The sequence below is a fragment of the Mycobacterium sp. IS-2888 genome (assembly GCF_001954215.1).
Classification (GTDB): Bacteria; Actinomycetota; Actinomycetes; order Mycobacteriales; family Mycobacteriaceae; genus Mycobacterium.
Window position 1 is genome coordinate 1 of sequence record NZ_MBET01000007.1, and the last position, 56,929, is coordinate 56,929.

54 protein-coding genes, 1 tRNA gene and 2 pseudogenes (1 of these 57 cut by a window edge) are annotated in these 56,929 nt (G+C 68.7%); 42 read left to right on the plus strand and 15 right to left on the minus strand.

Features of this window, described 5'->3' with window-relative positions; translation table 11 throughout:
- The coding region (locus A5745_RS00475) for an MmpS family transport accessory protein (protein WP_217695257.1) at positions 1 to 323 on the plus strand (323 nt) is incomplete at its 5' end.
- Entirely contained in the window at positions 323 to 970 is a 648-nt protein-coding gene (locus A5745_RS00480; protein ID WP_076062319.1) for a DUF2561 family protein, read from the plus strand. The genes A5745_RS00475 and A5745_RS00480, both read left to right, overlap by 1 nt.
- Before the next feature lie 105 nt (positions 971 to 1,075).
- On the opposite strand, the gene A5745_RS00485 is transcribed toward A5745_RS00480, so the two are convergent.
- From A5745_RS00485 to A5745_RS00500, 4 genes are read right to left on the minus strand one after another with little or no spacing between them, the layout of a single operon-like run.
- The gene (locus A5745_RS00485) at positions 1,076 to 2,731 is read right to left on the minus strand and encodes a cytochrome bc complex cytochrome b subunit (protein ID WP_076062321.1); all 1,656 of its coding nucleotides are present in this window, start codon (positions 2,729 to 2,731) and stop codon (positions 1,076 to 1,078) included.
- A complete protein-coding gene (locus A5745_RS00490; RefSeq protein ID WP_076062424.1) occupies positions 2,728 to 3,939 on the minus strand; it encodes a ubiquinol-cytochrome c reductase iron-sulfur subunit in 1,212 nt (403 codons plus the stop codon). The genes A5745_RS00485 and A5745_RS00490 overlap by 4 nt, the downstream gene beginning before the upstream one ends.
- Complete coding sequence (locus A5745_RS00495; protein ID WP_139329372.1) at positions 3,936 to 4,811, minus strand: cytochrome c; 876 nt, start codon at positions 4,809 to 4,811, stop codon at positions 3,936 to 3,938. The genes A5745_RS00490 and A5745_RS00495 overlap by 4 nt, the downstream gene beginning before the upstream one ends.
- Positions 4,812 to 4,845: 34 nt before the next feature.
- Positions 4,846 to 5,457 carry a heme-copper oxidase subunit III gene (locus tag A5745_RS00500; protein ID WP_076062325.1) on the minus strand — a complete coding sequence of 204 codons (612 nt, stop codon included), beginning with the start codon at positions 5,455 to 5,457 and terminating at the stop codon, positions 4,846 to 4,848.
- A gap of 139 nt (positions 5,458 to 5,596) precedes the next feature.
- Between A5745_RS00500 and trpD the strand changes: the two genes are divergently transcribed.
- Positions 5,597 to 6,700 (plus strand): anthranilate phosphoribosyltransferase, encoded by a 1,104-nt coding sequence (gene trpD, locus A5745_RS24910; protein ID WP_076114742.1) that lies wholly within the window; start codon positions 5,597 to 5,599, stop codon positions 6,698 to 6,700.
- Here the strand turns inward: trpD and A5745_RS00510 are convergent.
- Positions 6,638 to 8,461, minus strand: a pseudogene (locus A5745_RS00510) (DEDD exonuclease domain-containing protein); the annotation flags it as partial. The gene trpD and the pseudogene A5745_RS00510 overlap by 63 nt on opposite strands.
- A 143-nt stretch (positions 8,462 to 8,604) precedes the next feature.
- Here A5745_RS00510 and A5745_RS00515 point away from each other — a divergent pair.
- The 4 genes from A5745_RS00515 (at position 8,605) to pimB (ending at position 12,218) form a co-directional block, all read left to right on the plus strand.
- Positions 8,605 to 8,859: a hypothetical protein gene (locus A5745_RS00515; RefSeq protein ID WP_076114743.1), complete on the plus strand. Its 255-nt coding sequence runs from the start codon at positions 8,605 to 8,607 to the stop codon at positions 8,857 to 8,859.
- 186 nt (positions 8,860 to 9,045) lie between these two features.
- Entirely contained in the window at positions 9,046 to 10,200 is a 1,155-nt protein-coding gene (gene ripC, locus A5745_RS00520; protein WP_076114744.1) for a peptidoglycan hydrolase RipC, read from the plus strand.
- A gap of 40 nt (positions 10,201 to 10,240) precedes the next feature.
- A complete protein-coding gene (locus A5745_RS00525; RefSeq protein WP_076114776.1) occupies positions 10,241 to 11,065 on the plus strand; it encodes a hypothetical protein in 825 nt (274 codons plus the stop codon).
- A gap of 10 nt (positions 11,066 to 11,075) precedes the next feature.
- A complete protein-coding gene (gene pimB / locus A5745_RS00530) occupies positions 11,076 to 12,218 on the plus strand; it encodes a GDP-mannose-dependent alpha-(1-6)-phosphatidylinositol monomannoside mannosyltransferase (protein ID WP_076114745.1) in 1,143 nt (380 codons plus the stop codon).
- A 22-nt stretch (positions 12,219 to 12,240) separates the two neighbouring features.
- On the opposite strand, the gene A5745_RS00535 is transcribed toward pimB, so the two are convergent.
- Positions 12,241 to 14,043 (minus strand): long-chain fatty acid--CoA ligase, encoded by a 1,803-nt coding sequence (locus A5745_RS00535; protein ID WP_076114746.1) that lies wholly within the window; start codon positions 14,041 to 14,043, stop codon positions 12,241 to 12,243.
- Between the two features lie 173 nt (positions 14,044 to 14,216).
- On the opposite strand from A5745_RS00535, the gene A5745_RS00540 reads away from it, so the two are divergent.
- The 5 genes from A5745_RS00540 (at position 14,217) to A5745_RS00560 (ending at position 17,623) form a co-directional block, all read left to right on the plus strand.
- Complete coding sequence (locus A5745_RS00540) at positions 14,217 to 14,603, plus strand: polyketide cyclase / dehydrase and lipid transport (protein WP_076062429.1); 387 nt, start codon at positions 14,217 to 14,219, stop codon at positions 14,601 to 14,603.
- 67 nt (positions 14,604 to 14,670) lie between these two features.
- Positions 14,671 to 15,108, plus strand: coding sequence for an SRPBCC family protein (locus A5745_RS00545; protein ID WP_076062336.1), 438 nt, complete (start codon positions 14,671 to 14,673; stop codon positions 15,106 to 15,108).
- Positions 15,101 to 16,369, plus strand: coding sequence for an ArsA family ATPase (locus A5745_RS00550; protein ID WP_083662628.1), 1,269 nt, complete (start codon positions 15,101 to 15,103; stop codon positions 16,367 to 16,369). The genes A5745_RS00545 and A5745_RS00550 overlap by 8 nt, the downstream gene beginning before the upstream one ends.
- Positions 16,366 to 16,761 carry a hypothetical protein gene (locus A5745_RS00555; protein WP_076114748.1) on the plus strand — a complete coding sequence of 132 codons (396 nt, stop codon included), beginning with the start codon at positions 16,366 to 16,368 and terminating at the stop codon, positions 16,759 to 16,761. The genes A5745_RS00550 and A5745_RS00555 overlap by 4 nt, the downstream gene beginning before the upstream one ends.
- Positions 16,762 to 16,861: 100 nt before the next feature.
- Positions 16,862 to 17,623, plus strand: coding sequence for a 1-acyl-sn-glycerol-3-phosphate acyltransferase (locus tag A5745_RS00560; RefSeq protein ID WP_076062342.1), 762 nt, complete (start codon positions 16,862 to 16,864; stop codon positions 17,621 to 17,623).
- A gap of 24 nt (positions 17,624 to 17,647) precedes the next feature.
- On the opposite strand, the gene A5745_RS00565 is transcribed toward A5745_RS00560, so the two are convergent.
- The gene (locus A5745_RS00565) at positions 17,648 to 18,955 is read right to left on the minus strand and encodes a glycosyltransferase 87 family protein (protein ID WP_076114749.1); all 1,308 of its coding nucleotides are present in this window, start codon (positions 18,953 to 18,955) and stop codon (positions 17,648 to 17,650) included.
- A 68-nt stretch (positions 18,956 to 19,023) separates the two neighbouring features.
- On the opposite strand from A5745_RS00565, the gene A5745_RS00570 reads away from it, so the two are divergent.
- The 3 genes from A5745_RS00570 to A5745_RS00580 are packed head-to-tail and all read left to right on the plus strand — an operon-like array spanning position 19,024 to position 21,898.
- Positions 19,024 to 19,929 carry a hypothetical protein gene (locus A5745_RS00570; RefSeq protein ID WP_371336753.1) on the plus strand — a complete coding sequence of 302 codons (906 nt, stop codon included), beginning with the start codon at positions 19,024 to 19,026 and terminating at the stop codon, positions 19,927 to 19,929.
- A 39-nt stretch (positions 19,930 to 19,968) separates the two neighbouring features.
- Positions 19,969 to 20,478: a polyadenylate-specific 3'-exoribonuclease AS gene (locus A5745_RS00575; protein ID WP_076114750.1), complete on the plus strand. Its 510-nt coding sequence runs from the start codon at positions 19,969 to 19,971 to the stop codon at positions 20,476 to 20,478.
- 34 nt (positions 20,479 to 20,512) lie between these two features.
- A complete protein-coding gene (locus A5745_RS00580) occupies positions 20,513 to 21,898 on the plus strand; it encodes a class II 3-deoxy-7-phosphoheptulonate synthase (RefSeq protein WP_076062347.1) in 1,386 nt (461 codons plus the stop codon).
- 27 nt (positions 21,899 to 21,925) lie between these two features.
- On the opposite strand, the gene A5745_RS00585 is transcribed toward A5745_RS00580, so the two are convergent.
- Positions 21,926 to 23,164 carry a protein kinase gene (locus A5745_RS00585; protein ID WP_083662629.1) on the minus strand — a complete coding sequence of 413 codons (1,239 nt, stop codon included), beginning with the start codon at positions 23,162 to 23,164 and terminating at the stop codon, positions 21,926 to 21,928.
- A gap of 106 nt (positions 23,165 to 23,270) precedes the next feature.
- Between A5745_RS00585 and A5745_RS00590 the strand changes: the two genes are divergently transcribed.
- Entirely contained in the window at positions 23,271 to 23,675 is a 405-nt protein-coding gene (locus tag A5745_RS00590; RefSeq protein ID WP_076062348.1) for an Rv2175c family DNA-binding protein, read from the plus strand.
- On the opposite strand, the gene A5745_RS00595 is transcribed toward A5745_RS00590, so the two are convergent.
- Entirely contained in the window at positions 23,669 to 25,201 is a 1,533-nt protein-coding gene (locus A5745_RS00595; RefSeq protein ID WP_076114751.1) for an alpha-(1->6)-mannopyranosyltransferase A, read from the minus strand. The genes A5745_RS00590 and A5745_RS00595 overlap by 7 nt on opposite strands.
- Before the next feature lie 4 nt (positions 25,202 to 25,205).
- On the minus strand, positions 25,206 to 26,255 hold the full coding sequence (idsA2, locus tag A5745_RS00600; RefSeq protein WP_076114752.1) for a bifunctional (2E,6E)-farnesyl/geranyl diphosphate synthase: 1,050 nt from the start codon (positions 26,253 to 26,255) through the stop codon (positions 25,206 to 25,208).
- A 223-nt stretch (positions 26,256 to 26,478) separates the two neighbouring features.
- Here idsA2 and A5745_RS00605 point away from each other — a divergent pair, with 223 nt between their 5' ends.
- On the plus strand, positions 26,479 to 27,387 hold the full coding sequence (locus A5745_RS00605; protein WP_076114778.1) for a mycobacterial-type methylenetetrahydrofolate reductase: 909 nt from the start codon (positions 26,479 to 26,481) through the stop codon (positions 27,385 to 27,387).
- Here the strand turns inward: A5745_RS00605 and A5745_RS00610 are convergent.
- Both A5745_RS00610 and A5745_RS00615 read right to left on the minus strand, forming a co-directional pair.
- Positions 27,384 to 28,028: a DUF3153 domain-containing protein gene (locus A5745_RS00610; protein ID WP_076062436.1), complete on the minus strand. Its 645-nt coding sequence runs from the start codon at positions 28,026 to 28,028 to the stop codon at positions 27,384 to 27,386. The two genes, A5745_RS00605 and A5745_RS00610, sit on opposite strands and share 4 nt — an antisense overlap.
- 102 nt (positions 28,029 to 28,130) lie before the next feature.
- The gene (locus tag A5745_RS00615; RefSeq protein WP_076114753.1) at positions 28,131 to 28,727 is read right to left on the minus strand and encodes an N-acetyltransferase; all 597 of its coding nucleotides are present in this window, start codon (positions 28,725 to 28,727) and stop codon (positions 28,131 to 28,133) included.
- Positions 28,728 to 29,044: 317 nt separating this feature from the next.
- Between A5745_RS00615 and A5745_RS00620 the strand changes: the two genes are divergently transcribed.
- From A5745_RS00620 to A5745_RS00715, 20 genes are all read left to right on the plus strand, one after another.
- Positions 29,045 to 29,446 (plus strand): DUF3040 domain-containing protein, encoded by a 402-nt coding sequence (locus A5745_RS00620; protein ID WP_076114754.1) that lies wholly within the window; start codon positions 29,045 to 29,047, stop codon positions 29,444 to 29,446.
- 368 nt (positions 29,447 to 29,814) lie between these two features.
- Entirely contained in the window at positions 29,815 to 30,246 is a 432-nt protein-coding gene (mraZ, locus tag A5745_RS00625; RefSeq protein WP_076062437.1) for a division/cell wall cluster transcriptional repressor MraZ, read from the plus strand.
- On the plus strand, positions 30,221 to 31,465 hold the full coding sequence (gene rsmH, locus A5745_RS00630; RefSeq protein WP_139329374.1) for a 16S rRNA (cytosine(1402)-N(4))-methyltransferase RsmH: 1,245 nt from the start codon (positions 30,221 to 30,223) through the stop codon (positions 31,463 to 31,465). Before mraZ ends, rsmH begins: the two co-directional genes overlap by 26 nt.
- Entirely contained in the window at positions 31,462 to 32,619 is a 1,158-nt protein-coding gene (locus A5745_RS00635; protein WP_076062359.1) for a hypothetical protein, read from the plus strand. The genes rsmH and A5745_RS00635 overlap by 4 nt, the downstream gene beginning before the upstream one ends.
- Positions 32,616 to 34,676, plus strand: coding sequence for a penicillin-binding protein 2 (locus tag A5745_RS00640; RefSeq protein WP_076062361.1), 2,061 nt, complete (start codon positions 32,616 to 32,618; stop codon positions 34,674 to 34,676). The genes A5745_RS00635 and A5745_RS00640 overlap by 4 nt, the downstream gene beginning before the upstream one ends.
- A gap of 159 nt (positions 34,677 to 34,835) precedes the next feature.
- On the plus strand, positions 34,836 to 36,377 hold the full coding sequence (locus A5745_RS00645) for a UDP-N-acetylmuramoyl-L-alanyl-D-glutamate--2,6-diaminopimelate ligase (RefSeq protein ID WP_139329375.1): 1,542 nt from the start codon (positions 34,836 to 34,838) through the stop codon (positions 36,375 to 36,377).
- Positions 36,374 to 37,924 carry a UDP-N-acetylmuramoyl-tripeptide--D-alanyl-D-alanine ligase gene (murF, locus tag A5745_RS00650; protein ID WP_076114756.1) on the plus strand — a complete coding sequence of 517 codons (1,551 nt, stop codon included), beginning with the start codon at positions 36,374 to 36,376 and terminating at the stop codon, positions 37,922 to 37,924. Before A5745_RS00645 ends, murF begins: the two co-directional genes overlap by 4 nt.
- A complete protein-coding gene (mraY, locus tag A5745_RS00655) occupies positions 37,921 to 39,000 on the plus strand; it encodes a phospho-N-acetylmuramoyl-pentapeptide-transferase (protein ID WP_076062365.1) in 1,080 nt (359 codons plus the stop codon). Before murF ends, mraY begins: the two co-directional genes overlap by 4 nt.
- A gap of 1 nt (position 39,001) precedes the next feature.
- Complete coding sequence (murD, locus tag A5745_RS00660) at positions 39,002 to 40,471, plus strand: UDP-N-acetylmuramoyl-L-alanine--D-glutamate ligase (RefSeq protein WP_076114757.1); 1,470 nt, start codon at positions 39,002 to 39,004, stop codon at positions 40,469 to 40,471.
- A gap of 6 nt (positions 40,472 to 40,477) precedes the next feature.
- Complete coding sequence (ftsW, locus tag A5745_RS00665) at positions 40,478 to 42,244, plus strand: putative lipid II flippase FtsW (RefSeq protein ID WP_076114758.1); 1,767 nt, start codon at positions 40,478 to 40,480, stop codon at positions 42,242 to 42,244.
- Positions 42,241 to 43,440, plus strand: a complete 1,200-nt coding sequence (gene murG / locus A5745_RS00670) for an undecaprenyldiphospho-muramoylpentapeptide beta-N-acetylglucosaminyltransferase (protein ID WP_076114759.1) — start codon at positions 42,241 to 42,243, stop codon at positions 43,438 to 43,440. Before ftsW ends, murG begins: the two co-directional genes overlap by 4 nt.
- Positions 43,441 to 43,475: 35 nt before the next feature.
- Entirely contained in the window at positions 43,476 to 44,921 is a 1,446-nt protein-coding gene (gene murC / locus A5745_RS00675) for a UDP-N-acetylmuramate--L-alanine ligase (RefSeq protein ID WP_217695259.1), read from the plus strand.
- Positions 44,918 to 45,880, plus strand: coding sequence for a cell division protein FtsQ/DivIB (locus A5745_RS00680; protein ID WP_083662631.1), 963 nt, complete (start codon positions 44,918 to 44,920; stop codon positions 45,878 to 45,880). Before murC ends, A5745_RS00680 begins: the two co-directional genes overlap by 4 nt.
- Before the next feature lie 238 nt (positions 45,881 to 46,118).
- Entirely contained in the window at positions 46,119 to 47,276 is a 1,158-nt protein-coding gene (ftsZ, locus tag A5745_RS00685) for a cell division protein FtsZ (RefSeq protein ID WP_076062373.1), read from the plus strand.
- A 91-nt stretch (positions 47,277 to 47,367) separates the two neighbouring features.
- Complete coding sequence (gene pgeF / locus A5745_RS00690) at positions 47,368 to 48,087, plus strand: peptidoglycan editing factor PgeF (RefSeq protein ID WP_217695258.1); 720 nt, start codon at positions 47,368 to 47,370, stop codon at positions 48,085 to 48,087.
- Between the two features lie 17 nt (positions 48,088 to 48,104).
- On the plus strand, positions 48,105 to 48,896 hold the full coding sequence (locus tag A5745_RS00695) for a YggS family pyridoxal phosphate enzyme (protein WP_076062444.1): 792 nt from the start codon (positions 48,105 to 48,107) through the stop codon (positions 48,894 to 48,896).
- 67 nt (positions 48,897 to 48,963) lie between these two features.
- Entirely contained in the window at positions 48,964 to 49,617 is a 654-nt protein-coding gene (locus A5745_RS00700) for a cell division protein SepF (RefSeq protein ID WP_076062376.1), read from the plus strand.
- 154 nt (positions 49,618 to 49,771) lie between these two features.
- On the plus strand, positions 49,772 to 50,062 hold the full coding sequence (locus A5745_RS00705; protein ID WP_067007636.1) for a YggT family protein: 291 nt from the start codon (positions 49,772 to 49,774) through the stop codon (positions 50,060 to 50,062).
- A gap of 274 nt (positions 50,063 to 50,336) precedes the next feature.
- The gene (locus A5745_RS00710; protein WP_076062378.1) at positions 50,337 to 51,146 is read left to right on the plus strand and encodes a DivIVA domain-containing protein; all 810 of its coding nucleotides are present in this window, start codon (positions 50,337 to 50,339) and stop codon (positions 51,144 to 51,146) included.
- 84 nt (positions 51,147 to 51,230) lie between these two features.
- Complete coding sequence (locus A5745_RS00715) at positions 51,231 to 51,524, plus strand: hypothetical protein (protein ID WP_076114760.1); 294 nt, start codon at positions 51,231 to 51,233, stop codon at positions 51,522 to 51,524.
- Positions 51,525 to 51,527: 3 nt separating this feature from the next.
- Here the strand turns inward: A5745_RS00715 and A5745_RS00720 are convergent.
- Positions 51,528 to 52,295 (minus strand): annotated as a pseudogene (locus A5745_RS00720) (phosphoribosyltransferase); the annotation flags it as partial.
- Positions 52,296 to 52,383: 88 nt separating this feature from the next.
- Between A5745_RS00720 and A5745_RS24140 the strand changes: the two are divergent.
- Complete coding sequence (locus A5745_RS24140; protein WP_076062384.1) at positions 52,384 to 52,590, plus strand: hypothetical protein; 207 nt, start codon at positions 52,384 to 52,386, stop codon at positions 52,588 to 52,590.
- Positions 52,591 to 52,677: 87 nt separating this feature from the next.
- Here the strand turns inward: A5745_RS24140 and A5745_RS00730 are convergent.
- Positions 52,678 to 52,763, minus strand: a tRNA-Leu gene (locus A5745_RS00730).
- Between the two features lie 106 nt (positions 52,764 to 52,869).
- Between A5745_RS00730 and A5745_RS00735 the strand changes: the two genes are divergently transcribed.
- The 4 genes from A5745_RS00735 to A5745_RS00750 are packed head-to-tail and all read left to right on the plus strand — an operon-like array spanning position 52,870 to position 56,887.
- Positions 52,870 to 54,246 carry a M20/M25/M40 family metallo-hydrolase gene (locus A5745_RS00735; RefSeq protein ID WP_076114762.1) on the plus strand — a complete coding sequence of 459 codons (1,377 nt, stop codon included), beginning with the start codon at positions 52,870 to 52,872 and terminating at the stop codon, positions 54,244 to 54,246.
- 51 nt (positions 54,247 to 54,297) lie between these two features.
- Positions 54,298 to 54,828, plus strand: coding sequence for a YbhB/YbcL family Raf kinase inhibitor-like protein (locus A5745_RS00740; protein WP_076062387.1), 531 nt, complete (start codon positions 54,298 to 54,300; stop codon positions 54,826 to 54,828).
- 54 nt (positions 54,829 to 54,882) lie between these two features.
- Positions 54,883 to 55,464 (plus strand): alpha/beta hydrolase, encoded by a 582-nt coding sequence (locus A5745_RS00745; RefSeq protein WP_240563054.1) that lies wholly within the window; start codon positions 54,883 to 54,885, stop codon positions 55,462 to 55,464.
- 31 nt (positions 55,465 to 55,495) lie between these two features.
- Positions 55,496 to 56,887 (plus strand): HNH endonuclease signature motif containing protein, encoded by a 1,392-nt coding sequence (locus A5745_RS00750; RefSeq protein ID WP_076114763.1) that lies wholly within the window; start codon positions 55,496 to 55,498, stop codon positions 56,885 to 56,887.
- 3 nt (positions 56,888 to 56,890) lie between these two features.
- On the opposite strand, the gene A5745_RS00755 is transcribed toward A5745_RS00750, so the two are convergent.
- Positions 56,891 to 56,929: the end of a quinone-dependent dihydroorotate dehydrogenase gene (locus A5745_RS00755; RefSeq protein ID WP_076114764.1), read on the minus strand. It continues 1,044 nt past the right edge of the window; 39 of the gene's 1,083 nt are visible here — the last part of the coding sequence; its start codon lies beyond the right edge, outside the window; the stop codon is at positions 56,891 to 56,893.

Sequence of the window (56,929 nt, forward strand, 5' to 3'; positions counted from 1 at the left end):
CGCCCAGCCCAACGGCGGCAGCGCCCCCGCCGCCTCCGCCGCCACCGCCCGGGCCGCGGCAAGTCACCTACTCGGTGACCGGCACGAAAGCGCCGGGCGACATCATTTCGGTGACCTACGTCGACGCCTCCGGACGGTCTCGCACCCAGCACAATGTGTACATCCCGTGGTCGATGACGGTGACACCGATCTCGACGTCGGACGTCGGATCGGTGCAGGCGTCCAGTCTGTTCCGGCTCAGCAGGCTCAATTGCTCGATCACCACCAGCGACGGGGCGGTGCTGTCGTCGAACAACAACGACTCACCGCAGACGAGCTGCTGATGGTCAGCAGATACTCCGCCTACCGGCGCGGATCGGACACCATCCCGCCGGAGGTCATCGACCGCATCGTGATCGGGGCGTGCGCGGCGATCTGGCTGGTGTTGCTGGGCGTCAGCGTGGCCGCCGCCGTCGCGCTGTCCGATCTCGGCCGCGGCTTTCACCGAACGGCCGGGGGCGGCTCGCACACCACGTGGGTGTTGTATGCCGTGATCGTCGTTTCCGCGCTGATCATCGCCGGCGCGATCCCGGTGCTGGTGCGGGCTCGGCGCATGGCTCAGGCCGATCCGGCCGTCCGGTCGGCGACCGCCCCGGCGCGCGCGTTGGGGAGAACCGCGCTGCGGCCGGGCGGGCCCGGCGCACGCACCGCGACGGAACGCGCACGCGCGCACACCGTGCAGTCCGCGGAGCCGGCGGCCGAGTGGTCCGGCGCGGCGGTGGACCGGGTCTGGTTGCGCGGCACGGTGATCCTGGCGGGCACGATGGGTGCCGCGCTGATCGCGGTCGCGGCCGCGACGTACCTGATGGCAGTCGGTCACGACGGCGCGTCATGGGCCGGCTACGTGCTGGCCGGGCTCGTCACCGCGGCGATGCCGGCGGTCGAGTGGTTCTATGTGAGGCAACTGCGCGGCCTCGCCGCCGAGCGCTGATCGCCTTAGCGGCTGCCGGGCTTAGCCGCCCGTCAATCGGCCAGTGTGCGATGACGGCGTTGAGTGTGCGCGCAGGGCGCCACCCGCGCACACCGCGGCGCCCGGCTAGTGCTCGCCGTGCTCGCCGTTGGAACCGACGATGCTGTCCTGGTGCTCCCGCAGCGCGGTCAGGGCGCGTTGTTCGGCAGCGTGGGTCGCCTCGCGTAGCGCCGCGTCCTCGGACGGCGGATCGGCGAACAAGAAGCTGCCGTGACCCGGCGTTCCGCCCGAGCCCAGCCGGTTCATCTTGTTGGGCACGGGCGCGCCCTGGTACTCCAGCGGTATCGGGTGGCCGTGTGCGTCGACCGGGCCGAGCGGCTGATGCAGCTCGATGTAGGCGCCGTGCGGCAGCCGCTTGATGATGCCGGTCTCGACGCCGTGCTCGAGCACCGCGCGGTCGCTGCGCTGCAGCCCGATGCACCAGCGGTAGGTGATGAAGAAGATGAACGGCGGCAGGATCACCATCCCGATGCGCCCGATCCACGTCGTCGCATTCAGCGAGATGTGGAACTTGAACGCGATGATGTCGTTCATCGCGGCCAGGGTCAGCACCATGTAGAAGGAGATCGCCATCGCACCGATCGCCGTGCGCACCGGGACGTCCCGCGGTCGCTGCAGCAGGTTGTGGTGCGCGTAGTCACCGGTGAATCGCTTTTCCAGGAACGGATAGATGGTCAGCAGGACGAAAACCAGGCCCATGATGAGCGCCACCCAGACCGGGGCGGGGATGGTGTGGTGCCAGAAGTAGAACTCCCACGGCGGCCAGATGCGGGCCAGGCCCTCGGTCCACATCATGTAGAAGTCGGGCTGTGAACCGGCCGACACCTGAGATGGCTTGTAGGGACCCAGGTTCCAGATCGGGTTGATCTGCAGCAGCCCACCCATCAGGCCCAGCACACCGACGATGGCGGCGAAAAACGCGCCGGACTTGACGGCGAACACCGGCATCACGCGCACGCCGACGACATTGTGCTCGGTGCGGCCCGGGCCGGGGAACTGGGTGTGCTTCTGGAACCACACCAATCCCAGATGTAATCCGATGAGCGCCAGGATGATTCCCGGTATCAGCAGGATGTGGATCGCATAGAGGCGCGGGATCAGGATGTCACCCGGGAAGTCGCCGCCGAAAAGCGCCCAGTGCAGCCAGGTTCCGATCACCGGCATGCCCAGGGTGATCGACGAGAGCGCGGCCCGCAGCCCGATGCCCGACAGCAGGTCGTCGGGCAGCGAGTAACCGAAGTAGCCCTCGAACATGGACAGGATCAGCAGCAGCGAGCCGATGACCCAGTTGGCCTCGCGCGGCCGGCGGAACGCTCCGGTGAAGAAGATGCGGGCCAGGTGCACCATGATCGCCGCGGAGAACATCAACGCGGCCCAGTGGTGGACCTGTCGGACGAACAGGCCACCCCGGACTTCGAACGAGATGTTCAACGCCGTTTCGTAAGCGCGCGACATCTCGACACCGCGAAGTGGTTGGTAGACACCGTTGTACGTGACCTCGGTCATGGACGGGTCGAAGAACAACGTCAGATACACACCGGTCAGCAGCAGCACGATGAAGCTGTAGAGCGCGATCTCGCCGAGCAGGAACGACCAGTGCGTCGGGAAGACCTTGTTGAGCTGTCTGCGCACGGCCGCCGACGGGTGATAGCGGGTGTCGATGTCCTCGCCCTGTTTGGCCAGGACATCGCCGATCTTCGGTGGACTCAGTTTGGGACTCATGTCGTCGTCCTCTCCCAAAATGCCGGTCCGACGGGCTCGATGAAGTCGCCGTTGGCGACCAGATACCCGTTGGTGTCGATGGTGATCGGCAGTTGCGCCAACGCACGCGCCGCCGGGCCGAAGATCGGCTTGGCGAAATGCAGTGCGTCGAACTGCGATTGGTGACACGGGCACAAGATCCGGTAGGACTGCTGCTCGTACAGCGACGACGGGCAACCCAGATGCGAGCACACCTTGGTGAATGCGAAGAACTCGCCGAAGTTGAAGCTTTCCTGGCCCTGCCGCTTGACCACGCGGGACATGTCGGTGGGCCGGATCCGGATGAGCATCACCGGATTTCGCACACCCAGCTTGATCGCGGTGAGCTTTTCGTGTGATTCCGCGGTGGTGCCGTCGCCGTCGGACTCCCGCCACGGGAACACCGTCTCCATTGCGCCCGCGTCCATGTCTTCCGGGCGCATTTTGACGAACGGCGCGCTGTCGGTCGAACCGGTGGCTCGCGCGAGATAGATGGTCTCGCCGTGGTAGCGCGGCGTCCAGCCGGACGTCCACAGCACGGCCTTCTTGCCATCCGCGGTGGGCACCACCGGTTTCCACGGGTTTTTGATCAGGCCGCCCGCGAACGCCACCAGGGTGCCAAGGCCGAATGCGCCCAGGCCCAAGCCCAGCGACAGCCCCACGAGCTTGCGGCGCCCGATCGTCGAACCCTGATAGGCGTCGGTGAGGTTCGCCACCACCGTCTTGCGGTCGATTTCGCGGGAGGCGCCGTCGTGGCGTTCCTGGATCGAAATCTCTTCTGGGATAAACCTTTTCTGGAACAGCAGCGCTCCGACGGCGATCGCCAGGATGGACAGCCCGAAGGTCAGGCCGTACAGCGGTGTGGTCAGCGAGTACCACAAGCTGCCCGCGGCTTCCCTCGGCTTGTATTCCCATGGCCAGAACAGGAAGATCAGCAGCAGCGCCAGCCCGAAGAAACCGCCGAGCAACAGCCACAGGGCCACACCCCGCTCGGCGCGCTTCTCGGCCTTGGTCTCTGTGGCCGGCCAGCGGGGCTCCTTGTAGACGGTCTCGACGCCGTCGATCTTGCCGCCCAGCGCGACCAGTTCGTCATTCGACATCTCGGCCAGCGCAGCCTCATTGGGCTCCTGGGCCGGCCCGGCGCCCCTGTCGGTGTCGGAGCCGGTGGGGATGTTCGAGCCGTCGCTCATGATCGCGCCCCAATCCACAGTGCCAGCCCGATGGCGGCGACCATCCCGATGATCCACATCGCCATGCCCTCGGGCGCGGGTCCGAAGCCACCGAGGCCGTAGCCGCCCGGCTGCCGCTCTTCGGCGACCGTCCGCACGTAGCCGATGATGTCTCGCTTGGCCTCGAAGGAAAGCTGGCGGTCGGAGAATTTCGGCATGTTCTGCGGGCCGGTCAGCATCGCGTCGAGGATCTGCTGCTCATTGGCGGGCCCGAGGTCGGGCGCGAACTTGCCGGATGACAGCGCCCCGCCCTTCCCGGTGAAGTTGTGGCACGACGCGCAGTTGAGCCGGAAGAGGTCGCCGCCGCGGCCCAGGTCGTTCCCGCGCAGCGACCGCATCGAGACGCTGCCGTCGGGGTTGCGGGTCACGGTCGGGCCGCCGCCGTTGGCCTGCACGTAGGCGCCGATGGCGTCGATCTGCGCCTCGTCGAAGACCGGGTCTTTGCGCGGGGCCTGGGCCTCACCGCGCATGGCGGGCATCCGGCCGGTCGACACCTGGAAGTAGACGGCCGCCTCGCCGACCCCGATCAGGCTTGGCCCGTGGTCGGGCACGCCCTGCAGGTTAGCGCCGTGGCAGGACACACAGGAAGTGTCGAAAAGCTGTTTGCCGGTGCGCAATAGCGCAGAGGACGACTCATCGGCAACGGCCACCTGCGGCCGGGGGGTCAGCACCGCGGCCAGCCCGCCGGCCACGGTAAGCGCGATCAGCAGCAGCAGGCCGCCCGACAATCGGCGGCGCAACCGCCGCCGCGCGCGATCACTCCGCGGACCCCGGGGCTTGCTGCCACCGGATCGGATAGACCTCAGTCGCTTCAACCGAGCACTCCTGTTCATTCCTCTTTCAAAGCCCCTGCGAAAGCGCCGGCCTTCATCGGATGAAATAGATCACGGTGAACAGCGCGATCCACACGATGTCCACGAAATGCCAGTAGTAGGAGACGACGATGCTGGCGGTCGCCTGCGCCGGGGTGAACTTGGTCATCGCGGTGCGCGCCAGCAGGAAGATGAATGCGATCAGCCCGCCGGTGACGTGCAACCCGTGGAAGCCGGTGGCCAGGTAGAACACGCTGCCGTAGGCGCTGCTAGGGATCGTCGTGCCGTGCGTGGTCAGGTGGTAGTACTCGTAGGCCTGACCCAGGATGAAGAACAAGCCCATCAGGAACGTGATCACGTACCACCGGCGCAGCCCGAAAACGTCGCCGCGTTCGGCCGCGAAAACCCCCATCTGGCAGGTGAAAGACGAGGCGATCAGCACCAGCGTCACGGGGACGGCCTGGTACAGATTCAGCTCTGTCGGTGGCGGCGGCCAGTTCCCACCGGCCTGCGCGCGGGCCGTGAAGTAGAACGCGAACAGTCCAGCAAAGAACATCAGCTCGCTGGAAAGCCACACTATGGTGCCGACACTGACCATGTTTGGGCGATTGAGCGAATGCACCCGTGACGTGATCGCAGTACCCGAGGTCCCCACAGCGCTGGTCACATCCGCAAGTATGACGCTTTGTAGTTGTCGAACTCTACCCGGGTCTGAAATTGGCGTTTCGCGCGTCGTGCCGGTGGCACTCTCGGCCTGCCTCCGGCGGCGGTTGGGGGGCGGTTGGTACTCGTGGGACCATCAGCGCGTGGCTCTGTCATCCGAGACTTCGCCTCCCGGGGGGTCCGCACCGGGCCCCGCCGGCTCGGCGTCGTCATGGCCGCAGGTCTTGGCTCGCCTGACGGACGGGCGGGAGCTCACCCGGGGTCAGGCCGCCTGGGCGATGGACCAAATCATGACGGGAAACGCGGCGCCGGCCCAGATCGCCGCGTTCGCGGTGGCGATGAAGATGAAGGGCCCGACCTCGGCGGAGGTCAGCGAGCTGGCCGACGTCATGCTGAGCCACGCGCTGCGGATGCCCGCCGACGCGATCCGCGACGACACTGTCGACATCGTCGGCACCGGCGGGGACGGGGTCAACACCGTCAACCTGTCCACCATGGCGGCGATCGTGGTCGCGGCCGCGGGCGTGCCGGTGGTCAAGCACGGCAACCGCGCGGCATCGTCGCTCTCGGGCGGCGCCGACACGCTGGAGGCGCTCGGGGTGCGCATCGACCTCGGGCCCGAGCAGGTCGCGCGCAGTCTCGCCGAAGTCGGGATCGGGTTCTGCTTTGCGCCGGTGTTCCATCCGTCGTACCGGCACGCGTCCGCGGTGCGCCGCGAGATCGGAGTGCCCACGGTGTTCAATCTCCTTGGGCCCCTTACCAATCCGGCGTGGCCGCGGGCCGGGTTGATCGGCTGCGCGTTCGCCGAGCTGGCCGAGGTGATGGCCGGGGTGTTCGCCGCGCGGCGCTCCAGTGTGCTGGTGGTGCATGGCGACGACGGGCTCGATGAGCTGACGACGACCACCACGAGCACCATCTGGCGAGTGCAGGCGGGCACGGTGGACCGGCTGACCTTCGATCCCGCCGGATTCGGGTTCGCCCGCGCCGAACTCGGTGAGCTGCTGGGCGGCGACGCGCAAGCCAACGCGGCGGAGGCGCGCGCGGTGCTGGCCGGCGCCGCGGGACCGGTCCGGGATGCCGTCGTCCTCAACGCCGCCGGCGCCATCGTCGCCCATGCCGGGCTATCCAGCCGCGCCGAATGGTTGCCGGCGTGGGAGGACGGGTTGTCCCGCGCCCGCGCCGCCATCGACACCGGCGCGGCCGAACAGCTGCTCGCGCGTTGGGTGCGGTTCGGCGAGCAGCTCTGAGTCCCAATCCCGGAGGGCCTGCTCGCATGCCAGCCGCGCCGAGCGCGCCGCGGCCGCCCAGGCCGCCCAGGGTCCGGCCGACCGCAGCGGCGAGGCCCAGCCGTCGTCGCCGGCCACCCGCACGACGCGCACGCCCGGGTTCGCCAGCCAGCGCGCGATCAGGGCGGTCTCCTCGACCAGCGCGCCGCCCAGCGGGGCCTGGGCGCGCAGGATCGATTGCGCGCCAGCCGCGATGGCGTCGACGACCGGCATCGGCGGCACCCCTCGTCTGGCGTTGCCCGCCGCGGCGAGCTGGCCGCAGCGGATGACGGCCAGGTGGTAGCCGCCGTTGCCGTCCGGTGCGGCGGCGATCAGCTCGCCCACCGCGGCGAGGGCCCGCAGCCGCTGCCCGCGCCACAGGGTTTCGACGGCGGTGGCGGTGCGGTCGCGCAATCGTGCGGCGCTCTCGTAGTGGCGACGCTCGGCGAGCACACTGACCTGACGCACCGCGTCGTTCAGCGCGCCGTTGTCCAGGCCGTCGATCAGGGCGGCGGCGCGGGCCACGGCCGCCGCGTATTGAGTGGCCGTGACGTCGCGGGCGGCGGGACAGGGCGACACCTCGGCCTCGGGACAGGCCGGCCCATGGCGCGCACCGCGCGCGAGCCGTGCGGTGCAGGTTCGGATTCCGCTGAACCGCGCGAGCAGGCCGGCGGTTTCGGCGGCATCGGCGCGAGACCGAAACGGGCCGACGGCGCGGTCGTGGCGCGGCGAGCGCACCACCGACAAGCGCGGAAACGCCTCGTCCGTCAGCGTCACCCACCACCACCGGTGCGGGAACCGCGAGCGGCGGTTGTAGGGCGGGGCGTGCGCGGCCAGCATCCGCAGTTCGCGCACGCCGGCCTCGAGCGGGTGCGCGCACTCGACGTGGTCGACCGCCGTGGCGAGCGAGACCATCTCCTTCATCCGGCCGCGGGGATCGGCCCCGGTGAAGTACTGGCTCACCCGGCGGCGCAGGTCGACGGCCGTCCCAACGTAGAGCACCTCGCCGGCCGGCCCGCGAAACAGGTAGACCCCGGGGCGGTGCGGCAGGGGATCGGCGAGCACCTTTTTGCGACGCTGGGCCGGGGTCACGTCGGGCAGATACGAGCGCAGGTCGGCAAAGGTGTGCACACCCTGATTGCCCACCCGCTCGATCAGGGCATGCAACACGTCGACGGTCGCGCGGGCGTCGTCGAGGGCCCGGTGCGTGGGCTGTGCGGCGACGGCGAACAGCCGCGCCAGCGCGGCCAGCCGCACACTAGGGGCCTCCTCGCGGCTCAACACCCGACGGGCCAGCCGGACCGTGCACAGCACTTGCGGTCGGGGCCAAGGGATTTCGCAGCGCTGCGCGGCGGCCCGCAGGAATCCGACATCGAACCCGGCGTTGTGGGCGACCAACACCGAGCCGCCGGCGAACTCCAGAAACATCGGCAGCACGGCGTCGATGGTCGGGGCGTCGCACACCATCGCCGTGGTGATCCCGGTGAGCCGCACGATCTGGGGCGGGATGCTGCGCTGGGGGTCGACCAGGGTGGCGAACTCGCCGAGCACGACGCCGCCGCGGACCTTCACCGCCCCGATTTCGGTGATCGCGTCGGGCGGTGTTCCATCGCTGCCCCGAGTGCGCCCGCCGGTGGTCTCCAGATCCACCACGACAAAGGTGGTTTCACGCAACGGGATTTCGTCGGTGGGCGTCCAGTCCGGGCCGGCGAAACTCAGCTGAGTCCCACCAGTCACACCCATGTGCGTGACGTTAAGCACCCGCACCGACACCGGCCGTGTTCCCACGCCGGGCGGAGTCGGGGGAGTCGGGCGCCGAAAGTTGTCGGTGTCCGCGGTTAGCGTGTGGACAGCCCGACCGGAGCGCAAGCGAGAGGACCGATCCGATGGCACACAGCAGCGGCCCCGACCACACCCGCATTGCGACGTCCGCGCACGGCGAACCGATGGTGATCGACTGCGACGACTGCGCGGTGCGCGGTCCGGGCTGCCGCGATTGTGTGGTCAGCGTGCTACTCGGGATACCGGAAACTTTGTTGGAGGATGAACGCGCCGCGCTGGACGTGCTCGCCGAAGTCGGGCTGGCGCCTCGGTTGCGGCTGGTCCCGATCCACCGCGATCGCGGCTCCGGGGTGGCGTAATTGCCCTGTGCGCCAAAACTCCTGGATGGTAGCCGCACACCGGTTGTCGTTCACAAAGAATTGACAGAATTCTTTCTAATTTCTTAACGATCTGGTTTAGACAAACACCTATATCGTTTCGTAACCTGTTTGAGACCTAAACCAGCTCGACCGCGATGCGTCGATGGCCGTTTAAGGAAGCAAATCTTGAGTTTCGGCTCTGAGTATCCGATTGCGCGTGCCCTCACACGTTTGGTGGTCGGGATACTGGCGGGCTCGACGGTTTTTGCGGGCGCCCTTGCCGCGAGCGCGGCGGCCGATCCTGCGGACGACGCGATGGCGAAGCTCAATGAGCTATCGCGTCAGGCTGAGCGGACCACCGAGGCGATGCACAGCGCCCAGCTCGACCTGAACGCGAAGTTGGGCGCGCAGCGGGCGGCGGAGAAGAAGCACGCCGACGACCAGGCCGCGGTCGACGGGGCCAAGGCCAAGCTGGCGACCTTCCAGACCGCCGTCAACAAGCTCGCCGCCGCGACCTACATGGGTGGCCGCGTCGACGGCATGGAGGCCATGCTGACCGCGGGATCGCCGCAGGGGCTGATCGACAAGATGGCCGTGCAGCGGCTGATGGCGACTCAAATGCGCGAGCAGATGGCGGGTTTCCGGATGGCCGGCGAGCAGGCCGCCAAGGCCGAGCAGGCATCCGCGAAGTCCGCCGCCGACGCCAAGAGCGCGGCCGAGCAGGCGGCCGCGGTACGGGCCAGCCTGCAGTCCAAGCAGAGCCAGCTGCAGGTGCAGATCGCCGTCGTCAAATCGCAGTACATGTCCCTGTCGCCAGGCCAGAAGACCGCGCTCGCCGACCCCGGGCCCGTCCCCGCGGCTGCTCCGGCGCCCGGCGCGCCGGCACCGGACGCATTGCCGCCCGGTGCGCCGCAGCCCGGCGGCCCTGCGCCGGGCGAGGCTCCACCCCCCGGCGGACTGTTCGGACCACAGCCCGGCGGCGGCGTCGGCGGCGGTGACCGCGCGACGGTTGTGCAGGCGGCGCTGACGCAGGTCGGCTCGCCCTATGTGTGGGGTGGTGCGGCGCCCGGCGGGTTCGACTGCTCGGGACTGGTGATGTGGGCCTTCCAGCAGGCCGGCATCTCGCTGCCGCACTCCAGCCAGGCGCAGGCCCAAGGCGGTCAGCCGGTGGCGCTGTCGGATCTGCAGCCCGGCGATGTGGTGACCTTCTATAACGACGCGTCACACAGCGGCCTCTACGTCGGCGACGGCATGGTGATCCATTCCTCCACCTACGGCCAGCCCGTGCGGGTGGTGCCGATGAATTCCGCTGGCCCGGTCCACGACGCCCGCCGCTACTGAGCGCCGGGGCCGGCCCAGCCGCCGGCGAGGCTTGAAAATCCTGCTGGCCTGTGTCTTTGCTGGTGAGTTCGTCGCAGCCGCGGCATCCCAGTCGGCAGTCCACCCGGCGCCCGACGCCCCGCAACGACCCACACCGCCGGCCGCGTCCGCGCCGATGGTGGTCCGCGACCGGGCGGTCCGTTTGCTCGGCGGCGGCGGTCCGGCCACCGATCGTCTGCTGTCGCGCATCGCGTCGAACATCGGCGCGGCGGTCGACGCCGTCGAGACCTTTTGGGGGATCGATTGGCCGCGCGACATCTCGGTGGTCGCCACCGGCTCCGACGACGAGTTTCGCGCCGCCGCCGGCGGCGGCCCGGCCGCACAATGGGCCGACATCGCGGCGGTGACGGTCGTCGACCGCGTCGATCCCGCGCACCGGGCTGCGGTCGGCCAGCGGATCGTATTCGCGCCGGGCGCGGCCAACATGACCGAACCCGCACTGCGAATAGTGTTGACCCACGAGCTTTTTCACTACGCGGCGCGCATCGACACCGCCCTGGACGCGCCCAGGTGGCTGACCGAAGGGGTCGCCGATTTCGTCGCACGGCCACCCGGCCCGGTGCCCGCCGAGGCGGCCGAGGCCGTCGTGGCCCTGCCGTCGGACGCCGATCTGGATACCCCCGGCCCGCAGCGTTCGTCGGGGTATGACCGCGCATGGTGGTTCGCCCGCTTCGTCGCCGATACCTACGGGGCCGCGAAGCTGCGGGCGTTCTACCTGGCCGCGTGCGGGGCCGGGCATGCGGACGTGCCCGGCGCCGTGCGCGACGTCCTCGGCACCGACCCGGCCGCACTGCTCGCCCGCTGGAAGCATTGGCTGGTCCTATAGCCTGTCGCAGGTGAGTCGGGTCCTGCTGGTAACCAACGACTTTCCGCCCCGACGCGGCGGCATCCAGTCCTACCTGGGGGAGTTCGTCGGCCGGATTGTGGATGCCGGCTCGCATTCGGTGACGGTGTATGCGCCGCAATGGAAGGGCGCCGACGCGTTCGACGAGACGGCCGCGGCCGCGGGTTATCGAGTCGTGCGCCACCCGGGCACCCTGATGCTGCCCGGCCCGGCCGTCGATGCGCGCATGCGCCGGCTGATCGCCGAGCACGGCATCGAGACCGTGTGGTTCGGTGCGGCCGCGCCGCTGGCCCTGCTGGCCCCGCGCGCCCGGCAGGCGGGTGCTACCCGGGTGGTGGCCAGCACGCACGGCCACGAAGTGGGCTGGTCGATGCTTCCGGTGGCCCGATCGGTGTTGCGCCGCATCGGTGACGGCACCGACGTCGTGACCTTCGTCAGCCGCTACACCCGGTCCCGGTTCGCGACGGCCTTCGGCCCCGCGGCGTCGCTGGAGTACCTGCCGTCGGGCGTGGACACCGACCGGTTCCGGCCCGACCCGGCCGCCCGCGCCGAGCTGCGCAGCCGCTACCGGCTGGGCGAGCGGCCCACCTTGGTGTGCCTGTCGCGGCTGGTCCCGCGCAAAGGCCAGGACGTGTTGATCAGGGCGCTGTCGTCGATCCGGCGACGCGTCGACGGAGCGGCCCTGGTGATCGTCGGCGGTGGCCCATACCTGCAGGAGTTGCAGAAGCTGGCCCGCGAGTGCGGGGTGGCCGACCACGTGACCTTCACCGGCGGCGTGCCGGCCGCCGAACTGGCCGCCCACCACGCGCTGGCCGACGTGTTCGCGATGCCGTGCCGCACCCGCGGCGCGGGCATGGACGTCGAGGGCTTGGGCATCGTCTTTCTGGAGGCTTCGGCCACCGGCGTACCGGTCATTGCCGGGCAATCGGGTGGAGCCCCAGAAGCAGTGCAGCACAACAAGACTGGGTTAGTGGTCGACGGCCGTTCGGTGGACAAGGTGGCCGACGCCGTCACCGAGTTGCTGACCGATCGCGACCGCGCCGCCGCGATGGGCGCCGCCGGTCGCGAATGGGTGATGTCGCAGTGGCGCTGGGACACGCTGGCGGCTCGGCTGGCCGACCTGCTGCGCGGCTAGTGCTTCGGTAAATCCTGGGCCGCTAGTCCTTGTCGTAGATCGCCTCGATGTCGGAGGCGAACTTCTCGGCCACCACGTTGCGCTTGACCTTCATCGTCGGCGTCAGTTCGCCGGTGTCCTCGGTGAAATCGACCGGCAGGATCCGGAATTTGCGGATCGACTCGGCATGTGACACCGACAGGTTGGCCTTCTTCACGGCCGCGTCCACCTCGGCGATCAGATCGGGATCGGTGGTCAGGTCGCCCACCGAGGCGCCGTCCGCCTTGCTGTTGCGCTGCTTCCAGCCGTCGAACGCCTCGGGGTCGATGGTGATCAGGGCGCCGATGAACGGCTTGGCATCCCCGACGACCATCGCCTGGCTGATCAGCGGGTGCGCCCGCAGCTGGTCCTCGAGCACCGCGGGGGCGACGTTCTTGCCGCCCGCGGTGACGATGATTTCCTTCTTGCGGCCGGTGATCGTCAAGAAGCCGTCGTCGTCGACCGCGCCGAGATCGCCGGTCTTGAACCAGCCGTTGCTGAACGCCTCCTCGGTGGCCTGCTCGTTGCGCCAGTAGCCGCTGAACACCACGCCGCCGCGGACCAACAGTTCCTTGTCCTCGGCGATGCGCAGGCTGTTGCCGGGCACCAGCTTTCCGACGGTTCCGATCTTGAGCCCGTCGATCTGGTTGACCGTGATGGCCGCGCTGGTCTCGGTCAGGCCGTAGCCCTCGTAGACAGTCAGGCCCACGCCGCGGTAGAAGTGGCCCAGGCGCGCCCCCAGCGGCGCGCCACCGGAGACGGCGGCGTGGCAGTCGCCGCCCAGCGCGGCGCGCAGTTTGTGATAGACCAGCCGGTCGAACACGGCGTGCTTGGCGCGCAGCAGCGGCCCCGGCCGGCCGTCGTCGAAGGCCTGGCTCCAGTCGACCGCGGTCTGCGCCGCACGCTTGAAGATCCAGCCCTTGCCGTCGTTGACGGCGTTCTGCTCAGCGGTGTTGTAGACCTTCTCGAACACCCGGGGAACCGAGACCACCACGGTCGGTTTGAACACGCTGAACAGCGGCAGCAGGTTCTTGATGTCGCTGGTGAATCCGACGGTGAGCTTGCTGGCGAACGCCGACAGCGTCAGCGCCCTGGCCAGCACGTGGGCGAGCGGCAGGAAAACCAGCAGCCGCTGGCCCTCCTGCAGCAACGTCGGCAGGCACTCCTGCGTGCCCCGGATCTCATGCAGCAGGTTGGAATGGGTGAGCTGGCAGCCTTTGGGCCGTCCCGTGGTGCCCGAGGTGTAGATGAGCGTCGCCGGGTCCTGGGCCCGCAACCCGGCGAGCCGGGCCGTCAGCTCGGCCGGGTCGACCGATGCCCCGGCCTCGACGAGCTGGTCGAGCGCCTTGGGACCGGAACCGTTGATGTGCAGCACCCGGCGCAGCGCCGGAAGCTCGCCGGTCAGCTCGGTGACGATCGCGGCGTGTTCGTCGGTTTCGGCGAACGCCAGCACCGCCTCGGAATTCTGCAGCACCCAGCGCACCTGCTCGGCCGACGACGTCTCGTAAATCGGCACCGTCACGGCCCCCACCGCCAAGATCGCCAGGTCGAGGATCGCCCACTCGTAGCAGGTGGCGGAAAAGATCGATACCCGGTCACCAGCCTGCACCCCAAGCGAGATCAAACCCAATGCCGCAGAACGAATCTGATGGGCGGCCTCGGCGCACGTGACGTCGGTCCAGACCCCGTCGATCTGGCGTTGGTAGATGACAAAGCTGGGGTCGTCGCGCTCATGCTCGAAGACCATGGCCGCGACATTGTCGCGCTCGCCGACGGAGAAGCGGGCGGGGACGCTGTACTCACGCACTTGATGACCTCATTTGACCTGGTGACGTTGCCGGGGGCCGGCTTGCTGTCGCCCAGCCTAATCCGAGTGTTCGCCCAGCACGGCGGCGGTCGGGTGGGGTGGCACCACCATTGCCGCACGATTGCCCCGAGGTCGTTGCCGGGCGTCCGGGACGGGTGTGTGAAGCTGTGGCGATGCACAGCATCCAGATCGCCGATCAGACGTTCGTCGCGGCCGACGGTGCGCGGGTAGGTGCCGCGGTAGCCGATCGGTCGAACTGGCGTCGGTGGTGGCCCGATCTGCGGCTGCAGGTCGTGGAGGATCGCGCGGAAAAGGGCATCCGCTGGACGGTGACGGGCGCGCTGACCGGCACAATGGAGATCTGGCTGGAACCGTCGCTGGATGGGGTCGTGCTGCATTACTTCCTGCACGCCGAGCCGACCGGTGTCGCCGCTTGGCAGCTGGCCAAGCTGAACTTGCCGAAAATGACGCACCGCCGTCGGGTGGCGGGTAAGAAAATGGCCTTTGAGATCAAGACGACGCTGGAACGGTCACGCGCGGTCGGTTCTCCGGTAGTTTAACTGCGGTCAACGTTTCGCACGGGGAGTACCGTTTCGGACCGCTTGCGGCAGAGAGGGCAGCAGCCAGGTGGCGGAGAAGACGACGCAAACCATTCACATCGACGCCGACCCGGGCAAGGTGCTCGAGGTGATCGCCGACATCGATTCCTACCCGGAATGGATCTCGGAGTACAAGGAAGCCGAGGTGCAGGAAAGAGGCACCGACGGCTACCCGAAGGTGGTGCGGTTCGTCATGGACGCGGGCATCATCAAGGACACCATGGTCATGTCCTACCAGTGGCCCGCTGACCGCAAGTCGCTGAGCTGGACCCTGGTCTCCAGTTCGCTACTGCGCTCCCTTGAAGGCTCATATCGCTTGGCGCCCAAGGGATCTGGCACCGACGTCACCTACGAGCTCTCGGTGGATCTGGCTCTGCCGATGATCGGCATGCTCAAACGCAAGGCCGAGCGCAGGCTGACCGACACCGCTTTAAAGGATCTGAAGAAACGAGTCGAGGCTGAGTGAGTCTGCTGAGCCCGCCCGGATCAGTCTCTTCGTCGGGAAGGGCGGGGTAGGAAAATCCACCCTGGCATGTGCCACCGCGGTCGGTGACGCGAGCGAGGGCGGCCGGGTGCTGGTGGTGTCCACCGATCAGGCGCATTCGCTGGGCGACGTGCTCGGTGTCCCGGTACCGCCGAGCGGTCGCGAGGATCCGGTTCGGGTGCTCGCCGACCTCGATACCGGGGACGCCGCGGCCGGCGGCGGCTTCCTCGACGCGCTGGCATTGGACACCCTGGCGCTGCTCGAGGACCGGTGGCGCGACGCGGTCGATGCGCTGGATCGACGGTTCCCCGACTCCGAGCTGAGCAGCATTGCGCCCGAAGAACTCTCGGCGCTGCCGGGCATCCAGGAGGTGCTCGGTCTGCACGCGGTCGGCGAGCTCGCGGCGTCCGGACGATGGGACCGCATCGTCGTCGACTGCGCCTCGACGGCGGACGCGCTGCGAATGCTGACGTTGCCCGCCACCTTCGGGCTGTACGTGGAGCGCGCGTGGCCGCGCCATCGCCGGCTGTCCGTGACCGCCGACGACACCCGGTCCGCGGCGGTGGTGGAGCTGCTGGAACGCATCAGCGCCAGCGTGGACGCGCTCGGCGCGCTGCTGACGGACGGCGGGCAGGTCAGCGCGCACCTGGTCCTGACCCCCGAGCGGGTGGTCGCGGCCGAGGCGGTGCGGACGCTGGGCTCGCTGGCGCTGATGGGCGTCCGCGTCGAGGAGCTGATCGTCAATCAGGTGCTGACCGAAGACGAGTCGTACGAATACCACAACCTGCCCGACCACCCGGCGTTCTACTGGTATGCCGAACGCATCTCCGAACAGCATTCGGTGCTCGACGAACTCGACGCCACCATCGGGGACGTGGCCCTGGTGCTGACCCCACACCTGTCCGGCGAGCCGATCGGCGCCAAGGCGCTGGGCGGACTGCTGGACAGCGCCCGGGGGCGGCGGGGGGCGCCGCCGCCGGGGCCCCTGCGTCCTATCGTTGACCTGGAATCCGGGTCAGGACTTGGGTCCACCTACCGAATGCGGCTAGCGTTACCCCAGCTCGATCCCGGCGCGCTGTCGTTGGGGCGGGTCGACGACGACTTGATCATCAGCGCTGGCGGGCTACGGCGCAGGGTTCGGTTGGCGTCGGTACTGCGGCGGTGCACGGTGCTGGACGCACATCTGCGGGGCAGTGAGCTGACCGTTCGCTTTCGACCGGATCCGGAGGTGTGGCCTAAGTGAATGGCGCTCATCCCGAACTCGGTCCCGAGCTGCGCAAGCTCGCCCAGGCGATCCTGGACGGGATCGACCCCGCGGTGCGCACGGCGGCCGCATTGACGGCCGGCGCCGGCGTCGGGACCGGCAAGTGCCAGCAGGTGTGGTGCCCGGTGTGCGCCCTGGCCGCGCTCGCCACCGGCGATCAGCACCCGCTGCTCACCGTCATCGCCGACCACAGCATCGCGTTGCTCGAGGTCATCCGCGCCATCGTCGACGACATCGACCGGACTTCCCGACCAACACCGAAACCGCCGCCGGACGGACCGCCCGGGGGCGGCGTCTCGCCCGAGCCGGACGCGGGGGAAGCCGCCGGCAAGACGCGTTACCAGCCGATCCCGGTCACCGTCGAGGAGTGATCCGCTCGAAGCCGAAGGTGGTTCCTTGGGCTGCGGGTCGGTACAGTTGGCGCCAACAGAATCAGCATCACCATCATCGAGTCGGGCGAGAGGGAGGGCCATGTGGTACTGGCTGTTCAAGTACGTCCTCCTGGGCCCGTTGCTGACGCTGCTGGGGCGCCCGAAAATCGAAGGCCTGGAACATGTTCCGAGTTCGGGCCCGGCGATACTGGCCAGTAACCACTTGGCGGTGATGGACAGCTTCTTCCTGCCCCTCGTTGTGCGCCGCCGCATCACGTTCCTGGCGAAGTCCGAATATTTCACCGGCACCGGCATCAAGGGCTGGTTCAGCCGGTGGTTCTTCACCGCCGTCGGGCAGGTGCCCATCGATCGTTCCAGCGCCGACGCCGCGCAGGCCGCGCTCAACACGGCCGAGCACGTGCTGTCCCAGGGCAAGCTGCTGGGCATGTACCCCGAGGGCACCCGGTCGCCCGACGGCCGGCTGTACAAGGGCAAGACCGGCCTGGCCCGGCTGGCGTTGCAAACCGGCGTCCCGGTGATCCCGGTGGCGATGATCGGCACCAACGTCGTCAACCCGCCCGGCACCACGATGCTGCGATTCGGCAAGGTCACCGTCCGTTTCGGCAAGCCCATGGACTTCTCCCGATTCGAAGGCCTCGCCGGCAATCGCTTCATCGAGCGGGCCGTCACCGACGAGGTGATCTACGAGCTGATGGGGCTGTCCGGCCAGGAGTATGTCGACATCTACGCCGCCAGCATCAAGGAACGCGGCGACGGCTCGACCGACGGCTCGACCGATGACTCGCCCGATCCGGAGTCGAACTCCGAGGCCGCTCGGATCCCCGAGACCGCCGTCGGCTAGCGCCCCGTTTCTCAGCCGACTTGCTCAGCCGACGGCCGTGGCCGGCGTGAGCGTCTTGGCCGCGGCGTCCCGCGAAGGCACCCGGGCGGTGACGGCGAAGCCGGCGGTGACGATGACCGCCAGCGCCCACCACACGTAGGACGTCCCGACCAGCTGGCGCCACCAGTTCGCGGTCGTCTCGTGATGCTTGGGCAGCAGATCGATCGGCGTCCACCGCATCAACGCGACGCCGACGAGGCTCACCGCCGCCAGTGCGACGTTGCGGCGCCGCCAGCCCAATATCGCCATCACCAACACCGCCGGCAGTGCCCACACCCAATGGTGTGACCAGGACACCGGCGAAACCACCAACCCGAACAGGGCGACGCAGATCAGTGCCAGCGCCGGCTCCCCGGCCCGCAGCACCCGCCGCATCGCCCAGATGGTCAGTCCGAGCACCACGAGGCAGGCGGCCACCCACAGCGGAAAGCGTTCGTGCTCACCGAGCCCCAGCCGGGCGAGCGCACCCGCGATGTTCTGGTCGGTGTTCAATGCAGTCTCACCGATCCGGTCGGTGTGGTGCACGGTGCGGGTCCAGTACTCCCACGAATCGCTCCACGCCAAGACGAAACCGAGGAGCGTCGCGCCCACGAAGGACGCGACCGCCGTCCACGCGGCGCGGTTGTCGCGGCGCAGCACGAAATAGAGGAGAAACACCGCGGGGGTGAGCTTCAGCGCCATCCCCACGCCGAGCAGCAGGCCGCGGGGCCAGGGTGTGCGGCGTGGCAGGCAGTCGGCGATCACCAGCGTCATCAGCACGACGTTGACCTGGCCGAAGGCGAAGTTCGAGGTGATCGGTTCCAGCCAGATGGTCGCCCCCGCCGCGATGACCACGGCCAGCCACAACCGGCGCAGCCAGGCCGGCCCGCCCAGCACGGTCGAGCGGCTCCACGCGTCGAGGCTGCTCAGCAGGATCGCCGTGGAGCCGATCAGCAGCGCGGCTGTTAGCACCGTGATCGCGACGCTGGCGGCCGGCATGTGCAGCCAGGAGAACGGGCAGAAGACGATGGCCGCCAGCGGGGGATAGGTAAACGGCAGGTTCAGCCCGATCGGTGTGTGAAACAACACGTCGCCGCGATACAGCGGACGCCCGTCCAGCCAGGCCCGACCGCCCATCTGATAGATGTCGATGTCGATGCGATACGGCGTCTGCCCGAACAGGCGCAGGCCCACGTAATACAGCGCCGCGGCGGCCAGCAGCCAGAGTAGGCACCACAGTGTCCACGACAGCAGCGCCCGCCCGGGGCCCCGTTCGCTCATCAAGCCCACGCCGGGCGCCCGCCATCTACTCATGTCGCAGAACAGCGTAATCGGTGCGCACGGCGCGACGCGTCGCAGCGCGGCTCCAACCTCGCGGGCGCATGCGGGCGTACGTTTCTAGAGTGCTCCACTGGTTCGTGCTCGGGGTGGGCCGCTGGTTCGCCGACGACATCGTCGACCGCGGCCGGCTGCCCCTGCTGTGCTGCCTGGTCGCGTTCATCCTGACCTTTTTCGTCACGCGGACGTTCGTGCGGGTTATCCGCCACCGCGCCGAAACCGGTCGCCCGGCCCGATGGTGGCAACCGCGCAATGTCCACATCGGGGGCATACACATCCACCACGTGACGTTCGGCGTCGTGCTGGTGATGCTCTCCGGATTGACGTTGGTGACCCTGTCGGTCAGTGGGCAGGAACCCGAATTCACCTTGGCCGCAATCCTTTTCGGGATCGGCGCAGCATTGGTTCTCGACGAGTACGCGTTGATCCTGCACCTGTCCGACGTCTACTGGGAGGAAGACGGCCGCACCTCGGTGGACGCGGTGTTCGCCGCGGTGGCGGTGGCGGGGCTGTTGATATTGGGTCTGCACCCGCTGATGTTCTTCTTCCCGTTCTGGCACGCCGCCGATTCGGTGGCGCTGCGCGCCGGGGTGGGCGGCGCGCTGGTGGTGACCTTTCCGCTGGCCGTCGTGGTGGTGCTCAAGGGCAAGGTGTGGACCGGCCTGCTCGGCATGTTCATCGTCGTACTGCTGGTCATCGGCGCGATCCGGTTGTCACGCCCGCACGCGCCCTGGGCACGCTGGCGCTACACCACCCAACCGGACAAGATGCGCCGCGCGCTGCAACGGGAGCGCACGCTGCGCCGCCCCGTCGTGCGGGCCAAGCTGTGGGTCCAGTGCGCGATCGCGGGCACCCCGCGACTGCCCGACGAACGCATGGTCGACGCCCAGCTCGACCATGACGTGCATGCGGCATCGGCGCCGACGGTGCCCATCCTGATCGGTCGGTAGGCCGCGTCCCAGGCCTGGGCTTTCCCATAGGCTTTCTGAGTGCGGTACTTCTACGACACGGAATTCATCGAGGACGGCCGCACCATCGAGCTGATCTCGATCGGCGTGGTCGCCGAGGACGGCCGCGAGTACTACGCCGTGTCCACCGAATTCGATCCCGAGCGGGCCGGCAGCTGGGTGCGCACCCACGTACTGCCCAAGTTGCCGCCCCCGGCCTCGCCGTTATGGCGCTCCCGTAAGCAGATTCGCCTGGACCTGGAGGAGTTCTTCGGCGTCTTCACGGCGGCGGAGCCGATCGAGCTGTGGGCGTGGGTGGGGGCATACGATCACGTCGCCCTGTGCCAGTTATGGGGCCCTATGCCGGGCCTGCCGAAGGCGTTGCCCCGCTTCACCCGGGAACTGCGGCAGTTGTGGGAGGATCGCGGGTCGCCCCGGATGCCACCGCGCCCGCGTGAGGTCCACGACGCCCTGGTCGATGCCCGCGACCAGCTACGCCGATTCCGGCTGATCACGTCCGGCGACGATGGGCCCGGAGAACGTTCGTCCTGATCAGCCGTGCGTCGTCCCCAGTTACCATGGACCGATGAACTGGACCGTCGACATCCCGATCGAGCAGCTGCCGTCGCTGCCGCCGCTGCCGCCTGACCTGCGCGCCCGCCTGGACGCCGCATTGGCCAAGCCGGCCGCTCAGCAGCCCAGCTGGCCCGCCGACCGGGCCGAGGCGATGCGCACGGTGCTGGAGAGCGTGCCGCCGGTGACGGTGCCGTCCGAGATCGTCCGCCTGCACGAGCAGCTGGCCCAGGTCGCGCGGGGCGAGGCGTTCCTGCTGCAGGGCGGCGACTGCGCGGAGACGTTCGTCGACAACACCGAACCCCACATCAGGGGCAATGTCCGCGCCCTGCTGCAGATGGCCGTGGTGCTGACCTACGGGGCCAGCCTGCCGGTGGTGAAGGTGGCCCGCATCGCGGGCCAGTACGCCAAGCCCCGGTCCGCCGACATCGACGCGCTGGGCCTGAGGTCCTACCGCGGCGACATGATCAACGGCTTCGCCCCGGATGCCGCCGCGCGCGAACACGATCCGTCGCGATTGGTGCGGGCGTACGCCAACGCCAGCGCCGCGATGAACCTGGTGCGGGCGCTGACCTCGTCGGGGCTGGCGTCGCTGCACCTGGTGCACGACTGGAACCGCGAATTCGTCCGCACCTCGCCGGCCGGCGCGCGCTACGAGGCGCTGGCCACCGAGATCGATCGCGGGTTGCGGTTCATGAGCGCCTGCGGGGTGGCCGACCGCAACCTGCAAACGGCCGAAATCTATTCCAGCCACGAGGCTTTGGTGCTCGACTACGAGCGCGCCATGTTGCGCCTGTCGGATGTCGAGGGAACGCCGCAACTGTACGACCTGTCGGCGCACACCGTATGGATCGGCGAGCGGACCCGCCAGCTCGACGGCGCGCACGTCGCGTTCGCCGAGGTGATCGCGAACCCGATCGGTGTGAAGCTAGGGCCGACCATGACCCCGGAACTGGCCGTCGAGTACGTCGAGCGGCTCGACCCGCACAACAGGCCCGGACGGCTGACCTTGGTGAGCAGGCTGGGCAACAACAAGGTGCGCGATCTGCTGCCGCCGATCGTCGAGAAGGTGCAGGCCACCGGTCACCAGGTGATCTGGCAGTGCGACCCGATGCACGGCAACACCCACGAGTCGTCCAACGGCTACAAGACCCGGCACTTCGACCGCATCGTCGACGAGGTGCAGGGCTTCTTCGAGGTGCATCGGGCGTTGGGCACCCATCCGGGCGGCATCCACGTCGAGATCACCGGCGAGGACGTCACCGAATGTTTGGGTGGCGCGCAAGACATCTCGGACACCGACCTGGCCGGCCGCTACGAGACGGCATGCGACCCGCGGCTGAACACCCAGCAGTCGCTGGAGCTGGCGTTCCTTGTCGCGGAAATGCTGCGCGACTAGGTCTCCTTTTCAGCTCGCGGAAAGCGCCTACAGCAGGCCGGTCAGATTGCTGCCGATCGTCCACGCCGCGGTCGCGACCAGCCCGGTGAGCGCCAGCACGAGCGCCACCCAGACCAGCACCATGCGCCGGGCGTGCTGGCGCGCCCAGACGAAGTCGCTCATCGCGATCCCGGCGAATTCTCCTGAGACGGGCTGGTATTCGTAATCGTCATCCTCGGGGCCGGAGTCGAGTTCGGACCGGGGGCTGGGCTTCGGTTCGGGCCAGTCTTCGGGCCCGCGGGTCAACTGGCGGGTGGGGTGGCGAACCGCGGCCTTGGCGGGCGTCGGCGGTTCCTGGCCGGTCGCCCGGCGCTCGCTCATCCGGCTTTGCTGTGCCGCAGCCGAGCGATGTTGCGCGGAGTTACGCGGGGCCGGCACCCGGAAGTCGGGCAAGCCCAATTCGTCGGCGATAGCGTCGATCTCGGCGGCCATCTCGATCGCGTCCGCGTAGCGGCCGGCCGGGTCGCGGGCGGTCGCGCGCGCGACGAGCGCGTCGAATTGTGGTGGCACACCGTCGATCGCGGCGCCGGCCCCCGGCACGTCGGTATCCAGCCGCTGGTAGGCGATCGACAGCGGCGAGTCGCCGGTGAACGGCGTGCGCCCCGTCAGCAACTCATAGGTGAGGATCCCGACTGAGTAGACGTCGCTGCGCGGGCTGCTGCTGCCGTTGCGCACCTGCTCGGGCGACAGGTAGGCCGCCGTGCCCAAAATGACGCTGGCGGAGGTGATTCCGGCGGCGGCGACGGCACGCACCAGCCCGAAGTCGGCGATTTTGACGTCGCCGTCGTCGGAGATGAGGACGTTCTCGGGCTTGACGTCGCGGTGCACCAGGCCGGCCAGGTGCGCGGCCGCCAGGCCACCCAGCACCGGGCGCAGCACCGCCACCACGGCGTGCGGCGGCATCGGGCCGCGTTCGGTCAGCAGCTCGCGCAGCGTGCCGCCCTCGATCAGCTCCATCACCAAAAACGGGTGGCGGGAGTCGGTGCCCTGGTCGTAGACCGCGACGAGCCCGGGATTCTTCAGGCGCGCGACCGTGCGGGCCTCGAGCTGAAAGCGGGTCAGGAATTGCGCGTCGCCGGCGTAGCGAGAATCCATCACCTTCAACGCCACCGGGCGATCGAGCCGGGTGTCGAGTCCCCGATACACCGTCGATGTACCGCCGCTGGCGATCTTGGCCTGCACCAGGTAGCGGCCATCCAGCAACGTGCTCTCCAACGGGTCGCCCATGCCGGCTCGGCTCACGGGGCCATCGTAGGGGTGACGGTCCGATTGGCGGCGAAACAATAGCTTCAACGCGCCCACTCGGCCGCGCACCAAGGCCTACACTTGCGCGGTGGGCAGTTTTCCGGCCGGCGACGATGTTCTAGACCCCGACGAGCCAACCTACGACCTGCCACGGGTCGCCGAGTTGCTCCGGGTGCCGGTAAGCAAGGTGCAACAGCAGCTGCGGGAGGGTCACTTGGTCGCGGTCCGGCGCGGCGGGGGTGTGGTGGTGCCGCAGGTCTTCTTCACCAATTCCGGCGAGGTGGTCAAGAGCCTGCCGGGGCTGCTGACGATCCTGCACGACGGCGGCTATCACGAGACGGAGATCGTGCGCTGGCTGTTCACCCCGGATCCGTCGCTGACGGTCACGCGCGACGGTAGCCGCGACGCCATGAACAACGCCCGCCCCGTCGACGCGCTGCACGCCCACCAGGCCCGCGAGGTGGTCCGCCGGGCACAGGCGATGGCTTACTGAGCGCTCTCCGCTCTGACGGGTTCGGGCACCCGGTACAGCGTGCGCCACGCGATCAGTGCGGCGGCGAGCGCCAGGAAAACGTGCGGCCACGAATACATTCCGTGCGATCCATCGGGTTTGAAGATCACCATCACCCACGTGGAGAAGCCGGCGATGGCCGCCAGCGCCCGTCGTGACTGGGTCAGTGGGGCCATGACCGCCAGCGGCCAGGAGTAGTACCACGGCAGCGCCGCGGGGACGAACAGCACCACGATCAGCATCGACCACGCGATGCCGGCGAGCGCGGCCCGGTCGTCGCGCCGGAATCGCCACCACAACACCGGCAGGGACAGGGCGATGATCGCGATCCCGATGTAGCGGGTGATTCGCAGCGTGGCGTAGAAATTGACCGGGAAAAACCCGCTGCCCAGGGCGTGGATCAGGTTTGCCGTCGCGGTCGGCACGGTGAGCCAGTTGATGATCTTCACCGACCCGGCCAGCGCGGTCAGCCACCCCAGCCCGACGCCCGCCACCGCGGACAAGATCGCGAAAACCACGCTGAAGATCAGCAACGACAACGCGGTCGCCGCCACGAACGCCCGCGCGGGCCGATAGCCCCGTTGCTCGCGCAGATGCCGCGTCCACACCCACACCAGAAACGGCAACGCGATGCCGGCCGTGGCCTTGACCGCGATCGCGACCGTGATCAGCGTAACGCCGAGGATGTGCCGGCCCTGAAAGGTCAGCGCGATGCCGGCGGCCATCAAACCGACCATCAGCATCTCGTTGTGCACACCACCCATCAGGTGGATCAGCACCAAGGGGTTGAGCACGCAGATCCACAGCGCGGCGGCGCCGCTGGTGCCCAGGTGGTGGGCCAGTCGGGGCGCGGCCCAGATCAGCAGCGCCAGCCCGGGCAGCATGCACAGGCGCAGCAGCATGGTGCCGGCGATGACGTGATTGCCGACCGCCATCGTGACCACCTTGGCCACCAGAATGAACACCGGGCCGTAGGGCGCCGTGGTGATGCTCCAAATGGGGCTTACGTTGTCCAGCAACGCATTCGGGTTGGCGACCGGACCCACGGCGTACGGGTCGAAGCCATCGCGCAGGAGCGCGCCCTGGGCCAGGTACGAGTAGGTATCGCGACTGAAGACCGGCACCGAGACGAGCAACGGCGCCAACCAGAAGGCGGTGGTGGCTCGCATCGTGAATTCCGTTGCGGTGCCGGCCACCACGCGGCGGCCCAGTGCCAGCCACGCGATCAGCAGCAGGCCCACACCCGCCCACAACAGAATCGACGACAGCACCAGTCCGTGCCCGAAGCGCAGCCAGGACATGTGAATCGATTCGAGCACGGGGTCGTGCGGCTTGGTGCTGCCGGCGCCCAGCCCACCCAGCGTGATCAGCACCGAGCCCACGAAGCCCAGCCGTGCGGGCCCGGCGTCCGGCGTGGCAACGAAGGCGCGCAACCGTGAAAAATATTGGACGAGTGAATTTTTCGTCGCCGACGGGCGATCGGCCGGGGTGTCCGTCGGGGTCGTCATTGGTTCAGGCGGCCCGGTCCGTGGCGATCTTGGCCAGTTCGGCCAGCCCCGCCTTGGCCGCGGCGTTGATCGGTGCGGCCTCCAGCGTGGCGAGGGCCCGTTGGGTCAGCGCCGCAATGCGTTCCTCGGCCGCGGCCAGTGCGCCCACCGACTCGATGATTTCGCGCAGGTGACCAACTTGCGTGTCGGTCAGGGGTTCGCCGATCGAGCCACGTAACACGTTTGCCGCCAAGGGATCTGACTTGTCCGCCAACTCCACCGCCTCGGCCAGCAGCACCGTGCGCTTGCCCGACCTCAGGTCGTCGCCGGACGGCTTGCCGGTCACCGCGGGATCCCCGAACACGCCCAGCACGTCGTCGCGGAGCTGGAACGCCACGCCGAGGTCGGTCCCGAACCGGTCGAAGACGGCTTGCACATCGGGTCTGTCGGCCGCGGCGGCCACGCCGAGCTGCAGCGGTCGGGTCACGGTGTAACACGCGGTCTTGAAGGTGTCGACGTTCATCGCCGACGCGATGGACTCCGCGGCGCTCGCCTCGGCGACGATGTCGAGGTACTGCCCACCCAGCACCTCGGTCCGGATCTCGGCCCACACGCGGTGCACGCGCCGCTGCGCCTCGGGCGATATGTCCGCCCCCAACACGATGTCGTCTGCCCAGGCCAGCGCCAGGTCGCCGAGCAGGATGGCCGCCGATACCCCGAACTTCTCGGCTGAACCCCGCCAGCCGCGGTCGCGGTGTAGCGCCGCGAAGTGGACGTGGGCCGTCGGCCTGCCGCGGCGGGTGGAGGAGTCGTCGATCACGTCGTCGTGCACCAGCGCGCACGCGTGTAGCAGCTCCAACGCGGAAAACAGCAGCAGCACTTCGGGATCGGGCTCCGCGGTTGCCACCGCGCGCCAGCCCCAGTAGGCGAACGCCGGCCGCAGCCGCTTGCCTCCGCCAAGGACGAAATCTTCCAGGGCGGCAATCAGATCGCGGTAGTCGTCACCGATGTAGGCGGTCTCGATGCGCCGCTCGCGCAGGTACCGCCGAAGCCGGTCGGTCACGGCGCCGGTCAACTCGACGGTTGCCGCTGCTGCCGCTGGATCTAGGCTCAGCGCGGCGCCCCTTTCTTCTCGATGTTCTTCGCTATGGCTCGGTGCTCCACGGGCCCGACCAGTGTATTCGGCGCGCGCCGCGGGCCCCCAGTTGCTGCGCCCCTACCGGCAACTGGCCCACGACCGCGCCCCTATGCTGGCGGGGTGCCTCGCCCTGGGCACTCGTCTGATGAAGAGGAGCCGCGTGACCCTCAACACCATCGCGCTCGAGCTGGTGCCCCCCAACGTCGAAGACGGTCGGGAGCGGGCGGAAGAAGACGCGCGAAAAGTGGTGCGGTACTCGGCCGAATCAGGTCTCGACGGCCGGATCCGGCACGTGATGATTCCGGGCATGATCGCCGAGGAGGACGACCGTCCCGTCGCGATGAAGCCGAAGCTGGACGTGCTGGACTTCTGGTCGATCATCAAACCCGGGCTGCCCGGGCTAGACGGCCTGTGCACCCAGGTCACCGCGTTCTCCGACGAGCAGTCCCTGCGCAAGCGGCTCACGCTGCTATCCGACGCGGGCATGCAGGGCGTGGTGTTCGTCGGCGTACCGCGCACCATGAATGACGGTGAGGGCTCCGGGGTTGCGCCGACGGACGCGCTGTCGATTTACCGCGACCTGATCCCGAATCGTGGGGTCATCCTGATTCCGACGCGCGACGGCGAAGAGGGCCGCTTCAACTTCAAGTGCAACCAGGGCGCGACGTACGGCATGACGCAGTTGTTGTACTCCGATGCGATCGTGGGCTTCCTGACCGAATTCGCCAAGCACACCGATCACCGACCGGAGATCTTGCTGTCGTTTGGCTTCGTGCCGAAGGTGGAAAGCCGCGTGGGGCTGATCAACTGGCTCATTCAGGATCCGGGCAACGCCGCGGTGGCCGACGAGCAGGCATTCGTCAAGCGCCTCGCGGCCAGCGAGCCCGCGCAGAAGCGTCAGCTCATGGTGGATCTGTACAAGCGCGTGATCGACGGGGTCGCCGACCTGGGCTTCCCGCTGAGCATTCACCTCGAGGCGACCTACGGCGTCTCGGGTCCCGCGTTCGCGACCTTCGCGGAGATGCTTGCTTACTGGTCACCCGGTCGGTCACCCGACCGGGGGGCCTAGCTCGGCGGTTGATCCCGTGGCGCGGTGAACCGCTCGGAGCGGTCCCGGCTGACCCAGGCCAGGACCCCCACCACGGCAGCGGCCGCGAACGACGCGATTCCCAGCCAGACGCCCGCCCCGGTGAAGGACCGGGTATTGGGATCGGTGTAGCGGGCCTGGGCGGTCATCGTGCTCACCACGCCCGGCTTGAGCTTCCACGACACGACAGTGGGCTCGATGTGATCGCCGTTCGTCGAGGTCACCACGCCCGGGAAGGCGACGGTCAACTCGACGTCGGCGTCGTTGTCGGTCACCGACGTCAGATCCGCCCGGCCGTCCATGATCACCAGGTTGCCGCTTCTGCGCAGCGACAGATTCACGCCCTGCGCGTCGGCGTTCATGTGGGCCAGCTGCGGCACCTCGGCGAACGTCAGATCGGAGAACACCGCTTGGGAGCCCACGTAGCCGTCGCTGTCGTAGTTCGACACCGCCACCTTCTGGCTGAACGGCAGATCGCCGCCGAGCTGCGGGCCGGGGTCCTTGGGGCTCTTCGGCTTGGCCGCCGCGATGATCTCCCCGGACACCAGGTCGTCGGGTGAGATGGTCAGCGACGCTCGGACCCGCAGGCATCCCGTGGCCAGCGGGACAAGCAGCAGCAGCATCGCGATGACCAGCACGCGGCGCCGGCGGGCGGTGAATCCTCGGACTCTCACTGGTGCAGAGCTGGCGGGCACGAGGTCATCGTGCCAGATCCGGCACGTCTGCTATAGGGGCAGGGCGCGGCCCAGGATCGCGAATGCCCGTGGGTCACCGGCGAAGTGGTAGCGGCGGATGACGTCGGTGAATCCCAACCGCCGGTACAACCGCCAGGCGCGGTTGGGCTCGCCGTTGGTTTCGGGAGTGGAGAGCAGGACGTTGCGCTCCCCGCGGCCGGCCAGCAGCCGCCGGGCCAGTGCCTCGCCCAGGCCGCGGCCCTGCGCGCGGGGGTGGATGTGCAACTCGGTCAGCTCGAAGTAGCTGGTCATCAGCCGAGTGATCTCCTGAGACGGCAAGCCGCCCCGCTGCAAGCCCAGGACGACCTGCTGCTGCCACCACTGACCGGGGGCCCCGGGGTATCCGTAGGCCACGCCAAGCAGCGGCGCGTCGGTCAACTCCGCCGTCGACGGCGCCGCGCCGGTTGCGTCGGCTTCAACGACGGCGGCTCCCTGCCACCCCTGTCGCCGAATGTGCTCCAGCCACATTGCGGCGCGCTGGTTCCCGGTGCCTCGCGGGTAGCGCATCGCGTCGACGTAGACACCGAGGGCGTCACCGAGGCGGCGCTCCATATCGTCCGGCGGCAGATCGATGAGGAATATCGCCAACTCGCGGTGTCCTCCTCGGCCGTCCAGTGATTCGGTGTCGCGCCGTGCCGCTCCCTCATGGTGCCTCGGCCGTGCGCGCCTACCGCCATTATCGGACCCGGCGACGCGCGGCGGTCGAGCGGTCGCGCCAACAGGCCATCGTCGTTGCGGCCCATCTGATTGCCGGAATGATCGCCGGGCGGTGCGGGGGATAGAATCGCCGACGAACCAGTGGTACGCCGCAGATAGACCTCGTATCATCTGAGTTAGTTGCCCCCACAACGGGCATCCGCGTGATATCGATAGTTACGTGCCAAGCGGTCGGCAAGGAGGGACGAATGCCACTCTCCGATCATGAGCAGCGGATGCTCGATCAGATCGAGAGCGCTCTCTATGCCGAGGACCCCAAGTTCGCTTCGAGCGTACGTGGCGGGGGGTTCCGGGCGCCGACGGCACGGCGGCGGTTGCAGGGCGCGGCGCTGTTCATCATCGGTCTGGCGATGCTGGTGTCCGGCGTGGCATTCAAGGCGACGATGATCGGGAACTTCCCGATTCTCAGCGTCTTTGGCTTCATCTTGATGTTCGGCGGCGTGGTGTTCGCGATCACCGGTCCGCGGTTGGCCGGCAGGTCGGGCCACTCGGGTTCGGTGCCGGGACGGCAGCAGCGTCGCGGCAAGGGTGGCGGTGGCTCGTTCACCAGTCGTATGGAGGACCGGTTCCGCCGTCGCTTCGACGACTAGCCGGATCAGACGACTAGCCGGATCACCTGACACAGCGGGGTAGCCGATGGCTACCCCGTTTTCGTGTTCGAGCCCAATTCGAGCCCGAACCGATCCCAAACCGAGCCCCACTTAGCCCCACGCGGACGCCCCATTTGGCCCCACCGACCGACTTTGGCGCCTTGAAATGCGAGTTTCCGACGCCGCGATCGGGTCCCCGGGTGGACTCGGACCGCTGTGGGGCGGCCCTACGTGGCGGACGACCTGGAAAACCCGGCGCCGACACGGCAGTAATGGGGCGAAGTGGGGGATTGTGGGGTATGGTGGCTGAAGTGTTTGGGTGAGCGTTTGGGTGAGGCGAAAGCCGGGTCTCCATGGGAGGTGAGCTGGTGTTTCTCGGCACCTACACGCCCAAGCTCGACGACAAAGGGCGGCTGACGTTGCCCGCCAAATTCCGCGACGCACTGGCAGGGGGGTTGATGGTCACCAAGAGCCAAGATCACAGCCTGGCCGTGTACCCGCGGACGGAATTCGAGCAGCTGGCCCGACGGGCGAGCAAGACATCGCGAAGCAACCCGGAAGCCAGGGCATTCCTGCGCAATCTGGCCGCCGGCACCGACGAGCAGCATCCCGACGCGCAGGGACGTATCACCTTGTCGTCCGACCATCGCCGCTACGCCAACCTTTCCAAGGACTGCGTGGTGATCGGGGCGGTCGACTACCTCGAGATCTGGGATGCACAGGCCTGGCACGACTACCAGCAAACCCACGAAGAGAACTTCTCCGCGGCCAGCGATGAAGCACTCGGCGACATCATCTGAGGCGCATGCCCGTGCATCGTGGCCTCTGCCCGAACCGACCCTGGCGTACTTCCCCAACGCCAGGTTCGTGCCTTCGGACAGGGACCTCGGTGCCTGGGCGTCCCGCCCGATCCGGGGAGGTGTTGCGGTGGTTGACGATCCAGAAGATTTGGGCCCAGAAGATTTGGGCCCAGAAGATTTGGGCCCAGAAGATTTGGGCCCAGGGAAATTCGGGCATGTGCCCGTCCTGGCGCAACGTTGCTTCGAGCTGCTCACCCCCGCATTGACCCGCTATCACGCGGACGGGTCGGGGGCGGTCCTCGTCGACGCGACCATCGGCGCGGGCGGGCACGCGGCGCGGTTCCTCACCGAATTACCCGGCCTGCGGCTGATCGGGCTCGACCGCGACCCCAGCGCGCTGGATATCGCCCGCAATCGGCTGAGGCAGTTCGAAGACCGAATCACGTTGGTGCACACGCGCTATGACGGGCTTGCCGCGGCGCTGGCCGAATCCGGTTACGCCCCAGTCGAATCGGTGGACGGCGTGTTGTTCGATCTCGGCGTTTCGTCCATGCAGCTCGACCGCGCGGAGCGGGGCTTTGCGTACGCCCAGGACGCGCCGCTGGACATGCGGATGGACCCGGGCTCGCCGCTTACCGCGGCTGACATCGTCAACACCTACGACGAGCGTGCCCTGACGGACATCCTGCGCCGCTACGGCGAGGAGCGGTTCGCACGCCGGATTGCCGGACACATCGTCCGGCAGCGCGCCCGCACCCCGTTGACGTCGACGTCCGAGCTGGTTGCCCTGATCTACCAAGCGATTCCGGCCCCGGCCCGGCGCACCGGCGGGCACCCTGCCAAGCGCACGTTTCAGGCGCTGCGGATCGCGGTCAACGAGGAGCTGGACTCGCTGCGGGGCGCCATTCCCGCCGCGCTGGGCGCGCTGGCCGCCGCGGGCCGCATCGTGGTGCTGGCCTACCAGTCGCTGGAAGACCGCATCGTCAAGCGCGTGTTCGCCGACGCGACCGCCTCGCGCTCGCCGGTGGACCTACCGGTCGAATTGCCGGGGCACGCGCCGCGATTCAGGTCGTTGACGCGCGGTGCCGAACGCGCCGACGCCGCGGAGATCGAGCGCAACCCGCGCAGCGCCGCGGTGCGATTACGGGCCCTGCAACGGGTGCAGCACGGGGTGGAACCGAATGCCGAAGCGCAGACAACCGGGAAGGGCGACGCATGAAGGCAAAGCGCGACACGCAGAAACGCCGCGCTGTCGGTGACCGCCGCGATCGGCGCGACGGCGTTGCCCGCAAAGGCAGGCGCGCCGTCGCAGAGTCGGCATCGTCGCGGCGGACCCGGCCGGGCAGGAGCGCCGCGCCCACCCGCGACGCCCGGGCGCCCAAATCGGGTCCCCAGACCAGCCCCATCGCCCGGCCGGTCGAGCGGGCGGCCCGTCCCAAGAGCACAAGCCAGGCCAAGGCGCGGGCAAAGGCGCGAAAAGCCAAGGCGCCCAAGGTTGTCCGGCCTCGCCTGAGCGAACGGTTGGCCAACCGGCTGGCATCGATTGACCTGCGGCCCCGGACCTTGGCGCGCAAGGTGCCGTTCGTCGTGCTGGTGATCGGGGCCCTCGGTCTGGGGCTGGGCCTGACGCTGTGGTTGTCCACCGATTCCGCGGAGCGTTCCTACCAGTTGAGCCATGCCCGGGAGAAGAACCGGTTGCTGCAGCAGCAGAAGGAGTCGCTGGAACGCGATGTGCGCGAGGCGGAGTCGGCGCCGGCGCTCGCCGAGGCGGCCCGCAAGCAGGGCATGATCCCGACGCGGGACACCGCCCACCTGGTCCAGGATCCGGCCGGCAATTGGGTGGTGGTGGGCACGCCCAAGCCGGCCGACGGCGTTCCGCCGCCGCCGCTGAACACCAAGCTTCCCGAGCCGGGCCCGCCGCCACCCCCGAAGCCGGTGGCGCTTCCCCCGGAGGTCCCGGTTCGGGTACAGCCCGCCCCGGCCGGTCCTGGTGTTCCCGGTGTTCCGTCGGCGCCGGCCAGGTCAGGGCCGGAGGCATTGCTGCGCGCGCCTGACGGCTCGACGACCGTCGGCGGCCAGCACCTGACGCAGCCCACGTCGCCGCTGCCGGGCATGCCCGGCGGGCCGGCCATCGGGCAGTTCCCCGGTGTGCTCCCGCTGCCGGGCCTGCCGGCGCCCGCGAGTCCGGCGCAGGCGGGTCCGGCGACTGGGTCGCTGCCCCCCGAAGTGTCAGTTCCGTTGGGCGGGCTGCCGATCCCGGCTGCGCCCCGGGTTCCCGCGCCGCTGCCCGCCGAAGTGCCGGTGCCGGTGCAACCGGGGGCGCAAGCACCCCAGGCTGTGATGCCGGCGCCCGCGATGGGTGCGCCCCGATGAGCCGGGGCGAGTCCCGGCGCGCCCGGCGGTCGCCGACGACCCGCGGTCCCGGTACTGCGCGAGGAGCCAAGGAGATTGGGAAAACGAGGCGAGCCCGCAAGCCGGAGAAAGCTCAGAAAGCTCCGAAAGCCCAGAAAGCTCAGAAAGCCCCGAAAGCCAAGGAGGCCAACAAGTCCCGCGCGCCCGGACGGCCCGATGCGCCGGGTCGCTCCGCACGGGAGCGGCGGACCCGTCAGCTGGTGGACGCCGGCACGCGCGGTGCGTCGTTCGTTTTCCGGCATCGGGCGGGCAATGCGGCCATCTTGGCGCTGATGCTGGTGGCAGTCGTGCAGCTCTTCGTCCTGCAGGTGACGAACGCGCCGACGCTGCGGGCGCAGGCGGCCGGCCAGCTCAAGGTCACCGACGTCGAAAAGGCCGTCCGCGGCAGCATCGTCGACCGCAACAACGAACGCCTGGCGTTCACCATCGAGTCGCGGGCGTTGACGTTCCAGCCGAAGCGAATTCGCAAGCAATTGGAAGAGGCCAAGAACAAGAACTCGGCCGCCCCCGATCCGCAGCAGCGGATGCGGGACATCGCCAAGGAGGTCGCGGCCCGGCTGAACAACAAGCCGGACTATCAGACCGTCCTGAAGAAGTTGCAAAGCAACGACAACTTCGTCTACCTGGCTCGCGCCGTCGACCCCGCCGTCGCCGGCGCGATCTCCGACAAGTATCCCGAAGTCGGTTCGGAGCGGCAGGATCTGCGCCAGTACCCGGGCGGATCGCTGGCGGCCAACATCGTCGGCGGCATCGACTGGGACGGCCACGGGCTGCTCGGGCTGGAGGACTCGCTGGATGCCGTGCTGTCGGGAACCGACGGCTCGGTCACCTACGACCGCGGCTCGGACGGCGTGGTCATCCCCGGCAGTTACCGCAACCGGCATCGGGCGGTCAACGGTTCGACCGTCCAGCTCACCATCGACGACGACATCCAGTTCTACGTTCAGCAGCAGGTCCAGCTGGCCAAGGATGCGTCTGGGGCACACAACGTTTCGGCGGTCGTGCTGGACGCCAAGAACGGCGACGTGTTGGCCATGGCCAACGACAACACCTTCGACCCGTCGCAGGACATTGGGCGTCAGGGTGACAAGCAGCTGGGCAACCTGGTGGTGTCCTCGCCGTTCGAGCCGGGCTCGGTGAACAAGGTGATCACCGCGTCCGCGCTCATGGAATATGGGCTGAGTAACCCCGACGAGGTGTTGCAAGTGCCGGGCTCGATCCAGATGGGCGGCGTCACCATCCATGACGCCTGGGAACACGGCGTGATGCCCTACACCACCACCGGCGTATTCGGAAAGTCGTCCAACGTCGGCACCCTGATGCTGGCGCAGCGCGTCGGTCCGGAACGCTTCTATGACATGGTCCGCAAGTTCGGGCTGGGTCAGCGCACCGGCGTCGGGCTGCCCGGTGAAAGCGCCGGGCTGGTGCCGCCCATCGACCAGTGGTCGGGCAGCACCTTCTCGAACCTGCCTATCGGCCAAGGCCTTTCGATGACGCTGCTGCAGATGACCGATATGTACCAGACCATCGCGAACGATGGCGTGCGGGTACCGCCGCGGATCATCAAGGCCACCATCGCACCCGACGGCACCCGTACCGAGGAACCCCGCCCGGAGGGTATCCGCGTGGTGTCGCCGCAGACGGCGCAGACCGTGCGGGGCATGCTGCGCGCCGTCGTCCAGCACGACCCGATGGGGTATCAGCAGGGCACCGGCCCGGCGGCCGGGGTGCCCGGCTATCAGATTGCCGGCAAGACCGGCACCGCGCAGCAGATCAACCCCGGCTGCGGCTGCTACTTCGACGACGTCTACTGGATCACCTTCGCCGGCATGGCCACCGCCGACAACCCCCGCTACGTCATCGGCATCATGATGGACAACCCGCAGCGCAACGCCGACGGCACGCCGGGGCACTCGGCTGCCCCGCTGTTCCACAACATCGCCGGCTGGCTGATGCAGCGGGAAAACGTGCCGCTGTCACCCGACCCGGGGCCGCCGCTGACGCTGCAGGCCATGTAGCGGCCGACCACCCAGCCCGTCGAGTGTGCGGTGAGGGCGCCACCAGCGCGCACTGAGAGCCCTCAACGCACACTCGATGGACGAGCCAACCTCGTTGGGCCGTGCGCCTAGGTAGGGTGTCATGGCTGATCATGGGGATCAGGCCGCGTCGTCAGGGAGGTGACACAGGTGGTGGCCACTGGGTTGCGTCCCCGCGACACCGCGGGCGTGCGGCTGCCCGTGCTGGCCGCCCAGGTGGGCGCGGTTCTCGCGGGCCAGGCCGCGGCCGTGCCTGACGTGGCGATCACCGGTGTGACGCTGCGTGCCCAGGATGTTCAGCCCGGTGACCTGTTCGCCGCCCTGCCCGGCTCGTCCACCCACGGCGCGCGGTTTGCCGGCGAGGCGATCGAGCGCGGCGCCGTCGCGGTGCTCACCGACGGCGCCGGGCTCGGGGAGATCGGCCCCCAGGGCAGCGTGCCCACGCTGGTGCACCCCGCGCCGCGCAGCGTGCTCGGTGGCCTGGCCGCCACCGTGTACGGAAACCCGTCCGAGAAGATGACCATCGTCGGCATCACCGGAACGTCGGGCAAGACCACCACGACGTATCTGGTGGAGTCCGGTCTGCGGTCCGGCGGGCGCACCCCGGGGCTCATCGGCACGGTCGGCATCCGCATCGACGGCGTCGACGTCCCCAGCACCCTGACGACGCCGGAGGCGCCCGCGCTGCAGGCGATGCTGGCCGCCATGGCCGAACGCGGGGTCGACACCGTGGTCATGGAGGTGTCCAGCCACGCGCTGACGCTGGGCCGGGTGGACGGCACCGGATTCGCGGTGGGCGCTTTCACCAACCTTTCCCGTGACCACCTCGACTTTCACCCCACCATGGCCGACTACTTCGAGGCGAAGGCGTTGCTGTTCGACCCCGACTCGGCGCTGCGCGCCCGGACGGCGGTGGTGTGCATCGACGACGACGCCGGGCGCGCAATGGCCGCCCGGGCGGGTGCGGCGATCACCGTCAGCGTCGAAGACCAGCCCGCCGATTGGCGAGCCGTCGACGTGGCGCCGATGGGAGCCGGGGGACAGGAGTTCACCGTTGTCGATCCCGCCGGCGGCCGGCACCGGGTCGGCATCCGACTACCCGGGCGCTACAACGTCGCCAATTGCCTTGTCGCGCTGGCCATTCTCGACGCTGTCGGGGTCTCCGTCGAGCGGGCGTCGCGGGGACTGCTCGAAACCCGGGTCCCGGGGCGGCTGGAAGAGATCGACTGTGGCCAGGATTTTCTCGCGCTGGTCGACTACGCGCACAAGCCGGGCGCGTTGCGGGCCGTGCTGACCACGCTGCGGCGGCCGGATCGACGGCTGGCGGTGGTATTCGGTGCCGGCGGCGACCGCGACCCGGGCAAGCGGCGGCCGATGGGCGAAATCGCCGCCGAGCTCGCCGATTTGGTCGTCGTCACCGACGACAACCCGCGCGACGAGGACCCCGCGGCAATCCGGCGCGAGATCCTCGCGGGAGCGGCCGAGGGCAAGGCCCAGGTCGTCGAGATCGGCGACCGCCGCGCGGCGATCGACCACGCCGTCGCCTGGGCGGGCCCCGGCGACGTCGTCGTGATCGCCGGCAAGGGCCACGAGACCGGGCAGCGCAGCGCGGGCCGGACCCGCCCCTTCGACGATCGGGTGGAACTCGCCGACGCGATACGGGCCCGGGGGGCCGCGCGATGATCGACCTGACCGTCGCCCAGATCGCCGAGATCGTCGGCGGCACGCTGACGGACATCGCACCGGAGGCCGCCGCCGACCTCCGCGTCACCGGGTCCGTCGAATTCGACTCGCGCGCAATCGGTTCCGGCGGGCTGTTCTTGGCTCTGCCCGGCGCCCGATCGGATGGGCACGACCATGCCGGTTCGGCGGTCGCCGCCGGTGCGGTCGCCGTGCTGGCCGCGCGGCCGGTCGGGGTCCCCGCCATCGTGGTGCCCCCGGCGGGCCCCGCGGACTCGCGCGCTGGCGTGCTCGAGCATGACGCCGACGGGTCGGGCGCCGCGGTCCTGGCCGCACTGGCCAAGCTGGCCAAGGCGGTGGCCGCGGAGCTGGTCGCCGGCGGGCTGACCATCATCGGGATCACCGGCTCGTCGGGAAAGACCTCCACGAAAGATTTGGTGGCCGCCGTCCTGCGGCCGCTGGGTGAGGTGGTGGCCCCGCCCGGATCGTTCAACAACGAACTGGGCCATCCCTGGACGGTGTTGCGTGCGACCCGGGACACCGACTTCTTGATCCTGGAGATGTCGGCGCGCCATCCCGGCAACATCGCCGAGCTGGCGCGCATCGCCCCGCCCGCCATCGGAGTGGTCCTCAACGTCGGCACCGCCCACCTGGGTGAGTTTGGCTCGCATGAGGCCATTGCCCGCACCAAAGCCGAACTGCCACAAGCTGTTCCGGAATCCGGTGTGGTCATCCTCAACGTCGACGACCCGACGGTGGCCGCGATGGCCCATGTCACCGCGGCCTGGGTGGTCCGGGTGAGCCGAGTCAGCCAGACCGACTCCGGCCCCAGCGACGTCTGGGCGGAAAACGTGTCGTTGGACGAATTGGCCAGGCCGCGTTTTACCCTGCACGCGATGGACCCGCGAGGCGCTGTTGAGGCGGAGGTGCAACTCGGCGTGTACGGCGATCACCAGGTCACCAACGCGCTGTGCGCCGCTGCCGTGGCGCTGCAATGCGGCGCCAGCGTCGAGCAGGTCGCCGCCGCGCTTGCCGAAGCCGGGCCGGTGTCGAGGCACCGCATGCAGGTGACCACCCGTCCCGACGGGGTGACCGTGATCGACGACGCCTACAACGCCAACCCCGACTCGATGCGGGCCGGGCTGCAGGCGCTGGCCTGGATCGCCCATGGCGGCGGAGAGCGGGCGCGGCCCCGGCGCAGCTGGGCGGTGTTGGGTGAAATGGCCGAGCTCGGCGACGACGCGATAACCGAGCACGATCGCATCGGCCGGCTGGCGGTGCGCTTAGATGTGTCTCGACTCGTTGTGGTGGGAATGGGGAGGTCGATGAGCGCCATGCACCACGGAGCGGTCATGGAGGGCTCGTGGGGCTCGGAGACCGGTCCGGGGGCCGATAGAGGGGCCGTGAACGTCGCCGACGGCGACGCCGCCCTGGCCTTGCTGCGGGCCGAGGTGCAACCCGGCGACGTGGTGCTGGTCAAAGCGTCGAACGCGGCCGGACTCGGTGGGCTCGCCGACGCGCTGGCCGCCGAGGGCGGGGCGCGCCCGTGAGACAGATTCTCATCGCCGTCGCCGTCGCGGTGGCCGTGTCAATCCTGTTGACTCCAGCGCTGATCCGGCTGTTCACCAAGCAGGGCTTCGGCCACCACACCCGCGAGGACGGGCCCCCCAGCCACCACACCAAACGCGGCACGCCGTCGATGGGAGGCGTGGCGATCGTCGCCGGCATCTGGGCCGGCTATCTGGGCGCGCACCTTGTCGGGCTGGCCTTCGACGGTGCGGGGATCTCCGCATCCGGTCTGCTGGTGCTGGGCCTGGCCACCGTGCTGGGAGGCGTGGGATTGGTCGATGACCTGATCAAGATCCGCAGGTCGCGCAACCTCGGGCTGAACAAGACCGCCAAGACGATCGGGCAGATCACCGCGGCGGTGTTGTTCGGCGGGCTGGTGTTGCAGTTCCGCAATGCCGACGGCTTGACACCGGCCAGCGCGGATCTGTCCTACGTCCGCGAAATCGCCACCGTCACACTGGCTCCCGGACTCTTCGTGCTGTTCTGCGTGGTCGTGGTCAGCGCCTGGTCCAACGCGGTCAATTTCACCGACGGCTTGGACGGACTCGCCGCCGGAACCATGGCGATGGTCACCGGGGCCTACGTTCTGATCACCTTCTGGCAGTACCGCAACGCATGCGTCACCGCGCCGGGGTTGGGCTGTTACAACGTGCGCGATCCGCTGGACCTGGCGATCATCGCGGCCGCGACCGCGGGAGCGTGCATCGGCTTTCTGTGGTGGAACGCCGCGCCGGCCAAGATCTTCATGGGGGACACCGGGTCGCTGGCGCTCGGCGGCATCATCGCGGGGTTGTCGGTCACCAGCCGCACCGAGATCCTCGCCGTCGTGCTGGGTTCGCTGTTCGTCGCCGAGGTCACCTCGGTTGTCCTGCAAATCCTGGCTTTTCGCACCACCGGGCGCCGGGTGTTCCGGATGGCGCCCTTCCATCACCATTTCGAGTTGGTCGGCTGGGCCGAAACCACGGTGATCATCCGCTTCTGGCTGCTCACCGCGATCACCTGCGGTCTGGGCGTGGCCCTTTTCTACGGTGAGTGGTTGGCCGCGATCGGTGCCTGACATGTCCGGGCTCGAGCCGCTGGCGCCGGGCGCGCCGGTGCTGGTGGCCGGCGGCGGCGTCACGGGCAGGGCGGCTCTGGCGGCCCTGAAGCGTTTTGGTGCGGCCGTCACGCTGTGCGACGACGATCCCGCCACGCTGCGCGGCTATGCCGAGAGCGGGGTGGCCACCATGGCCACATCGATTGCCACGCAACGGATCTCGGGCTTCGCCTTGGTCGTCACCAGTCCCGGGTTCGCACCGACCACGGCGCTGCTGGCGGCCGCCGCGTCGGCCGGGGTGCCCGTCTGGGGCGACGTGGAGCTGGCCTGGCGGCTGGAGGTGGCGGGCTACTACGGGCCGCCGCGCCGCTGGCTGGTCGTCACCGGCACGAACGGCAAGACCACGACGACGTCGATGCTGCAGGCCATGTTGATGGCGGCGGGCCGGCGCAGCCTGCTGTGCGGCAACATCGGCACCCCGGTGCTGGACCTCCTGGAAGAGGATTCGGCCGAGCCCGCCGAGCTGCTGGCGGTCGAGCTGTCCAGTTTCCAGCTGCATTGGGCGCCGTCGCTGCGGCCCGAGGCGGGCGTGGTGCTCAACATCGCCGAAGACCACCTGGACTGGCATGGCACTTTGGCCGACTACGCCGCGGCCAAGGCCCGGGTACTGAATGGCCGTGTCGCGGTCGTCGGCCTGGACGACGCCCGGGCTGCCGCTCTGCTGGACACGGCGGCGGCGCCGGTGCGGGTCGGGTTTCGGCTCGGCGAACCGGCCGCGGGCGAACTCGGCGTGCGCGACGGCCAGCTGGTCGACCGCGCCTTCGCCGGCGACCTGACGCTGTTGCCGGCCGAGTCGATACCGGTTCCCGGCCCGGTCGGGGTTCTCGACGCCCTGGCCGCCGCGGCGCTGGCCCGCAGCGTCGGTGTGCCCGCGGAGGCGATCGCGGCCGCGATCGCCGCGTTCCGGGTGGGCCGGCATCGGGCGGAGGTGGTGGCCGTCGCGGACGGGATCACCTACGTCGACGATTCCAAGGCGACCAACCCGCACGCCGCCGAGGCGTCGGTGTTGGCGTACCCGCGGGTGGTCTGGGTGGCCGGTGGTTTGCTGAAGGGCGCATCCATCGATGCCGAGGTCGCCAGGATCGCATCTCGGCTGGTCGGAGCGGTGCTCATCGGCCGGGATCGCCGAGAGGTTGCAGAGGCGTTATCGCGACACGCGCCGGATGTCCCCGTCGTCCAGGTTGTGACAGGCGAGGATGCTGATATGCATGCGACTGCTGAGGTCTCTGGTACATCTGTGACAGAAGTGAAACATTCGCGCGACAACCTCGGCATTCGCGTCATGACCGCGGCCGTGCACGCGGCGCGCGACATGGCGAAGACCGGCGACACGGTGCTGCTGGCACCGGCCGGCGCATCGTTTGACCAGTTCACCGGCTACGCCGACCGCGGCGACGCTTTCGCGGCCGCCGTGCGCGCGGCGATCCGGTAGGCGGGTATGGGTCACGCGCTGAGCCGGTTCTTACGCCGGAACAAGGGAACGAACGCAACCCCGGCCGAGCGGGCCGAGGTCGAAGAACCGGCCGCTGCGACGGACGCAGCCGTACCAGACGCGCCCGAGCCCGACGTGCCCGACGAGGTTCCTCACGACGCGGGTTCCGATGACGCGGCCTGCGATGACGCGGCCTCCGAGTTCGAGCCCGAGTTCGAACCGGAGTCCGAGCCAGAGTTCGAGCCCGAAGACGCAAAGGCGGCGGACGCGAAGCCGCGGGCCAAGGCTTCCGGGAGCGAAGACGGCGGCCCGCGCCACCGGTTCCGCAACCGGTTTGGTGCCTGGCTAGGCCGCCCGCTGACGTCGTTCCACCTGATCATCGCAGTCACCGGTCTGCTGACCACCCTCGGACTAATCATGGTGCTGTCGGCCTCCGGCGTGCGGTCCTACGGCGACGACGGCTCGGCCTGGGTGATCTTCGGCAAGCAGGTCCTGTGGACGGTCATCGGGGTCATCGGCGCCTACCTCGCGATGCGGATGCCGGTGCGCTTCATCCGCCGTGTCGCGTTCCCCGGCTACGTGGTCACCATCATCCTGCTGGTGCTGGTGCTGGTGCCGGGAATCGGCAACCTGGCCAACGGCTCTCGCAAGTGGTTCGTGATCGCCGGCTTTTCCATGCAGCCGTCCGAGCTGGCGAAGATCGCGTTCGCCATCTGGGGCGCGCATCTACTGGCGGCGCGACGAATGGAGCGGGCCTCGCTGCGCGAGATGCTGATCCCGTTGGTGCCGGCGGCGGTCATCGCGCTGGCGCTGATCGTGGCCCAGCCCGACCTCGGGCAGACGGTTTCGCTGGGCATCATCCTGCTGGCCCTGCTGTGGTATGCCGGGTTGCCGCTGCGGGTCTTCGTCACGTCGCTGTTCGCGGTCTTCGTCGCGGGCGCGATCCTGGCGATGTCCGCCGGTTACCGCTCGGACCGGGTGCGCTCCTGGATGAATCCCGAGACCGACCCGCAGGACACCGGTTACCAGGCGCGACAGGCGAAATTCGCGCTGGCGCACGGCGGCATCTTCGGCGACGGTCTGGGCCAGGGTGTGGCCAAGTGGAACTACCTGCCCAACGCGCACAACGACTTCATCTTCGCGATCATCGGCGAGGAACTCGGCTTCGTCGGGGCGTTCGCGCTGCTGGTGCTGTTCGGGTTGTTCGCCTACACCGGCATGCGGATCGCGCGCCGTTCCGCCGATCCGTTCCTGCGGCTGCTGACCGCCACGACCACGATGTGGGTGCTGGGCCAGGCGTTCATCAACATCGGCTACGTGATCGGCGTGCTGCCGGTCACCGGTTTGCAGCTGCCACTCATATCTGCCGGCGGAACATCAACGGCCGCAACACTTTTCATGATAGGAATCGTCGCCAACGCCGCGCGCCATGAACCCGAGGCGGTCGCCGCGCTGCGAGCCGGCCGCGACGACAAGATGAACCGGCTGCTGCGGCTGCCGCTGCCCCAGCCGTATGTGCCCACCCGGATCGAGGCGTTCCGCGATCGCAAGCGGACTCGACCCACTGCCGGGGGCCGAAAGGCCGCCCAGGGGCCGACTCGGAAGGCTGCCCGGAACCCCGACCCGCCGCTGCGGCCGGCTTTCCCCCGTACGGCTGCCCGCCCCGCCCGTCGCTCAGGGCATCATGGATCTGGCCAGCGCCGCGCCAGTCAGGCTGCCGGCCAGCGTCAACCACGGCGCGCTCGTGCATTGGAAGGTCAGCGTTACGGGTGAACAAGACGGTCAGGAAGGCGACCGGCGGGCGGGGGAAAAATTCCTCGCCCGCCGGTGCCGCTTTGTCGGTCGTACTGGCCGGCGGTGGGACCGCGGGGCATGTCGAGCCCGCGATGGCCGTCGCCGACGCGCTGTCCGCACTGGATCCGCAGGTCCGGATCACCGCACTGGGCACCGCGCGCGGGCTGGAGACCAGGCTGGTGCCCGAGCGCGGCTACCACCTCGAGCTGATCACGCCGGTCCCGCTGCCGCGTAAGCCGACGGGCGACCTGGCGCGGCTGCCGACGCGGGTGTGGCGCGCCGTCCGAGAGACCCGCGCGGTGCTCGACGCCGTCGACGCCGACGTGGTCGTCGGGTTCGGCGGTTACGTGGCCCTGCCCGCCTACCTCGCCGCGCGCGGCTACCCCGGGCCATTAGGACCGTTACGCCGCCGGCGCCGCATTCCGGTGGTCATCCACGAAGCCAACGCCCGCGCCGGGCTGGCCAATCGCGTCGGCGTGCGCAGCGCGGACCGGGTGCTGTCCGCGGTGCCGGATTCCGGGCTGCGCCGCGCCGAGGTCGTCGGTGTCCCGGTACGCGCGGCCATCACCGCGCTGGACCGCGCGGCACTGCGGGCCGAAGCGCGCCGGCATTTCGGCTTCGCCCCCGACGCTCGGGTGCTGCTGGTGTTCGGGGGTTCCCAGGGCGCCGTCTCGCTCAACCGCGCGGTCTCGGGCGCCGCCGCCGAGTTGGCCGCCGCGGGCGTGTCCGTGCTGCACGCGCACGGCCCCAAGAACACCCTCGAGCTGCGCACCCCGGAGCCCGGCGATCCGCCCTACGTGGCGGTGCCGTATCTGGACCGGATGGACCTGGCCTACTCCGCCGCCGACCTGGTGATCTGTCGTTCCGGCGCGATGACGGTCGCCGAAGTGTCGGCGGTGGGGCTCCCGGCCATCTACGTGCCGTTGCCGATCGGCAACGGCGAGCAGCGGCTCAACGCCCTGCCGGTGGTTGACGGCGGCGGCGGCGAGCTCGTCGCCGACGTGGATCTGACGCCGGGCCTGGTGGCTCAGCGGGTGATCGGCCTGCTCACCGATCCGGCGCGGCTCGCGGCGATGACCGCGGCGGCCGCCCGGGTGGGGCATCCGGACGCGGCGCGGCAGGTGGCCCAGGCGGCGCTAGACGTCGCCCGGTTGGCTTCCCGGGGACGACGGTGACCGAGCAGCTGCCTCCTGAACTCCAGCGGGTGCACATGGTCGGTATCGGGGGCGCCGGCATGTCCGGCATCGCCCGCATCCTGCTGGACCGGGGCGGCCAGGTATCCGGCTCGGACGCCAAGGAATCGCGCGGCATCCACGCGTTGCGGGCCCGCGGCGCGCTGATCCGGATCGGACACGACGCGTCGTCGCTGGATCTGCTGCCCGGTGGCGCCACCGCGGTCATCACCACCCACGCCGCCATCCCGAAGACCAACCCGGAGCTCGTCGAGGCCCGGCGCCGCGGCATTCCGGTGGTGCTGAGACCGGTGGTGCTGGCCAAGCTGATGGCTGGGCGCACCACGCTGATGGTCACCGGCACGCATGGCAAGACCACCACGACGTCGATGCTGATCGTGGTCCTGCAGCATTGCGGTCTCGACCCGTCGTTCGCGGTCGGCGGAGAGCTCGGCGAGGCCGGCACCAACGCCCACCACGGCAGCGGCACTTGTTTCGTCGCCGAGGCCGACGAAAGCGACGGCTCGCTACTCGAGTACACGCCCAACGTCGCGGTGGTCACCAACATCGAGACCGACCACCTGGACTTCTATGGCAGCGCCGACGCCTACGTCGGGGTGTTCGACACCTTCGTGGAGCGGCTCGCCCCGGGCGGAGCGCTGGTGGTGTGCACCGACGACCCCGGCGCGGCGGCGCTGGCCCAACGCAGCGCCGAGCTGGGCATCCGGGTGCTGCGCTACGGATCTGGGTCCGGGTCCGACTCGCAAGGGCAGGACCTGGCCGGCGCGCTGCTGTCGTGGGAGCAGCAGGGCACCGGGGCCGTCGCGGACATCCAGTTGGCCGGCGAATCGCATCCGCGCGTGATGCGGCTTTCGGTGCCCGGGAGGCACATGGCGCTCAACGCGCTGGGCGCGCTGCTTGCGGCGGTCGAGGTCGGCGCCCCCGCGGACGCCGTGCTTGACGGGCTCGCCGGCTTCGAAGGGGTGCGGCGCCGCTTCGAACTCGTCGGGTCCGCAAGCGTCGGCAAGGGGACGGTGCGGGTATTCGACGACTACGCCCACCATCCGACGGAGATCAGCGCAACGCTGGCGGCGGTGCGCACCGTGCTCGAACAGAGCGGTGAGGGCCGCTCGCTGGTGGTGTTCCAGCCCCATTTATATTCGCGGACAAAGGCTTTCGCGGCTGAATTCGGGCGCGCGCTGGACGCCGCCGACGAGGTGTTCGTGCTCGACGTCTACGGGGCGCGCGAACAACCCCTCGCCGGTGTCAGCGGAGCCAGCGTCGCCGAGCACGTCAGCGTGCCGGTGCGCTACCTCCCGCACTTCTCGGCGGCGGCCGAGGAGGTGGCCGCGGCCGCCGGGCCCGGCGACGTCATCGTGACGATGGGTGCCGGCGACGTGACGATGCTGGGGCCGGAGATCGTGACTGCACTGCGGGTGCGGGCGAACCGCGCCGCGCCCGGTCAGCCCGGGGTGCCGCAATGAGCGAACCCGACGAGGCCCCACCGACTGCCCCGCCGACCGACGTGGCGGCCGGCGCGGACTCGGACGCTGGGACCCGTGCAGACAACGCGGTCACCGAACCGCTGGAAGCGCAAAACGGTGAAACCCAAGCGGAGGAACCCGAATTCGAGGGGCCGCGGCGGCGTGCCCGCCGCGAACGCGCCGAGCGCCGAGCCGCGCAGGAGCGCGCCCGCGCGATCGAGGAAGCGCGCCGCGAGGCCAAGCGCCGCGTCAGTGGGCGCATCGTCAACCAGCCCAAACCCGTTGCGCGCGGCGTTGTTCGAGGCCTGAAAATGTTGTTGGCGTCGGTGGTGATCGCCGTCGTCGGTGTGGGACTCGGGCTGATTCTGTACTTCACGCCCGCGATGTCGGCCCGCGACATCGTGGTCACCGGGCTTTCGGTGGTGACCCGCGAGGAGGTCCTCGACGCCGCGCGGGTGCGGCCCGGGACCCCGCTCTTGCAGATCAACACCAACCAGGTCGCCGACCGGGTGGCGACGATTCGCCGGGTGGCCAGCGCGCGGGTGCAGCGCCAGTACCCGTCGGCGCTGCGGATCACCATCGTCGAGCGAGTCCCGGTGGCAGTGAAGGATTTTGCCGACGGCCCGCACCTGTTCGATCGCGACGGTGTTGACTTCGCGACGGCTCCGCCGCCACCCGCGTTGCCGTATCTCGATGTTGCCAATCCTGGGCCGACCGACCCGGTGACCAAGGCTGCGCTGCAGGTTCTGTTGGCGCTGCGTCCTGAGGTCGCGGGTCAGGTCGCTCGCGTCGCGGCGCCCTCGGTGGCGTCGATCACCCTGACCCTGGGCGACGGGCGGGTGGTGATCTGGGGGACCACCGACCGCACCGAGGAGAAGGCCGAAAAGCTGGTGGCGTTGTTGACGCAGCCCGGGAAGACCTACGACGTGTCCAGCCCCGACCTGCCGACCGTGAAATAGCCAGCGCGCGCTCGAATGTGCGGCCCGCCGCACGCCCGACGCCGAATGTGCGGCCAGCCGCACGTTCGATGTCACAAAAATTTGCGCGCCGCGCGTCGGCGCGCCTGCGAGATTCGCGCGCGTCATGCCCATACCGTTCTGGTTGCGCGGAACTACTTGACATAACTCTAAATCTATGGTTGAGGTTGAGAGTTTGCCAGGCGGAGACACCGAGTCCCACCAGGGAGGAAGAGAAATGATGACCCCCCCGCACAACTACTTGGCCGTCATCAAGGTCGTGGGTATCGGTGGCGGCGGCGTCAACGCCGTCAACCGGATGATTGAGCAGGGCCTCAAGGGCGTGGAATTCATCGCGATCAACACCGACGCGCAGGCGTTGTTGATGAGCGATGCCGACGTCAAGCTCGACGTCGGCCGTGACTCCACCCGCGGATTGGGCGCCGGGGCGGACCCCGAGGTGGGCCGCAGGGCCGCCGACGACGCCAAGGACGAGATCGAGGAACTGCTGCGCGGGGCGGACATGGTGTTCGTCACCGCCGGCGAGGGCGGTGGCACAGGCACCGGCGGGGCGCCCGTCGTCGCAAGCATCGCCCGAAAACTCGGGGCGTTGACCGTCGGCGTCGTCACTCGCCCGTTCTCGTTCGAGGGCAAGCGGCGCAGCAATCAGGCCGAAACCGGCATCAACTCACTGCGGGAGAGCTGCGACACCCTGATCGTCATCCCCAACGACCGGCTGCTGCAGATGGGCGATGCCGCGGTATCGCTGATGGACGCGTTCCGCAGCGCCGACGAGGTGCTGCTCAACGGCGTGCAGGGCATCACCGACCTGATCACCACGCCAGGACTGATCAACGTCGACTTCGCCGACGTCAAGGGCATCATGTCGGGCGCTGGTACGGCGCTGATGGGCATCGGGTCGGCGCGCGGTGAGGGCCGGTCGCTCAAGGCCGCCGAGATCGCCATCAACTCGCCACTGCTGGAGGCGTCGATGGAGGGCGCGCAGGGCGTGCTCATGTCGATCGCCGGCGGCAGCGACCTGGGACTGTTCGAGATCAACGAGGCGGCATCGCTGGTGCAGGACGCCGCCCACCAGGACGCCAACATCATCTTCGGCACCGTGATCGACGACTCGCTGGGCGACGAGGTGCGGGTCACCGTCATCGCGGCGGGCTTCGACGCATCCGGCCCCGGTCGCAAGCCCCTGCTCGGCGGCAGTGCCGACAAGGGGGAGAAGACCGGCGCGCACCGCATCGAGTCGGCCAAGGCCGGCAAGCTCACCTCGACGCTGTTCGAGCCCGTCGACGCCGTCAGTGTGCCGGTGCACACCAACGGTTCGACGCTGAGCATTGGCGGCGACGACGACGACGTCGACGTGCCGCCGTTTATGCGCCGCTGAGGGTCTCATTTTGCTTGCCAGTCCGCGACAAACCGGCCGCGGCGGGACGTCGCTGACACCTGAACGGCAACGGCGTCCGGATACTGGGCATGTGAGCGTTCGCATCCGGCGGGTGACCACCACCCGCGCGGGCGGCGTCTCGGTGGCGCCGTTCGACTCCTTCAACCTCGGCGACCACGTCGGCGACGATCCGAAGGCGGTCGCCGCTAACCGCGCCCGGCTGGCCGCCGCCATCGGCCTGAGCATTACGGGGGGCACCGACCGGGTGGTGTGGATGAACCAGGTGCATGGCGATCGGGTCGAGGTGGTCGACGGGCCGCGGGATGCCGCCGTCGACGACACCGACGCGTTGGTGACCACCACGCCCCGGCTGGCGCTCGCGGTGGTGACCGCCGACTGCGTGCCGGTGTTGCTGGCCGACGCGCGCGCCGGTGTTGCCGCGGCGGTGCATGCCGGCCGCGTCGGGGCTCAGCGGGGGGTGGTTGCCCGCGCGGTGGAGGCAATGCAGCGGCTGGGCGCGCACGCGGGCGACATTTCGGTCCTGCTCGGCCCGGCGGTCAGCGGCCGCCACTACGAGGTGCCCGAGGCCATGGCCGACGAGGTCGAGGCGGCACTGCCGGGCAGCCGCACCACGACGGCGGCCGGGACGCCCGGACTCGATCTCCGCGCCGGAATCGCTTGCCAGCTCCAGGATTTGGGCGTCACGTCGATCGACATCGATCCGCGCTGCACGGTGGCCGACCCGACACTGTTCAGCCATCGCCGGGGTGCACCGACCGGGCGGCTGGCATCACTGGTCTGGATGGAGTGACCGCCGTGGCGGTGGACATGGGGGCGGCGGGGGCGAGCCAAGGAAACCGCGAATCGGAATTGACTCATGCGTTGGCGGCGGTGCGTTCGCGACTCGCGATGGCCGCGGAAGCGGTGGGTCGCAATGTCGGCGAAATTGAACTTCTCCCCATTACCAAATTCTTTCCAGCAACCGATGTTGCGATTTTGTCTCGATTGGGTTGTCGGTGCGTTGGCGAATCGCGGGAGCAGGAAGCCGCGGCAAAGGTGGCCGAACTCACTCGATTGTCACAAGCTGCGGGCCGAACGGATACGGGGCACGCGGATTGGCGGGAACTGCACTGGCACATGGTTGGGCGGATTCAGCGGAAGAAAGCTCGTTCCCTGGCGCGCTGGGCCCACACCGCCCACTCGGTCGACAGCGCGCAGCTGGTGACCGCGCTCGACCGGGCCGTCGCAGCTGCTTTGGCCGAGGGCAGTCGCAACAACCCGCTGCGGGTCTACGTGCAGGTAAGCCTCGACGGCGACGCGTCGCGCGGCGGCGTCGACGTTCGGGTGCCGGGGGCCGTCGACGACGTCTGCGGGCGGGTTCAGCAGGCGAAATGTCTGGAGCTGGTCGGATTGATGGGCATCCCGCCGCTGGACTGGGACCCGGACGAGGCCTTCGGGCGGCTGCAATCGGAGCACCGCCGGGTGCTCGAATCGCACCCGAACGCGGTCGGCCTATCCGCCGGCATGTCCGACGATCTGGAAATTGCCGTCAAACATGGTTCGACGTGTGTGCGTGTCGGTACCGCGCTATTGGGCCCGCGGCGGTTACCGTCACCGTGAGTAGTCACTGTAGTCACACCTTCATCACGGACACCAATAATCCCAGGGGCTAGAAGGGGTCAACGCAATGAGCACACTGCATAAGGTCAAGGCCTACTTCGGTATGGCCCCCATGGACGACTACGACGACGAGTACTACGACGACCACGCTCCGTCGCGCGGCTTCCCGCGCCCTCGCTTTGACGATGGGTACGGCCGCTACGAGGGGCGCGACTACGACGATCCGCGCGGGGACCTGCGCGGCGAGCCCGACTACCCGCCGCCCGGTGGCTATCGCGGCGGCTACGGCGACGAACCGCGCTACAGCCCCGTCCATCCCCGCGACTTCGACCGGTCCGAGATGAGCAGGCCGCGCCTCGGGTCGTGGTTGCGCAACTCCACCCGCGGCGCGCTGGCGATGGACCCACGCCGGATGGCGATGATGTTCGAAGAAGGCCACCCGTTGTCGAAGATCACGACGCTGCGGCCGAAGGACTACAGCGAGGCCCGCACCATCGGCGAGCGGTTCCGGGATGGCACCCCGGTCATCATGGACCTGGTGTCGATGGACAACGCCGACGCGAAACGGCTGGTCGACTTCGCGGCCGGCCTGGCCTTCGCGCTGCGCGGCTCGTTCGACAAGGTCGCGACCAAGGTGTTCCTGCTGTCGCCCGCCGACGTCGACGTCACCCCGGAGGAGCGTCGCCGGATCGCCGAAACCGGCTTCTACGCTTACCAATAACCCCGCCCGAGCTGCGATGCGGCCCACACTTGATGTGTGACCGTGCGCGCAGTCGGTACGCTGGCCATTGCCGCGCTAGCGTGCGGCGACTGACATCTGGCGACTGACGTCGTCAGACACCGTCGGTCTTCTCATCGGTAAGGTCGGGCTCTCGTTGGTGCTGTTCTTTCAGATCCTTGGGTTTGCGCTGTTCATCTTCTGGCTGCTGCTCATCGCCCGGGTCGTCGTCGAGTTCATCCGCTCGTTCAGCCGTGACTGGCGTCCCACCGGCATCACCGTGGTGATCCTGGAGATCATCATGTCGATCACCGATCCACCGGTGAAGCTACTACGTCGGCTGATCCCCCAACTGACCATCGGAGCCGTGCGCTTCGACCTGTCCATCATGGTCCTGCTGCTGGTCGCGTTCATCGGCATGCAACTGGCGTTCGGCGCCGCGGCATGACCCACCCGCAGGCAACACCTACCTACATGCCACACCTACCCGCATGCAACCGGCGACGGTTCGGCCACGGTTCGACGTCGGTTTGATGCGCGCAATTTTAAAATTTTAAGGATTGGGATTTTATTGCTCTTAGTCTGTGAAATTGGTTCTTATTTATCGGCCTAATCGGCAACCGCCGAGTCTGGTGTGACAGGATGGGCGGCAGTTGCACAACGGCTACCACTCCGTTCTACACTTTCCAGAACGTTTGACAGGAACTTGAGGGGAACGAACAATGCCGCTTACACCAGCCGACGTCCACAATGTGGCGTTCAGTAAGCCACCAATCGGCAAGCGCGGTTACAACGAGGACGAGGTCGACGCCTTCCTCGACTTGGTGGAGAACGAGCTGACGCGGCTCATAGAAGAGAATTCCGATCTGCGCCAACGGATCGAGGAGCTCGACCGGGAGCTGGCCGCCGGGGGCGGCGCCGGCCCCTCCGTTGCGGCCCAGCCCACTCAGGCGATCCCTGTCCGCGAACCAGAACCCGAGCCCGTCAAGCCGGCGCCCGTGGCGGCACCCGAACCGGCGGCGTTCGCGGGAAGCACCGAGGAACAGGCCATGAAGGCCGCTCGGGTGTTGAGCCTCGCTCAGGACACCGCCGACCGGCTCACCAGCACCGCCAAGGCCGAGTCGGACAAGATGCTCGCCGATGCCCGCGCCAACGCCGACCAAATCCTCAGCGAGGCCCGCAGCACCGCCGACAGCACTGTCGCCGAGGCCCGGCAGCGTGCCGACGCGATGCTGGCCGACGCCCAAACCCGCTCCGAGACGCAGTTGCGCCAGGCCCAGGAGAAGGCCGACGCGCTGCAGGCCGACGCGGAACGCAAGCATTCCGAGATCATGGGAACCATCAACCAGCAGCGCACGGTGCTGGAAGGCCGGCTCGAGCAGCTGCGTACTTTCGAACGCGAGTACCGCACCCGACTCAAGACCTACCTGGAATCTCAGCTCGAGGAACTCGGCCAGCGCGGCTCGGCGGCGCCCGTCGACTCGAGCGCGGACGCCGGCGGGTTCGACCAATTCAATCGGGGTAACAACTAGCCCGCCATCCGTGCCGGACTGCCGGGTTGGCAGACTGGACCCGCACTAGGCCTGACAGTCCCGCCCGTTGCTGGAGGATGACCGATGCTGATCATTGCGCTCGTATTGGCCCTGATCGGGCTCGTCGCGCTGGTGTTCGCGGTCGTGACCAGCAACGAGCTGGTGGCGTGGGTGTGCATTGCCGCCAGCGTCATCGGCGTCGTGCTGCTGATCGTCGACGCCCTGCGGGAGCGCCAGCGGCGTGACTCGGGCGAAGAAGCGGTCGCCGAAGAAGGGTCCGGGGACGGCGAGGAAGCCGGCGTCGACTACCCAGTTGACTATCCGGAGGAAGTGCCCGATGAGGCGGCCAAGGACGCCGGTAGCGACGAGGCCAAGTAGAACTCAGCTTGTCGGCTTGGCGAGCAGCTCGCGCACCTCGTCGTCACTGACCTGGTGAAAATCCTCGTAGACCTGTCCGACGGCCTCGAACGCGGGCGGCATAGTCGCACACACGACGTCGTCGGCTTCGCGCGCGAGCTCCTGGCAGACTGACTCCGGCCCGACCGGGACCGCGACGACGATCGATCGCGGTCTGGCCGCACGAATCGCGCGTACCGCCGCCATCATGCTGGCGCCGGTGGCGATGCCGTCGTCGACCAAGATCACGGTCTTGCCCGCCGGATCGGAGAGCGGGCGCCCGCCCCGGTATGCGCGTTCGCGGCGCTCGAGCTCGGCCGTCTCGCTGTCGATCACCTCGCGCACCTGCTCGTCGGTGATGTGCAGGCTGGAAATCACGTTGTCGTTCATCACCACGCCGCCGCCGCTGGCCAACGCGCCCATCGCGAGCTCGGACCAGCGCGGCACCCCGAGCTTTCGAACCAGGAACACGTCAAGCTCAGCGCGCAGGGCCGCAGCGATTTCCCAGGCGACCGGAACGCCACCCCGCGCCAGCCCAAGGACCAGCAGGTTGCCTTCGTCGCGATAGGACGTCAACTCCCCCGCGAGCGCGCGACCGGCTTCGCCGCGGTCGCGGAAAGTCCGCATCGCCGTCCGCCGCAGAAAGCCACTAGGTGGGTTCATTGGTTTGCACTTCCCGCTATTGGCCTCCATCCAGACTACGTCGGCCCGCAAGGTTTGCCCGCAAGCCTGAAGAAGCGGTTGCCGAACGCCACGCCCTTGCGGCAACCGCGGTCAGGATTGGATCGTTATCTCGAACTGGATAGCGTTGTGCGCGAACAAGATCGAGAGGACCTGCGAGATGAGGCGGCGTTTCCACACCTATACGGCCTACAGCGTCGGTTGCGCGATTGTGTGGGCCGTCATCCTGGCCGGGGTCGGGTCCGCGGCGGACAGCGGCACCAGGCACAAGTTTGTTCTGGTTTTCGCGGGATGGGTGATCGGGTGGCTGTCGGCGACCATCGCCCGAGTTGTCTATCCACCGCCAAAGCGGCACTCCGGCCCATAAATACGGTGTGATCGCGGCTTCGCCGCTCAACACACTCCATCGGCTCGGAAATGAACGCGAGCGTCCATTTCGCTCGCCTCGCTCGTGTGTCCGAGGGGGGACTTGAACCCCCACGCCCATTAGTAGGGCACTAGCACCTCAAGCTAGCGCGTCTGCCATTCCGCCACTCGGACCGACCAACGAGAGTTGGCAGCTAAGGCTATCGGATGGGCCCGGGCGGACCCAACCCAGCTGGTGGCTCCGCGCCGCCGCCCGTCGGCCCCGGCGATGGTCGGGGCAATGGTAGGAAAGGTGGTTGTGACCGGTGAGACCGACGTGCCCCACGCCACCCCCGATAAGGCCAGGGATGACGTGGTCGAAGTTGTGAGCAGGTTGATCCGCTTCGACACCACCAACACCGGTGATCCCGAGACCACACAGGGTGAAGCGGAGTGCGCGCGCTGGGTCGCCGAGCAGCTCGAGGATGCCGGATATCGGCCCGAATACCTCGAATCCGGCGCGCCCGGACGGGGCAATGTGTTCGCCCGTCTCGAGGGCGCGGACCGATCGCGCGGCGCGCTGCTCATCCACGGGCATCTCGACGTGGTCCCGGCCGAACCGGCCGAGTGGAGTGTCCATCCGTTCTCCGGAGCGGTCGAGGACGGCTATGTCTGGGGCCGCGGCGCGGTCGACATGAAGGACATGGTCGGCATGATGATCGTGGTCGCTCGCAAGCTGAAGCGTGATGGCATCGTGCCGCCGCGCGACCTCGTGTTCGCGTTCGTCGCCGACGAGGAGCACGGCGGCCAGTACGGGGCGCGCTGGCTGGTCGACAACCGGCCCGATCTGTTCGACGGGATCACGGAGGCCATCGGTGAAGTGGGTGGGTTTTCCCTCACGGTGCCGCGTCCCGACGGCGGCGACCGCCGCCTGTACCTGATCGAGACCGCCGAGAAGGGCATCCAATGGATGCGGCTGACCGCCCGCGGCAAGGCCGGGCACGGTTCGATGGTGAACGATCAGAACGCGGTCACCGTCCTCGCCGAGGCCGTCGCGCGGGTGGGCCGCCACCAGTTTCCGCTGGTACTCACCGACACCGTCGTCGAGTTCCTGGCCGCCATCAGCGAGGAGACCGGTCTGACATTCGACACCGATTCGGCCGATCTGGAGGGGACGATCGAAAAGTTGGGGCCGATGGCCCGCATGCTGAATGCGGTGCTGCGCGACACCGCAAACCCGACGATGCTCAAAGCCGGATACAAGGCCAACGTCGTCCCGGCGACCGCGGAAGCGGTGATCGACTGCCGCGTGCTGCCCGGTCGGCAGGCGGCGTTCGAGGCCGAAATCGACGAGTTGATCGGCCCCGACGTGACCCGCGAATGGATCAGGGATTTGCCGGCGTATCAGACCAGCTTCGACGGGGACCTGGTCGACGCGATGAATGCAGCCGTGCTCGCCATCGACCCGGACGGCCGGACGGTTCCCTACATGCTTTCCGGCGGTACCGACGCAAAATCCTTCGCGCGCTTGGGTATTCGTTGCTTCGGCTTCAGCCCGCTGCGATTGCCTCCGGATTTGGACTTCTCTTCGTTGTTCCACGGCGTCGACGAACGGGTACCCGTCGACGCATTACGGTTCGGCACCGACGTGCTGGCCCACTTCCTGACACATTGTTAGACCCACTGCTAGACCCACTGCTAGGTCAATCGTTAAGAGAGAGGATCGTCCATGAGCTTGCCGACCGACCCGTACGACGCGCTGCCCAAGCTGCCGTTTTTCAGCCTGAGTTCGAACTCGATTACCAACGGCCAGCCGCTCGCCACGCCGCAGATCAGCGGGATCCTGGGCGCCGGGGGAGAAGACGTCAGCCCGCAGCTGAGCTGGTCGGGATTCCCCGACGAGACGCGTAGCTTCGCGGTCACCGTCTACGACCCCGACGCTCCGACGCTGTCCGGGTTCTGGCACTGGGCCGTAGCCAACCTGCCCGCCGACGTCACCGAATTGCCCGACGATGCCGGTAATGGCGGCGAGTTGCCCGGCGGCGCCCTGCAATTGGTCAACGACGCGGGGATGCGCCGCTACGTCGGTGCGGCGCCGCCCCCCGGTCATGGCGTGCATCGCTACTACGTTGCGGTGCATGCCGTCGACGTCGACAAGCTCGACCTGCCCGAGGACGCCAGCCCCGCGTTCCTCGGTTTCAATCTGTTCCAGCACGCCATCGCGCGGGCCTACATCTACGGGACGTACGAACAGACCTAAGGATTTTGCAGTTGGGAATCGTGTCCGCGTCGACATCGGCTCCGAATAAAGATTGTGGAACCGCGCGGGTGCGTATTGGTCCTGCCGGGCGGCAAGGCGCGAAGCGAAGAGGCCTCCCGGTGGTGGCAACTGGCCAACGTCCGGATGATGTTGGTGGCCAAGGCGTTGCGGCGCCGGCTCGGGCCCGACGTCGAGGTGCGTCGGGTCCAGTATCGGTATCGCGGGTGGAATGGGCCCCGCCTGGACGCGCTGCGCGACGCCAAGCATGTGCTCGACGCGGTGCGCAACCGGTTTGAGCCGAAAAGCATTGTGTTGGTGGGGCATTCGATGGGCGGCCGGGTAGCGGCGCACCTGGCGGGCGGTTCCGACGTGGGCGCGGTGGTGGCGCTCGCGCCGTGGTGGGTCGGCGGCGATGGTGAGCTGATTCCGCCGGCCACTCGACTGCTGGTGCTGCATGGCACCGCAGATACCTGGACCGACCCGGGTGCATCGCGCATGCAGACGTTGCGGGCCGGTGAGCGCGGGCTGGCCGCTCAGTGGGTGGGCGTCGAGGGCGCCGGCCACTACATGGTCCGGAGGTGGGCCGAGTGGCATCGCCGAACCGTCGATTTCGTCGCCGACTACCTGCGGCGGTGATCTTGTCGGTGGGCGCCGATAGCATTCGAACATGCATTCGAGTAGTCGCGAGGAGATCGAGGCGGACTACGCCGCCTTGCGTGAGGTGATGTCGCGGATTGTCGCTCACCGGTACGACGCGCTCACCACGCCGGAGCGGTTGACCTTGCTCGAGCAACCTGAGCGCGAGACGCGGAGGCTTCGGGTGCCGGGCCATGAACTCATCAATCAGCTCGCCGAGCAGGCACCGCTTGAGGAGCTGGGCGGCACACTGGCCGCGGCATTGGCCGGCCGACTGCGCATCACCCGCGGCGATGCCCGCCGGCGGGTGGCTGAGGCCGCCGACCTGGGTGCGCGCCGTGCGATCACCGGCGAACCGCTGCCCCCAATATTGACCGCAACGGCCGTGGCCCAGCGCGAAGGCAAGATCGGCGCCGGCCATGTCGACGTGATCCGGCGATTCTTCAACCAGTTGCCAAGCTCGGTAGACCTCGATACTCGCGCGTGCGCCGAAGCGCAGCTGGCCGGTCTAGCTGTCCAGTTTCGGCCCGACCACCTTGCCAATCTCGCGAGGCAACTCGCCGCCTACCTCAATCCGGACGGGAACTTCAGCGACGAGGATCGCGCGCGACGCCGTGGGCTGAACCTCAGCACACAACACATCGACGGGATGTCGCGGCTCAGCGGCTGGTTGACGCCTGAGGCCCGCGCTACCCTCGAGGCGGTGCTGGCGAAACTCGCCGCCCCCGGCATGGCCAACCCCGACGACGACATCCCGACGGTCGATGGGCCACCCGCCGAGGAAGTGGCACGGCGCGACATCCGCAGCACCGCGCAACGCAACCACGACGCTCTCAATGCCGCGCTGCGCGCGCTGCTGGCATCGGGAAAACTTGGCCAGCACAACGGGTTACCGGCATCCATCATCGTGACCACCACGCTGAAAGACCTCGAGTCGGCATCCGGTCGGGGGCTCACCGGCGGCGGCACCCTGCTGCCCATGTCCGACGTCATCCGCCTGGCCCGTCATGCGCATCAATACCTTGCGATCTTCGACAAGGGCGAAGCCCTGGCCCTGTATCACACCAAACGGCTGGCGTCGCCCGCTCAGCGAATTGTGCTGTACGCCAAGGATCGTGGTTGCACGCGTCCCGGCTGCGATGTGCCCGGCTACCTGTGCGAGGTGCATCACGTCGAAGACTGGGCGACCACCCACCGCACCGACATCAATGGGCTCACCCTGGCCTGCGGCCCCGATCACAAACTCGTCCAGCCGGGCGGCTGGACCACCCGAAAACGCAAAAATGGTGACACCGACTGGATCCCGCCGCGCCACCTCGACTACGGCCAACCCCGCACCAACACCTTCCACCATCCCGAGAAGGCGCTCTACGAGGAAGGCGGCGCGGCAGAGGACGAAGATGACGAGGACGGGGCAGCCTGAGATCTAGCCCGGCGGCCGCTCCGGCTTTCTCACCGCCGAGCC

Bases quoted from the DNA above. Each gene is read 5' to 3' on its own strand.
- A5745_RS00480 (WP_076062319.1), top strand. From the start codon at position 323: ATGGTCAGCAGATACTCCGCCTACCGGCGCGGATCGGACACCATCCCG.
- A5745_RS00485 (WP_076062321.1), bottom strand. From the start codon at position 2,731: ATGAGTCCCAAACTGAGTCCACCGAAGATCGGCGATGTCCTGGCCAAA.
- A5745_RS00490 (WP_076062424.1), bottom strand. From the start codon at position 3,939: ATGAGCGACGGCTCGAACATCCCCACCGGCTCCGACACCGACAGGGGC.
- A5745_RS00495 (WP_139329372.1), bottom strand. From the start codon at position 4,811: ATGAACAGGAGTGCTCGGTTGAAGCGACTGAGGTCTATCCGATCCGGT.
- A5745_RS00515 (WP_076114743.1), top strand. From the start codon at position 8,605: ATGGCACACAGCAGCGGCCCCGACCACACCCGCATTGCGACGTCCGCG.
- A5745_RS00540 (WP_076062429.1), top strand. From the start codon at position 14,217: ATGCACAGCATCCAGATCGCCGATCAGACGTTCGTCGCGGCCGACGGT.
- A5745_RS00560 (WP_076062342.1), top strand. From the start codon at position 16,862: ATGTGGTACTGGCTGTTCAAGTACGTCCTCCTGGGCCCGTTGCTGACG.
- A5745_RS00565 (WP_076114749.1), bottom strand. From the start codon at position 18,955: ATGAGTAGATGGCGGGCGCCCGGCGTGGGCTTGATGAGCGAACGGGGC.
- A5745_RS00570 (WP_371336753.1), top strand. From the start codon at position 19,024: ATGCGGGCGTACGTTTCTAGAGTGCTCCACTGGTTCGTGCTCGGGGTG.
- A5745_RS00580 (WP_076062347.1), top strand. From the start codon at position 20,513: ATGAACTGGACCGTCGACATCCCGATCGAGCAGCTGCCGTCGCTGCCG.
- A5745_RS00585 (WP_083662629.1), bottom strand. From the start codon at position 23,164: ATGGGCGACCCGTTGGAGAGCACGTTGCTGGATGGCCGCTACCTGGTG.
- A5745_RS00595 (WP_076114751.1), bottom strand. From the start codon at position 25,201: ATGACGACCCCGACGGACACCCCGGCCGATCGCCCGTCGGCGACGAAA.
- A5745_RS00610 (WP_076062436.1), bottom strand. From the start codon at position 28,028: ATGCTGCTGCTGCTTGTCCCGCTGGCCACGGGATGCCTGCGGGTCCGA.
- A5745_RS00620 (WP_076114754.1), top strand. From the start codon at position 29,045: ATGCCACTCTCCGATCATGAGCAGCGGATGCTCGATCAGATCGAGAGC.
- rsmH (WP_139329374.1), top strand. From the start codon at position 30,221: ATGAAGCACTCGGCGACATCATCTGAGGCGCATGCCCGTGCATCGTGG.
- A5745_RS00635 (WP_076062359.1), top strand. From the start codon at position 31,462: ATGAAGGCAAAGCGCGACACGCAGAAACGCCGCGCTGTCGGTGACCGC.
- A5745_RS00640 (WP_076062361.1), top strand. From the start codon at position 32,616: ATGAGCCGGGGCGAGTCCCGGCGCGCCCGGCGGTCGCCGACGACCCGC.
- murF (WP_076114756.1), top strand. From the start codon at position 36,374: ATGATCGACCTGACCGTCGCCCAGATCGCCGAGATCGTCGGCGGCACG.
- murD (WP_076114757.1), top strand. From the start codon at position 39,002: ATGTCCGGGCTCGAGCCGCTGGCGCCGGGCGCGCCGGTGCTGGTGGCC.
- ftsW (WP_076114758.1), top strand. From the start codon at position 40,478: ATGGGTCACGCGCTGAGCCGGTTCTTACGCCGGAACAAGGGAACGAAC.
- murC (WP_217695259.1), top strand. From the start codon at position 43,476: ATGGTCGGTATCGGGGGCGCCGGCATGTCCGGCATCGCCCGCATCCTG.
- A5745_RS00680 (WP_083662631.1), top strand. From the start codon at position 44,918: ATGAGCGAACCCGACGAGGCCCCACCGACTGCCCCGCCGACCGACGTG.
- ftsZ (WP_076062373.1), top strand. From the start codon at position 46,119: ATGACCCCCCCGCACAACTACTTGGCCGTCATCAAGGTCGTGGGTATC.
- A5745_RS00695 (WP_076062444.1), top strand. From the start codon at position 48,105: ATGGGGGCGGCGGGGGCGAGCCAAGGAAACCGCGAATCGGAATTGACT.
- A5745_RS00700 (WP_076062376.1), top strand. From the start codon at position 48,964: ATGAGCACACTGCATAAGGTCAAGGCCTACTTCGGTATGGCCCCCATG.
- A5745_RS00710 (WP_076062378.1), top strand. From the start codon at position 50,337: ATGCCGCTTACACCAGCCGACGTCCACAATGTGGCGTTCAGTAAGCCA.
- A5745_RS00715 (WP_076114760.1), top strand. From the start codon at position 51,231: ATGCTGATCATTGCGCTCGTATTGGCCCTGATCGGGCTCGTCGCGCTG.
- A5745_RS24140 (WP_076062384.1), top strand. From the start codon at position 52,384: ATGAGGCGGCGTTTCCACACCTATACGGCCTACAGCGTCGGTTGCGCG.
- A5745_RS00735 (WP_076114762.1), top strand. From the start codon at position 52,870: ATGGTAGGAAAGGTGGTTGTGACCGGTGAGACCGACGTGCCCCACGCC.
- A5745_RS00740 (WP_076062387.1), top strand. From the start codon at position 54,298: ATGAGCTTGCCGACCGACCCGTACGACGCGCTGCCCAAGCTGCCGTTT.
- A5745_RS00750 (WP_076114763.1), top strand. From the start codon at position 55,496: ATGCATTCGAGTAGTCGCGAGGAGATCGAGGCGGACTACGCCGCCTTG.